Origin of the sequence: Levilactobacillus spicheri DSM 15429, from assembly GCF_001435095.1 — a bacterium.
In the GTDB taxonomy this organism is placed as follows: Bacteria; Bacillota; Bacilli; order Lactobacillales; family Lactobacillaceae; genus Levilactobacillus; species Levilactobacillus spicheri.
On sequence record NZ_AZFC01000002.1, the window covers coordinates 115,179 to 172,849 of the forward strand.

The window sequence follows — 57,671 nt, forward strand, 5'->3', positions numbered from 1 at the left end:
CGATCAAGTCAAATCTGGAGGGTTAAACGATGGGAATTGGACGATTGATTCTGGGAACGGGACTGGCGGCCGGCGTTGGTTTCGCCACTTATTTAACGTTGACCCATCAAGATCCCGTGACCTGGGGCCACAACGTGAAACGCCAAGCCCAGCAGACTTCCGCACAATTAGAAGCGATTCGCCAGGCGAAAGACCGGGTCGCGGCCAACGCGCAGAAGCTCTCTGACGCCATCGAGGACGGCACGCAAACGCTCAACGCGATCCAAACACAGGTCGATAAGTTTCAATTCAAGGTGGCCCCGCGCCTCGCGGCCATCGAAGAGACCCTCGACCACCTCGACGCTTCATAAATTTGAAGGTTTTGTAAAAGTTCAGCAACCTTTTTAGGTTTGCCACTTTTTGTGTTATCATGGCTGAGTATGGTGATTACACCAATTTTGATGAATGGATGTGTTGAGTAATATGAAGAAATGGTTTATCGCCCTGGCCGGCGTGCTATTATCTGTCACGCTTGCCGGTTGTGGGAGCCAGACCGTTGCGACGACGAATGGCGGGAAGATTACCGAAAGTGCTTATTACAGCAGCTTGAAGGGAACGTCTTCCGGTAAGCAAGTCTTGCAACAAATGATCTTGAACAAGGTATTGGAAAAGCAATACGGGAGCAAGGTCAGCAAGAGTGAAGTTACCAAGCAATTCAACAAGTACAAGTCACAATATGGCTCATCCTTCAACAGCGTTCTGTCCCAAAGCGGCATGACGCAATCCAGCTTAAAGACCGAAATCCGGTCCAACTTACTGCTGAAGGAAGCCGTTAAGGACAACGTCACGGTGACGGATGCGCAACTCAAGAAGCAATTCAAGAGTTACGAACCTAAGGTCACGGTTGCCCACATCCTGGTTGCCAAGAAGTCGACTGCTACCAAGATCATCAGCGACTTGAAAGATACCAAGAAGGCTAACCTGACGACTGAATTCACGAAGTTAGCCAAGAAGTACTCCACTGATACGGCGACCAAGAACAAGGGTGGCGCTTTGACCGCCTTTGATAGCACGGATACTTCTTTGGACTCCACCTTTAAGAAGGCTGCGTTCAAGTTACAAACGAACGAGTACACCACGACGCCTGTTAAGACGCAATACGGGTACCACGTCATCTTAATGAAGAACAACCCTGGCAAGGGGACGCTGAAGGAACACAAGGCGGAACTGAAGCAACAGATCATCGACAGCGACATGAACGACAGCACTGTGCTGCACAACGTGGTTGCCAAGGTCTTGAAGAAGGGGAACGTTCAAATCAAGGATAACGACTTGAAGAACATCTTGTCAGATTACCTGTCAAGCAGCTCCTCATCCTCATCATCCAAGTAAGCCGACCCGTTCGGTCAATCAAAAACACGCTCCGTCAACTGACGGAGCGTGTTTTTTGTTGGGAATAATTAACGGAACGCGTAACAGCCACCCCCAACCAGCAGCATGTTCTGCTGGTTGGGGGTGGCTGCTTAGTAAGTGATGCTTTACCGGTCAGAACCGAGAAACAAGTGAATGCTCATCGAAGCCTTTTAACACTGCTCACACGGGGGCTGACCGCTCCCCTATTCTTTCGCCTGAACCAGGGTCTTATTCGCCGTTACCAACTGGCCGTTCGTGAGGACTAGCCGCGTCGTCAGGTGGTAATGGACTAATCGCCGAACCTGTAAGACCTGCCCCCGCCGGTAATGCCGTTGCTTCCCCGTCAGGTTAACGTGCTGATACCCATTCACTCCCCGGAGACCGATGACCCGCACCCGGGCTGGTCGCCGCTGGTAGTACAAGTGGGTCACGTAGGTCGCCTGGGCGGTCAGATATCCCGTACGGCCAAACGTGCGCGACCCGTGGTTGATATCCCGGACCCGATAACGTAACCGTCCTTGGCGCGAGCGGGCGTATCCCGTGACCACAAATTGGGGCCGCCGGATTCGGGGTTGCTTAGGATAGAAAGCACGGCGGGTCTTCGCCGTAAAGGTCGGGTAACGGTACAGCCCCACCTTTTTGAGGGCGTAGACCGCCTGTCCCTTTTGAACGACTGCCGGCCCCACCGAATCAGACGACGGCCCTTCGACCGACGAGGCCGGACTATCCGTGGCGGCCGAACGAGAACTGCTGTCTGACCCGGCAACGGTATGAGAATTAGTCCCCGCCGGAGTGGACATGCTCGTGCCAGCCGAACGACTTGCCGAACTACCGGACGAATGACTTTCCCGTTCCAGCGGAATCTTGACCAACGTCGAGATAGGATGGTTCCCACCAGACATCATGTTGGCCCACACCGATCGCACCGTCAGTGAGGAGACATCATCGGGAATGTTCTGAATGACCATCCCCAACAATTTGGGTTGCGATATCTCTGGGATCAGCTTTTCCGCGATTTGCTGGTCTGCCGCTGACGTAATGGCATGTTGCCACGGGTAGATTGCCCCCCAACGATGATCGGCATAATCGATCTGATTCGTTGCGTACAGTTTATCAAGGGTCAAAGGTGAGTTGATTTGCGCGGTTCTCTCCAGCTCGGGGAATCGACCATGTGATTCCTTCTGATACGCCGCCGTCTCTGCCGGCGTCTCTAATCGAAATCTTCCGATATTTGTGTTTTGGGGAGCCCCATAGCTGTGGGGGAGGAATTGGGATCCTGGAACGCCATTGGGAATCACGACACTACTGTTGTGCACCTGCAGTGCCGACGTTTCCTCGGCACTCCCCTGTTCGTTCATCCCCGTCACATTGCCATACATTCCGTACGACCCAACGCGTTCCATGGCCGAGAAATCCGTAATCTGATTATTGCTGACATCCAACTCGATATATCTGAGGCGCGTCGACTCGGCCCCCACATCGATGAGTTGGCCAAATCCCTTGTTGCCAATATCGTCGTTATAAAAATTCACATAGGTCCCCGCCACCACATTCGGCCGCGGATCAAGATACTCCACGCACTTGAGCAGCTGCGCGGCCTTTTGGTCAAAATTCGGTTGTTGGTCGACCTCGACCGTCCCGAAGATATGGGCGACGGCACTCATGCCCGTCCAGTTTAGAATCGGCCGGGTCACCGGTGCCTCATCCCAGTCCGGTGAGATAAGAAAATGGACATCCGTCGGTATAATCCGGCTAAAGTCGGAATCTGGCAAGGTCTCCCCGTGCTTGATCACGTTGACCGCCGCCTGCAGGTTATCGTCAACCTTGACATTCAATGCGTCGGCAACGACCGCCGCTAGGACCGCATCTGGGAAAACGTCCTTGATTGGCTGATTGGCGTTTACCGGCGCCTCGAGTTGCCGCTTGAAGGCCGCATCCGATAAGGTCTTCTGGGTTTGCGTCTTCTCCGCCAAAGAGACCTGGGTCGCCGCGTGCGTCACCACCGGCCGCCCCGTCATCCCTAGCGCCAATCCAATTCCCAGCGCGATGCCGACTGATCCCCTGATCCATCGTTGTTTCCGTTGCATATCCCCATCTCCATCTTTTAAACTCGTCTTCTGCCGCTATAGCCGTCCTAATCTTTTTCAAACCACAACCCGTCATGCCGGCTACAGCGGTTCTATACAAATATTATTATAAACAACTTCCTTTCAAAACATAAGTGGCGGCGTTAACAGTCACGACCGTCATGTAGCTTAAAAAACGCCATCGCGGTCAGCATCACCGCGATGGCGTTAAATTTTAGTGTCTGATTTTCTTAGTCAGTATTGCTTTGGCGAGCCCACGATTGCTAGTCCGTCGAGGTCGTCGGATTCTCCGGCTGGGTCGGCCGGTAGAAGCGGCGGCCATCCATGGCGAAGACCCGTTCGGAGAAGTCGCCCGGCGCGGTGTGGGAAACCACCGTGTCCAGCATCATGATCGAGGCGTCCAACTCGTCCAGCTGGTGCAAGACCTCGGCCTCGCGCAACGCCGGCCGGACCGGCGAGCCGTACTCTAACAGCCCGTGGTGGCTCAAAATCATGTGCCGCAGGAGCAACACGTCTTCGGCCTGCGGGTCTAGCTTCAGCGGGTCACACGCCCGCACCAGTTCCCCGTCGATCAACACGATGTGCCCGATCAGGTTTCCGGCCAGCGTATAGGTCGTGGCCTCGGGACCCGACAACTCAATGGTCTTGCCCAGGTCGTGCAGGATGGCCCCCGCAAAGAGCAGCGAGGCGTTCAGGTCCGGATACTGTTGAACCACGGAATGGGCCAGCTTCAGGATGGAGATCGTGTGGAAGGCCAGCCCGCCCCGAAAGGCGTGGTGGTTGCTTTTGGCCGCCGGGTACGTGAAGAAGGCCTCCCGGTAGGTCGTCATCAGCTTCCGGACCAACCGTTGCCAGGTCGGCTGTTCGATCTCGAAGATGGTCTGGTTGATGTAGTCCTCCATCGCCGCACGGCTCATCGGGGCCTGTTCGATGAAGTCATCGGGCGTCAGGCCGTCCTTGGGTTCCGCTAAGCGCAGGTGCATGATCTTGATCTGGGGGTGGGTCTGGTACTTTTCCCGCTTCCCCTGTAAATGCACGACCCGCCCCGCGACGTAGCTGTCAATATCGGTCGGTGACGCATCCCAGTACTTACCGGAGATCTCCCCGGAACGGTCCTCAAAAACCATGGCAATGTACGGCTTGCCGTTCTTCGCCGTCCGCACATCCGCCGATTTTAGCAGGACAAACAGGTCGACCGCGTCGTCGACGACGTAATCCATCAGTTGTTTCTTGGTCGTCATTTAATCACCCTCCTGAGTCGTTAAGCGCACCACGTATTTCCCCGCAGCCGCCTGGGCCGCCACCGGATCAGCGGTCAATAGAATAATCTGTAAGTGCTGACTCAGCGTCAAGAGCAGCGCATAGGCCGCCTGACGCCGGCGTGCATCGAAGTTGACCAGGCCATCGTCGATCACCAGCGGCATGGCCGCCTGGGCCTGCATGACCACGGCAAACGCCAACTTCATGGCCAGGTCGAGTTGTTCGGCCGTTCCCCGGGACAGCTGGCCCACCGGCAACCACGTGCCGTCAGCCCGCTGGACCCGTAAGGTCTCACTGGTCAGCTCAAGTTTAGTATACCGGTTTTCGGTCAATTGCGCATAATATTCGCTGGCCTGGTCCACGATTCGGGGCAATCGGTCGCCAGACGCCGCGACCAGCGTGGCGCTGATCCACCGGCTGGTCAGGCGGTCCGTCAGCCACCCCTGCGTCACGGTGCGCATCTGGGTCTCCAGGTTGGCCAACCGTTGCCGCAGCGCCGTCTGGGTGCCGCTGGCGGTCAAATGTTCGAGTTGACCGCTCAGCGTCGCCAGTTGGGTGGTCGTGGCGTCCAACTGTTGCTGGGTCGTCTGCTGGGCCTGTTGGGCCGTGGTCACGTGTTGATCCAGGGTCGCCTGATCCGGCAACGCCTGCAGGTCGGCCAGAGTCGTGCCCAACTGGGTCGCCAACGCCTGGCGCTGGGCCGTGACGTTGTCCTGATTTTGGATCTGCTGGTACCGCTGATAAAAGGCCGCGGTGTCGGCCACGTTGCGGGTCTGCAAAAACGTCCTCACGGCCTGCTGGGCCCGGGCCACCGCCGTGTGATCCTGTTGGATTCGGTCGGTCAAGCCGGCCAGCTCGCCGTTTTGGGCGACCAGCCGCTGCTGCGTGGTCTGTAACTGCCGCAACTGGGTCGTCTGACTGGTCACCGACTGGCCAGCTAACTGCGGTAAGACCGCCGTGACGGCTTGCTGGAACTGATCCAGCGTCGCCTGCAACGCCGTCAGTTGGGTGTGGGTCGCCTGTAGCTGTTGGGTCAGGCGCTCCCACTCCCCGATGGCCGCCTGGGCACCGAACCACTGCTCGTGTGGCAGGTGGTCCAACCCGTGGGCCTCCCCGATGGCGTCGATGCGGTTGGTCAGCGCGTCGATGCGCTGGCCCCCTTCACGCAACTGGGCCTGGACGTCGCGAATGTCGGCCGTCAAGCCCTGCAGTTCCCGACTAGCGGGCGTTTCCCCGTCGACGATGAAGACGCCATAATAGCCCACAGCAATTCCGAGGGCCGCGCCCACTAATTTAAAGAGCGTGCCGGGCAGAAACATCGCCCCGACCAGGACCAGTAACCCGGCCGCCAACCAGCCGAGCTGCTTATCCGCCAAGGGATTGCGCTGTTGCCGGGTCGGTTGGGCCTGTTGGTACTGGTCGTTGAGCCGGTTCAATTCCTGCTGTAACCGCCGGCGCTTCTGGTTCGCCAATTGCAGGTCGGCTTGTTGCTGCTTCAGCTCCTGCGTGGTCGCCAGTGAGAAAGGCCGGGGCATCTGCCCGTTCGCGTTGGCCACCTGCTGTTCGATGGCCGTCGACCGCTGCGTCAGCTCCTGCACGGTCGCCATTAACCGGGTCCGCTCCTGTGCTTGCGCCGTCACGGCCGGAACCTGGTCGAAGAGCGGATCGACCTGCTCACTGACCTTGAGGTACTGTTGGAACAACGCCGGTAGTTGCGCGTGGGCCTGCAAGTCCTTCAACCGGCTCTGGTTGGTCTTGGCCGTGGCCTGGCTCGCCGTCAGCTGGTTCTGCAGGCGCTCCAGCTCGGTCGCGTCCGCCTGCGTAAAGCCGGTCGTAGGTTGTTGCTGGGCCGTTCCCAACGCCTGCCAGCGCTGAAAGGTCGGCCACTGCTGCTGCAGCTGCGTCCAGTGCGTCACCGTCTGACGGTGCGTGGCGAGCTGCTCACGCAACGCGGCTTGCCGGTGCTTAGCCGTGGCCTGGTCCTGCAGCAGTTGCCAATAGGTCTGATAGGCCGTGTTGGCCTTGTCCAGCTTGGCCTGCAGGTCCTGGTGCTGCCGCAACAGGTCGTTCAACAGCGGCTTGCGGCCCTGGGGTTTGTAGGCCTCCTCCGCCCGCTGGTCCAGCCGTTTGGCCTGCACCAGCCAGTCATCGCTCCCGACCGCCCCCACGTGTTGCAGGTGGGTCGTCAGGTCCTGTTTGGAGGCCTGAAACACCTGTCCCAGCCGCATCTCGTTTAAGGCGTACACGTTCTGAAAGAGCTGCGCATCGACGGGGGCCAGGAGCTTCGCCAGCTGGCTCGCCGGTAGTTCCAGGTCCAATGTCAGGTTGCGCAACGTCACGGTCCCGCCCCGCGGCCCGTCCACCCGGGTCACCTGATACTGCGTCGCGTCCTGCACGAACGTGATGGCCCCGCCAAACCGACTGCCGTCGAGGGGTTCGTACCGCAGCTCCGGGTGCTTCTTGGTCGGAAAACCAAAGAGAATGGCCGTGATGAACTGGGTCAGGGTCGACTTGCCCGCCTCGTTGGGCCCCACCAAGACGTTCAGGCCCCGTTCGAGGTTAAACGTCCGGTCGTGGAACTGGCCGAAGCCAAATAACGTTAACGTTTTAAGGTACATCGGGCGCCTCCTGATTCATCAAATCCTGTAGTTGTTCCGTCGCCAGGGCCCGTAACTTCTCCGGCGTCCCCTCGGTGGCCAGCCAGTCGGCCAAGGCCGGCTCCTGGGCCAACTTGCCGAAGAGGGTCTGGACGGTCGCCGGCGTGAACGTCTGCGCCGCGCCCTGGTCCCAGTAACGCTGATCCAGCGCGGGTGCGGCCACCGTCGCCTGGGGCAGGCGCAACGTCAAACGGGTCAGGTAGCGCTGCGCCGTGGCCAGGGTCGACCGGTGCGTCCGTTGGTACAGGCTCAGCCAGTCCGTGGTGCGCCACGCGGCTTGATCTTCCGGCGTGAACGGGTGCGTCAACTTGCCCGTCAGTTGAGTCAACGTGCTCTGGTCCGCCGGATGGGCCGTGAGCCACTCCGTCAGGGCCGTTCCCAGGTCAGCCAAGGTCGTGACCGTCAACGGCACCGTGGCCGTATCCCATAACAGGTCCGCGGTCGGGAAGAATTCGGGCACGAGCTGGCGACCATGACTGGTCACCAGATAGGCCCCCCGCTCGCCCGTTTCTTGGCTGGAGCGTCCCTGGGGATTGCCCGCATACAGGATCGGCGGGTTCTGGTGCAGCAGCTGGCGCTGATGGATGTGCCCCAGCGCCCAGTAATCGTACCGTTTCGTCAGCATCTCCGCCACGGTAAACGGGGCGTAGTGGTCGTGGGTCCCCCCCGTCGCCACGGCCCCGTGCAGCAGGCCCACGTGCCAATCGGCCGCCGCATGTTCCGGGAAGGCCGGCAACGGGTCCGTCACCACCCACCGTTGAGGATAGCTGAAGCCGCTCACGGCCACCGTTTCCCCGGACGCCAGGGTCAGCGTCTTCGTCGTCACGTCCGCGCCAAAGACCTGAACGTTGTCCGGATAAGCGATGGTCTGGTGCTGGTCCGTCGCATAATCATGGTTGCCGAAGCTGACGAACACGGGAATGCCCGCCTGGCGTAACCGCTCGAATTGGTTAAATAGGTACGCCTGCGCGGCCACACTCTGCTCGGCCCGGTCGAAGAGATCCCCAGCCAGGAGCACGAAGTCGACGTGTTCGGCGATGGCCCGGTCGAAGATCTTGGTCGCGGCGGTAAACGTCGACTGCCGGACCCGGGTCAACAGGGCCGCGGGCAGCGTTGTCAGGCCTAAAAAGGGACTATCAAGATGTAAATCTGCTGCGTGAATGAATTTCACCTGTGCGACTCCTTTCCGTCAATTAAAAAATCGCCGGTACGACCCCTCCCAAAGGAAGCGTCGCACCGACGATCAAGGGGTTTTAGCCCTGGTACAGATTTTGGATGGGTTGCGTGATCGTCTGGTTCAAGTCAGACAAGATCTGGTTCACGCCCCGTTCGGTCTCCATCAAGTGCTTCACGGACTCGATCTTGGACACCTTGTCGGCCAGGTCGTGAGCGTTCTTCAGCTCGTCGTCGGTCAACTTCTGGCCCGCCATCTGCTTTTGTTGTAAGGTCCCTTGCAGTTGTTGGAATTGTTGGAACAATTTGTACGTTTCAGCGTCCGCCTTCATCTCGTCAAACGCCTTTTGAAGTGCTTGAAAGTCGGGCGTTGCCTGGAGTGCTGCGGCAACTTGGTTTCCCAAGTCGTGTAAATTTTCAGCCATAGTGGTGGTTCCTCCTCAATTAAATCGTTTACTTAACAAGTGTACCATGTTTTGACCAGTGACCCCAGTGAAGTTTGACTACTCCACGTAGGATTTTGCCTTTTCCCACCAGGACTTGACCTTGTCAGCGGCGTTGTTGAACGACTTGCCGGCATTGTCCAGCCCCTGTTGGACCTGGTCCCAGATATCACTGGAGGAACTCGAGGAGCCCGTCCCCTTGGCGAGGGTCGAGGCATCCTGCGTATCGAACGACGTGCCCTTGGTGTTCGGCAGGATACCCTGCATCTCGGCCTGGAAGAGCGGCCCTTCACCGGTGCCACTGACGTTCTCCAGGTGATGCTTGGAGCTGGTGTTGTCGAACCCTTCCCAGGTCGCCACGACCACGTCCGGGGTGTAGCCCACGATCCACTTATCCCGGGTCGCATCGGTGTCCCCGTCGGCCTCGGTACTCCCGGTCTTACCGGCGATCGTGTAGCCGTACGGTTTGGCCGTGGCCCCGGTCCCGTAGTTGAAGACGCCCATCATCACGCTGGTCATCTGCTTGGCCGTCTTACTCGACATGACCTGGGTGGTCTTGGCCGCGGAATCCTGGGTGTCAACGACCACGTTGCCCGAGGCGTCCACAATCTTCCGGATGTAGTGTGCCGAGCTCATCTCACCGCTGTTGGCAAACGCAGTGTAGGCCTGGGCCAGCTGCTGTGGCGAGACCCCGGTCTTCAAGCCCCCCAACGCCAGGGCCAGGTTCTTGTCGGACTTAGTCACCGGCAGGCCGAACTTCTTCACGGAGTCGTAACCCTTGTCGATACCAATCTTGTTCAGTAACCACACGGCCGGCGCGTTGGTACTTTGCGCTAACGCCTGGTACATCGGGATCTTACCGCTATACACCCCACCATAGTTGTGCGGCGTGTAGTTGTTGGTCCCGTAAGACTTCTTCTTGTCGGTCAGCTCGGAGTCGTAGTAGTACCCGTTCTCCAGGGCCGGCGTGTAGACCGCCAACGGTTTAATGGTCGAACCCGGTTGCCGGCGCATCTGTGTCGCCCGGTTGTAGCCCCGGAACACGTGCTGGCCCCGGCCCCCGACGACGGCCTCGACGCCCCCGGTGTTCGGGTCGATGGCGATGCTGGCCGCCTGGACCTTGGTGCCATCGCTGGCGTTGGCCGGGAAGTAGGCGTCGTTCTTAAAGAGCGTCTGCATCTGCTTCTGGTTGTTCTGATCGAGGGTCGTATAGATCTTGTACCCCCGGTTCATGATCTCCGATTCCGTCAGGCCATACTTGCTGATGGCTTCGTTGATCACGGCATCAAAGAAGTACGGGTATTTATAGGTATTCTTGTAGGTGTAGGCATCGTTGGTGGTCAGCGCGGTCGCCTGATACTGCTTGGCCTGGGCGCTGGTGATGGCGCCGGTCTCGGCCATCAGTCCCAAGACCACGTTTCGCCGCTGCCGTGAGGCCTGGGGATGGTCCACCGGATTATACCCACTCGGGTTGGTCAGCATGCCGGCCAACGTGGCGGCTTGCGGCACGCTGAGTTGTTCCGCCGAGACGCCAAAGTACCGTTCGGCGGCGTCCTGCACGCCCCAGACCCCCTTGTCGAAGTAGGCGTTGTTCAGGTACATCGACAGGATATCCTTCTTACTGTAGACGTTTTCGACCTCCACGGATAAGAAGAGTTCCTTAAACTTCCGGGTAAAGGTCTGTTCCTGCGTCAGGTAGGCGTTCTTGACCAGTTGCTGGGTCAGCGTACTGCCCCCGCCGCTGATGTAGTCTCGCCGCAAGACCTTGTTCTTCGCATACAAATAAAACGCACGCGCGATCCCCTTCACGGAAAAGCCGTGTTCGTGGTAAAAGTTACGGTCTTCGGTCGAAATCACGGCACTTTGGACGCTCGTCGAAATCTGCTTCAACGGGACGTAGGTGCCCTTCTGCGAATAAAGGGTCCCGGCCTTTTGGTTGTGCCGGTCGTAGATCTTGGTGGGGTTTTCCAGGGACGCTTTGAGGTTCCCGACGTCGGTGGTCTTGGCCATAAAGGTCAAATACCCACTCATCAGGAAGACGCCCGCTAACACCAGGACAATCAGCCACCGGGTCAGCTGGAACCGTCGCCAAAACCGCTTCAACCGGGCCTTAAAGCCAGAACCTGGATTCGGTTGTTGGTTATTCATGATCTTAACCTCTTCTATCAAGTGTTCATTACGGTCACGCACGGACGGTGCCCGCGCGGAAAGAATCCGCTCACGCCAGGTGAAACGGGTCTGTTCTTATCATAGCATAGACTGTCTCTCCCGCTACTTTTGCAGCGAAACTTTATGAACCTTTAAAACAGCTTAACAGCAAATGAAAACGGACAACACCAACTGCCCGTTGATCTTGTCCGTTAGTTTAATGAGCGATTTCAGGATTCATTTCAGCGGCGATCTGGTCGTGCAACTTCTCGGCGACCTCGGCGCTGGGACTGATAATGAAGATGGTGTCGTGACCCGCTAAGGTCCCGGCGATTTCCGGCAAGTTCAGGTCGTCGAAGATCACGGCGAGCAGGTTCCCGTTGCTGGGCAACGTGCGAATGATGTTGACGAATTCGACCCGGGTCAAACCGGTCACCACTTCGTTGATGGTCTCGCGGAGGTGCTCCTCTTCACTGCGGTTACCCGCCTTAAAGATGGTGTAGCACAAGTGGCCGTGACCATCCTGTGCTTTCACGATCTGCATCTCCCGGATGTCCCGGGAGATGGTCGCCTGGGTCGCTTGAATCCCAACTTCCTGGAGATGCTCCATCAGTTCCTCTTGGGTCCCGATGGGATATTGGTTAATCAATTGCTCGATCCGTGCTTGGCGAATGCTCTTTTTCATGAAAATGGCCCCCTCCGCATAAAATTGCACCATATCTTGGCAAAGAATGCGGTTACAGCCCCGCAACTTTGAATATTTATGAACTTAGTGTACCAAATATTCGTTTTCAACGCAAAAATGTCTCCCCGGTTCCGTCAATTTGTGTCCAGATGCTGGGTGCTGCTGCACACCAATCAGTCAGTGGGCGCTGTCGCTGGTGAAGGGCTCTCATTCATTCTTAGCCACAATCGGCTTTGAACAACTCGTCCCCCTTTAATCAAGCACCTCAGCAGAACGGCTGCCAAAGTGTCGTTGACTCAGTGCTGTCGCCCCTACTCCATCTATGACAGGTGATGCGCTATGCGAGCGGAACAGAGGCGACTTGCTGGGAGTGGTGAAATTGGTGTTACCTGGTGGTTCTTACCAGGTTACATCAAGGCCGAGTTCTGGAGACCTGTGCGCTTTTCACAGGGCTTCAGAATCGTGCCCACCACAGACAGCTTGCTCGCCGGCGTGTAGCGGCCGTTTCCCCCAACACAAAAAACGGACCACCCGTCCAGCCAATAGCTGAGCGAGTGGTCCGTGAAGCATTGAGTTGAGTTAAACTTACATTTCGTCCGGTGCTTGAACCCCTAACAACCGCAGGGATTCCTTGATGACCGTGGAAACGGCCGTCACTAAGGCTAACCGTGCTGGTAATTCAGCGTCTTCGGTCAGAACCTTGGTGTGAGCGTAGTACTTGTTAAAGTTCTTGGCAACCCGGATCGCGTACTTGGCCACAACAGATGGTTCGTATTCGGCACACGCCATCTTAACCACGGCTGGGAAGTCCGCCAAGGCCTTGATCGTGTCCCAAGCCTCTGGGTCGGTAATCTCGTTACCGGCCGCTTGAACGTCCACGCCATCGGCCTTCCGGAGGATACTTTGTGCCCGCGCCCGGGCGTATTGAACGTAAGGACCGGTTTCCCCTTCGAACTTCAGCTGGTCGGCTAAGACGAAGTCGATGCTGTTCATCCGTTCGTTCTTCAAGTCACCGAAGACGATGGCCCCGACCCCGACCTGCTTGGCCACGGCTTCCTTGTCCTTCAAGGTTGGGTTCTTTTCGGCGATTTCCTTTTCGGCTAAGTCGATGGAGTCCTTCAAGACGTCCGCCAACAAGATGATCCGGCCAGAACGGGTCGACAACTTCTTCCCGTCGACGGTGATCAAACCAAACGGAATGTGGTGCAGGTCCTTGGCGGATGGCACCTTCATCTCTTCCAGGACGGCCTTCAATTGCTTGAAGTAGTACATCTGTTCGGAACCCACCACGTACAGGTTCTTGACTGGGTGGTACGTCCGATCCCGGTAAAGGGCCGTGGCGATGTCCCGCGTGATGTACAGGGAGGCGCCGTCACTCTTTAAGATCAAGGCTGGGTTCAGGTCGTACTTTTCCAAGTCGACCACTTCGGCCCCTTGGGATTCAACCAACAGGTGGTCGTCCTTCAATAACTGAACGACTTCGGCCAGCTTGTCGTTGTAGAAGGCTTCCCCGTTGTAGGTGTCGAATTCAACGCCCAATACCTTGTAGATGTCGTTAAACTCTTGTAAGGAAACTTCCCGGAACCATTGCCATAAGTCGTGGGCTTCCTGGTCGCCGTTTTCCAGCTTCCGGAACCATTCACGGGCTTCATCGTCCAGTTCAGGCTTGTCCACGTCTTCCTTATGGAACCGTACGTAGTATTCCACCAACTTGTTGATGGGATCCTTCTTGACGTCTTCTTCGTTCCCCCACAGCTTGTAGGCCGTGATCAGCTTCCCGAATTGCGTCCCCCAGTCACCCAAGTGGTTATCCTTGATTGGGTGGTAGCCGTTCTTCTTCAGGATCTCGGCGATGGAGTTCCCAATCACCGTCGACCGCAAGTGACCCATGGACATTGGCTTGGCAATGTTCGGTGAGGACATGTCGATTGGCACGTTCCCCTGGTTCCCGTCGTTGTTTTGACCGTAACTGGCACCAGCCGCCAACACGGCGTTCAGGGTCTCTTCACTGTAGGCCGCCTTGTCAAAGAAGAAGTTCAGGTAAGGGCCCACGACAGCGACCTTTTCAAAGCCCGTCTGGTCCAGCTTCTCGGCGATGTCTTGTGCGATTTGTTGTGGCGCCTTGTGCAGCGTCTTGGCCAACGTGAACGTTGGGAACGCTAAATCACCCTTGTCTGACGTCTTCGGCCGTTCCAGCTTGCTGCTGATCTCGTCAGCGGTCAGTTGGCCGTCCAGTGCCTTCACCAATGCATTTGTAACTTGTTGTTTATAATCCATCCGAATTCCTCCTTAGTTGGCGGCGTGCTCCCGCAGAAATCAAAAAACTCGTCTCTCACAGCTATATTATACCTGTAAGAGACGAGTTACACCCGCGGTACCACTCTAATTGACTTAAAAGTCCACTTAAATGATTAATTTTAAAAGACTAACTAGCCCGTTCGATCAAAGAATCAATGCCGGCTCCCACCATCCCGGACTCGCTTCGCAATTCTGACCTGATCTACTATTCTAATTAGCGTAACCTTCGAATGAGGATATTAAGAAAGACGACCAATTGGCCGCCTCTCATTCGAAAGCGGGTGACGGGAATCGGACCCGCGACACAAGCTTGGGAAGCTTGGATTTTACCACTAAACTACACCCGCACAACACAAAAAAGTATAGCATACCTTTTGTGAGTTGTCAGTACTTTTTGTAAAGAAATTCAAAAAATGTTTTTTTATGCCTCAGAATCGCCGGGCGCCGCCGTAATCTTGGCCTCGCTCTTCCGGACCACGGCCCGGTTGTTCATGTCGCCCACGGCCGTCTTGTCCTTGGGATCATAACTGCGAATCTCGACCAGGACCGAATTATCATACACCTTGGTCACTTCACCCGTGAAATCATGTTCCAAGGGTCCAAACTTTTTCGCTGCAACGTAATCGCCGACCTTAATCTCAGTTTCAGCCATCACTTGTCGCCCCTTTCATTATGCAAAGTCTCATTATAGTCAAGTTTTCGCCGAACCGCAAGTGGAGTGTCCCGCGAGCGCAACGGAATTGTAAGGTGTTTGAAACAAATCCATATACGCGAACTTATGATTCATTATTTAGCCTGAAAACGATGATTATCCGACCTTTATCCGTCTTATTGGCGTGAAAACGAAAGAAAATCAACGTTTTAACGAACGTTCCCCCAAATCGAACGCTCTGCTAAATTATACCCATCTCCTACAAGATACGTTATACTTTAGGCGTTGTATCACGACTTTAAATTCACGATTAACCATTATAGGAGGAGTATGCGGATATGAAAAAATGGCAACACTGGGTGATTCGGGGAATCGCCTTAACCGCTGGTTGTGCGGGGATCGTCCTCAGCACAACGCCCGCAAGTGCTAATCGCATCAACGACTACATTGCGAGTCAAAACTACGGCACACCTACGATTACCAAAAGCATCTGGTCTGGTTTTCCCAAGAACAAATATCGTTATGGGAAGCCAGAGGGCGTGGTCGTTCACGAGACCGCGAACCCGAACTCAACGATTTATAACGAAATTGCTTACATGCAACGGAATTACCAATCGGCGTTCGTCCACACCTTTGTCGACGGTAGCCGGATCATCAACATCGCCAACCCCAACTACCTGAGTTGGGGCGCGGGACCCGTCGCTAACCAGCGGTACGTCCAGTTCGAACAGGTCGAAGTCCACTCCAAGGGAGCCTTCGCCGCTGAACTGAACAATGCCGCGTATTACACGGCTTACACGCTGAAGCAGTACGGTCTGACCCCTAAGCGGTACACGACCGTCCTGTCTCACCACGACGTCTCTAACCGGCTGGGTGGCACGAACCATTCCGATCCAGACCAATACTGGTCCACGAACGCGCGGAGCTTCTTCGGCACGACCTACACGATGACCGACTTCGTGAACCTGGTCAACACGCAGTACGCGCAGTTGTCCGGGACCACCACGGATTCCTCATCCAGCGACAGCTCGAGCGACGCAAATTCGTCCAGCAACACCAACACTTCCAACACGGGCTCTTCATCGGCCCAACACACGAATACGACCAGTGCCGTGACCTACAATCACGGTTACAACAACGAAACGGCCCGGTTGGCGCAAAACTACACCAACTGGACGGTCTACAACCACGTCAAGGGGACTAAGGGAGCCTACAAGATCGGTTGGGGCCGCCTCAGTGCCGATCATCGGGGAACCAAGGTCTACGTCGACAGTCGCGGCGTCAAGCGCGGCGGGTCGACCTGGTACCGGATTCGGTTCTCGAAGAACTCTGGTTACAAGTACTGGGTCTACAGCAAGACCCTGAACTTCCCAAGCGTGACCTACAGCGACGCCAGTGGCTCAGCCAAGCTGAACACCACGCAAAACGCCCCTCTGTACAACCACGTCTTGAACTCCAAGTACCTGTCTAAGGTCACCGCACACACGCAGGACTTCAGCAGCGATGCGTCCGTGCAAGTGAACAAGAAGGGCTACAAAGCTTCTGACGGTTCTACCTGGTACCGGCTAGTCGTTGCCGGCAAGACGTACTGGGCCAAGAGTACGAGCCTGACCATGGACTAACCTGATACAACGTTTCAACGGACCTGGGACCCAACCGTCCCCGGTCCGTTTTTTGATGGTCGCTACCGGATCATCGCGGGCGGCGGCTTTTCGTGCCCGCCTCCCCGTTCACCTTTTAAGGAGGTTCTTCATATGACCCGCATCCAATTTTATGGCGCAACGTCGCTCGACGGCTACCTCGCTACCCCGGACGACGATCTCGACTGGCTTACCCAACTCCCCGACGTACCCGCGGCCCCCGGCGAGGCCGTCTTGCGTCAAATGACCGCCGCCGTCATGGGCCGCGCCACCTACGACACGATTCAGCGTCTGGCCCCCGGCGCCCCGCTGAACCCCGCCAATCCCACCATGACCAGCGTCGTCTTCACCCACCATCCCCGGCCGACCACGCCGTCCGTGACCTTCACCGCCCAGCCACCGGTCCCGTTAGTTCGGCGGTTAGCCGCCCAGACCCCCGGGAACCTCTGGGTGGTGGGTGGCGCAGCGATTCTGACGCCCCTCTTGGCCGCCGGGTTAGTTGATGATCTCTACTTACAAATTGCTCCAATTCTTTTAGGGCGGGGCAAACGCCTCTTCGGCGACCTCACGACCCCCCAAGCGTTTGAGCTGGTCACGGTTCACCGCCTGGGACCGTTAGCCGAGTTGGTTTATCAACGGACAAATTAACTCGGCACACCCCCGTAAACTATGGTAGGCTTAGAGGGAAAAGATGGGGGAAGGAAGCGATATTATGTGGTTAGCACTGCACTTTTGGACCTGGGTCGTTCTGACCCTGGCCGTTTTAATGGGCTTAACCCGGCACGCAGAAAAACGCGTGACCCAATTTCTGCTGCTAGCCAGATGCGCTTATCTGGTGATGATCATCAGCGGGGTGGTGCTGAGCATTCGCACGTTCGGCCACAGTCCCCTCCTGATCAGCCTGAAATTTGCCTTGGGGATCACGACCATCGCCCTGATTGAAATCAGCTTTGGCCGTAAAATGGAACGCGATCAACCCCACCTGATCTACTGGATCATGGGCATCGTCGGCCTGATCACGGTCGGCTTGGGATTAACACTAGCTTTCAAGTAAAAATAACCGCTCAGCACAGTCACGTGTTGGGCGGTTATTTTTTGATGTTTTTTTAAAAACTGAGATGCGTCAGCGTTGGCGGAGGCTCACAGCTCCTCAAGAGTCGTCAGTCTCCACCTCACGTCCCTAGTCCGCTTGCCGCAACTTCAGCGCGCGTTCCAGTGTCCGGTCCACCAGCACGGACTGGCCGTCCACGATGGGGAACGTCGTCTCGGGTTCCCGTTCCTGGGCCAGCGACAACTCCGTGCAGCCGAGAATGACCACGTCGGCGTGTTGCTGCTCGACCATCTCCCGCACGATGCGGTGGAACAGCTGGGCGTCCACCACGTCCCGTTCCTTGATGTCGTCATAGATCAGCTCCATGGTCGCATCCTCAATGGCTGACGTGGGCAGTACGGGGGTCAACCCCACCCGCTCCAGCTCGTGCTCGTAAATCTTGTCGGCGATGGTCCCCCGCGTCCCGGTAATCCCGATTCGCTGGGCCTGCGGGAACTTGCGTTGGATCTCCTGCACCGTCTCGCGTGGCATGTGCAGGATGGGAATGTCCCCGGCCGCCGCCTGCAGGTCGTCGTAGAAGTAGTGGGCCGTGTTGCACGGCAAGGTGAAGAAGGCCGGATGCAACTGGCTCTGTTGCCGGATGTCCTCCAGCAGACTGGGTAACGGGCTGACCTGCGAATGGTCCAAAATGTAGGTCGTGCGGTCCGGCACCGTGGCGTGGTTGACTAAGATGTAATTCAAATACTCTTGATCAGCGTGTGCGGGTGTCCGCAGGTTCAACTGGTGAAGATAACTCTCGGTGGCCATCGTTCCCATGCCGCCAATAATCGTAAAGAATTTTTGCATCGTCCTTACCCCTTATTTTCCGCAAAGTATTTCTTGAAGTTAACCGTGTAATTGTGTTCCATCCACTTGATCAACGCCCAGCGCTTCAGGTTCATGTCCTGATCGAAGCGGTAGGTCGTGCCGTACTTGCCCGCCGCAATCAGCTTCAGCGCGCGGTCCTTGTCGGCGTTTTCCCGGGTGTACTGCTTAAAGACCTTCACCGGTACGCCTAACCACAGCGCGTGCTGGCTGGCATCCTGGTTGCCGTAGACCGTCGGCGCATCGGCCAAGGTGTGCTTGACGTAATCCTTGACCACCCAGTCGGCCAGGTTATAGCCGTTCAGGGTGACGAAGAAGCTGCTCCGCCCCTGCCGCAAGTTGATTTCAAACAGCTTGAAGGACTGGTCCCGCGAATCGTACTTCATGTCGAAGTTAGCGTAGCCGGTAAAGTCGATTGCTTCCAGGAACTTTTGGATGTCGCGGTAGATGGTCTCGTTGTACTCGGGTATAATCGCGACGTAGTTCCCGATGGCGGACGGCGCACAGTCCTCCAGCAGCGGGTGACCCAGACACATCATCTTGACGTGGTGGTCCTGGTCGACGTAGGCGTTCAACACCCGCATGTTGCTGTCGTCGCCGGGGATAAAGTCCTGCAGGATCAGGTCAGACTGGTAGCCGTTCGCGTAAATTTTGGCCACGATGTCCGTGAACTCCGCCTCCGACTGGATTCGAAAGGCCTTCTTGCGGCCCTCGAAGTGCACGTCCAACCATTCGACACTGTTGGCCGGCTTTAGCGCGACCGGGTAGCCGAACGGCTGCTGAATCGGCTCGCCGCTGGTGGCCTCTTCCTTGGTGATGATCCGGGTGTGCGGGTACGGTAAGCCGTACTGATCGCAGACCTTGTAGAAGTTTTCCTTGTTGTTCAGTTGCCGTAATTTGTCGTAATCGATGTACGGGCAGATGAAGACGTCCTCGAGTTCCGCCTTATGCTTACTGATCAGTTCGGCGTAGCCATCCCCACACCCGATCAGGATGACGGGTTCGGGATGGTCCGCGTAACGTTCCTTGAGTTTCCGCATGGTCTCGATCCAGACGGGGTCTTCGTCAAAGCCCGGAATCAATTCCAGGTTGACCACCTTGGTGTAGCGGGTCGGTGCCAATTGAATGCTGGCAAAGGCCTGCACGGGTTCGTGGTACAGGTCATAAAACGACCGGGCCATCCCGTAAACGTTAAAGTCGCTCCCCAATAAGACTGGGGTAAATTTGACGCCGTTCTTGGTTTCCATAACTAAATAAAGTCCCTTCACAACTACTTGAGTGGCTGCTATGTCACCCCTGGTTAATCGATTAATGTCACACTCATTGGTGCTTCTTCTTTGAAACTACCACAACTCTTTAAGAGAATCGATAGTTCTGCTCAAAAAACACTTTTTCCTAAGAAACAAATCAAGGTTGTTAGCGAACGAATCCACTAACAACCTTGACGGTACTCGCCGACGAAAAACTTTTCGCCGAGAGGCTGGTTAAATTTGCGTCCGGTGCACCAGGTCCACCGTCTTCGCCGTCGTATCTTCTGGGAAGTAGACTTCGTACCAGAGGATGAAGGTGTAAATGGTAAAGATCTTTTGCATGCTGGACTTACCGTTGATGTGTTCGTGTAAGATTTCCATCAAGGCGTCGGTGTTGAAGAACTTCTTAGCCACGTCGGAATTGAAGGCTTCAATGATCCGGGACTTGTAAGGCTCTTCCTTAATCCAGGTCGCGATTGGGGATGGGAAGCCCATCTTTTCCTTCTTCGCGACCCGTTCTGGCAGTTCGGCTTCGGCCGCGGTCCGCAGGGAGACCTTGGTCTCGTCGGCGTGGATCCGCGTCTTGACCGGCATGGTGGCCGCAAACTTAGCGACTTCCTTATCGACCAGCGGTGTCCGAACTTCCAGCGAGTTGGCCATACTCATGCGGTCAGCCTTGTGGAGGATATCGTACGGTAACCAGGTGTTGATATCGAAGTACTGCATCTGCGTCATCTCATCCAAGCCCTTCACGTCATCGAAGAGGTGTTGGGTGTACGCCCCCGCATCCTGGTTCAATTCAGGGTGCTTCAGGATCTTGTTTCGGTCGTAGTAGTCAAAGACGTAGTTGACCCGGTAGTAACGCTCGCTTAATGGCTCAGCGCCCCGGACCAAGAACCGCCGACCGTGGAACCGTGGCAGGTGTTCGGCGATGGCGCCCAGGCCCTTCCGAATCGGCTTTGGCACGTACTTCTGGTAGCGCTCGAACGGAATGGCTTCCAGGTAGGTGTTGTAGCCCCCGAAGAATTCGTCGGCCCCTTCACCGGACAAGGCCACCTTCACGCTCTGGCGCGTCCCCTTGGACAGGTAGTACAGTTGCATCGCCGAAGGGTTGGAGAGCGGTTCGTCCATGTAGTACATGATGGTTGGCAGAATATCGAAATAATCGTCCCCGGTCATGTAGAGCGGCGTGTTCTTTTGCTTGATCTCCTTGGCGAATTCCGTGGACCAACTCAATTCACTGTACTTGGAATTCTTGAACCCTAAGGAGAAGGATTGGATTGGCTTCAACTTCGAGGCCTCGTTCAACACGTAGGAAGAATCGATCCCACTGGACAAGAAACTCCCAACTTCCACGTCGGCAATCATGTGGGCCTTGACGGATTCGTCGACGATGCCGCGGATCTTCTGGGCATCCTCTTCGACCGTTTGGCTGTTGTCGATATGGTCGTAGTTGAACTTGAAGTACCGGTGCGTCTCGGTCTTGCCGTTGCGGTGCAGGAAGTACTGCCCTGGTAAGACCTTGTAGACGTGCTTAAACATGGTGTCCCGTGACGGGATAAATTCAAAACTCAGGTGAATCGGTAAGAGTTCTTCGTTGAATTCCTTTTTAAAGTTCGGGTGTTCCAAGAAGGCCTTGATTTCAGAGCCCCACAGGAACGTGTCGCCGTCGTCGTAGTAGTACAACGGTTTGATGCCGAAGTGGTCCCGGGCACCAAAGACCTCGTTCTTGACCTTGTCATAGATCACGAAGGCGTACATCCCCCGTAACCGGTCTAACAGCTTGGGGCCCCAAGCATCGTACCCGTGAATCAGGACTTCGGAGTCCACGTCCGTCTTGAATTCGTACCCTAACTTCTGTAAGTCGGCCCGAATTTCTTGGTAGTTATAGATTTCACCATTAAAGGTCAAGACCTTCGTCTGGTCCCGGTTGTACATCGGTTGCTTCCCGTGAGCCAGGTCAATGATGGATAACCGACGGAAACCCATGACGGCTTGGTCATCGCTAAAGTAAGCCTCGTCATCGGGCCCCCGGTGCTTGATGCGATCCGCCATATCGTTGATGGTATGAGCGGGAACATCCTTTTGGTTCACATAACCAACGAATCCACACATGTGCGTATCCCCTTTGAATTTTATTCTCTCTTTGGTCGTTTCATTATTATCAGCTGAAAAACCACAAAACACAACACCCATCATTTTAGCAAATTTATTTTGGGAATACCATATTATTAAGGATTCTTAACCCGATAGCTAAAAATGGGTCACTGGGGGGCGACCGCTTGCAGGGCCGCGACGTCCAGTAGCTTGATCTGTCGGCGCCCGACCGTCTCGATGATGCCCTGCGTCGCCAGCTGCTTCAGCTTGCGACTCAACGATTCCGGGGTCATCCCCAGGTACGCGGCCAGGTCCTGCTTGCTCATCGGCAAGGTGTAGGTCCCCACCCGCTGGTCGGTCAGCGTCAGCAGGTACCCCGCCAGCCGCGGCAGGGCGTCCGGAATCGCCAGCAGCGTCGCCTGGCGCTCGGCCGTCCGTAACCGCACGGCGAGGGCGCTGAGCAGCGACAGGGCCAACGGTGGCAGGCGGTCCAGCAGTGCCGTCAGCGCCGTCCGGGAAATGGTACACAGCTCGGTGGTCTTGGTCGCCTCCGCGTAGTCCTGGTGGATTTCGTCGGTGAACAGGGCGATCTCGCCAATGAAGTCCCCCGGATTCAGGACCCGCAAGACCCGTTCCCTGCCGTCATCCCCCAGATGGTACAACCGGACCTGGCCCGTATTCACGATGTACAGGGTCTGCGAGACCTCTTCGGGACGGTAAATGAGGCCGCCCTTTTCGGCGTGAATCGGCCGGGTGACCTTGGCGATCGACGTGCGTTGATCCGTCGCTAATTCTTGAAAAATCGGCACTTGAGACACACATTCCAATTCCCGCGCCAGGGAATGGTGGTGCGCCGCAACTGGTTCTCCCATGTTGACCCCTTCTTTCCATATAGATTCATTTTAGCAAATTATCCGGTCGGGTTGGTAAAAGACGCTTACGGCGTCCCCGGATCGTTCGGTGACGGCCGGTAACGCCGCCGGGGCCATTCACCCCGGAATCGCCAATCGACCGCACAACTATGGTATATTTAAGGTGGTTTTCGAATTTATTGTGTGTTAGGAGGAGATTTCATGAATCATCAACCACATCAAGCCTGCACGTCGTTTCTGGCCGGAAAGCTCGCCACCCTCGACGGCAGCACGCTGATCGCCCGTAACGAGGATAACGGGGTCGCCATCTGGCCGAAAAAAGCCGTGATGCACCCCGCCGATGAGGTCCGCGAGAACCCCTTCGTCTCCAAGGGAAACCAGTTCACGACCCCATTGCCGGAACACGCCGTTCAGTACTCCGCGGTGCCCGACAACGACCCCAGCGCTGGGGATTACGGCGAGAGCGGGATCAACGCCCATCGCGTTGCCATGAGCGCAACTGAAAGCGCGTACACTAACAGCCGGGTCCTCGGGGTCGATCCCCTGGTCGCCAACGGCATCGCCGAAGACGCCATGTTAACGGTGGTCTTGCCTTACGTGGACTCGGCCCAAGCCGGCATCAAACGCCTGGGCCAGCTGGTCAGCACAGCCGGTGCCGCCGAAAGTAACGGGGTGCTCTTCAGCGATCCCGATGAGGTGTGGTACATGGAAATCGTCAGTGGTCACCACTGGGTCGCCCAGCGCATCCCCGACGACGCTTACGCGGTCGTGGCCAACCAACTAGCCATCGAGGACGTCGACTTCGACAGTCCCGACTTCTTGACCTCACCCGATATTCGCCAGTTCGTCCAGGCCCACCGGTTGAATCCGGACGGCGGCCGTTTCAATTCCCGCCACATCTTCGGGACCCACTCGATTCAAGACGCCCACTACAATACCCCGCGGGTCTGGTACGGCCACAAGCTCCTGACACCAAGCGCCTTCGAAGAACCGACCAGCATGGAACTGCCGTTCATCCGGCACGCGGAACACAAGATCGGTCTCGATGACGTGGCCGCCGTGTTAGGCTCCCACTACCAGGAGACCCCCTTTGACCCGATTGGCAGCGGCGATTCCGCCGACCAGCACAAGTTCCGGGCCATTGGCTTGGCGCGCACCGAGAACAGCCACATCTTACAATTCCGGCGCAACGTCGACGTCACCCGGGCTGGTGTCATCTGGCAAGCCTTCGGCAACCCCGCCTTTAACCCCTACGTGCCGTTCTACGCGGCCGGCGACCAACTAGCCGCCAGCTATGCCGAGGACAACGCCAGCTACAGCGCGACGAACCCGTACTGGCAAGCCAAATTGCTGGAGGTCCTCAGCGAGGATCACTACCACGCAAACCGCGGGCTCATCGACGACTTTTTGAAGGCCACCCAGAGTCAGGCCTTTCAGCGCGTCGCGACCGGCGATGCACTGGACCACCCGACCGCTCAGGAACTGGGGACCTTCAACGCCGCCACCGCCCAGGCCTTCACGGACAGCACCCAGGCCCAGATCGGCAAGCTGGTCCAGGCCAACGCCGAGCTGTCGGCCCTGTCGTTCAAGATGGATGCCAATTTGTAGGTGAGACCGTTTTCAGAAAGTTGAAAATGCGGTATAATGGGACCAAGCAGCTAGCCCCGAAAGGAATGATTGTGATGGATGAAGTTGTATTATTTAATCCTGGCGATTCAATTGGTAACTTCCACGATTATCACGAGGCCGTTCAGACGGCGCAGATCTACCAAGAACGTCATACGGATTCCGGTCACGTGTTGGTCGTCAAGAGTGATAAAGGGGAGCCTTCCTTCGATATCTTCTTAGCGGAGCAACAGCTTGATAACGGCCAGTCCAAGTTCAAGCCCGCGAAGCCTTACACGGTTTCGAAAAAGTTATAAGAGAAAGCAAATGCGTCCCACCGCCTGGGTGGAACGCATTTTTTAATGGTTTTTTTAGTCTGACTGCTTGGCCTGAAAATGGGTCATCTCCTGCTTCAGGTAATGACCGGTGATGCTGGCGGGGTTCTCACTGACGGCCTGCGGGGTGCCGCTGGCGACCAGTTGGCCCCCGTTGCGGCCACCCCCGGGCCCCATGTCGAGCACGTAGTCGGCGTTGGCCACCAGCTCCATGTCGTGCTCGATGGCCAGCACCGTGGCCCCCTGCTGGAGCAATTGGTCAAAAACCTTGATCAGTTGCTGGATGTCCAGCGGGTGCAAGCCCACGGTCGGTTCATCGAAGACAAACAGTGTGCCGGTTTGCCGCTTACCCAGCCGCGAGACCAGCTTCAATCGCTGAGCCTCCCCACCGGATAAGGCCGGCGTGCTCTCGCCCAACAGCAGGTACCCCAGCCCCATGTCGTGCAGCGTGCGTAAGATGCGCTCGATGGCGGCTTGGTCCTGAAAGACCGGTAGCGCCTCGTCCACGGATAAAGCCAGAACGTCAGCGATGCTGTACCCGTGCCACTTCACGGCTAACGTCTCGCGGTTATACCGCTGGCCGTGACACTGCGGACACTCCTCGGTGATGTCGGGCAGATACTGCACGTCCAGCGAGATCTGCCCCGTCCCGCCGCAGACCGGGCAGGCCCCGGCCGTCACGTTATAGGAGAAGCGACTGGTCGTGTAGCCCTTTTCCTGGGCCAACGGCGTGGCGGCGAAGAGCTTGCGCAGGTGGTTCAGGATGTCGGTGTAGGTGGCGACCGTCGAGCGAACGTTCTTGCCCACGGGTACCGAGTCGACCGTGACCACGTGCCGGATCTTCTGCCGGTCCAGCTGCTTGACGTGGGCCGGCAACGGCCGGTGCGCCACGTCGGCCTCAATGGCCGGGATCAGGCTGTCGAGAATCAAGGTGGTCTTGCCGGCACCGCTCATCCCGGTGACCGTGGTCAACCGATTCTTCGGCAGCTTGACGTGCACGTCGTCGATGTTGAAGCGGTGGTGGACCGCCAGCTGCAGGGTCCCGTGGTCAAATAGCTGGTCGTCGGGCACCCGTGGCCGTTCCCGTAAGGTCGCGGTCCCGTTCAGAAACGGGGCGATCAGCGACCGGGGACTCTGGGCAATCGCGTCGACCGGTCCGTGATCAACCACCGTGCCGCCATTCTTCCCGGCGCCCGGACCAATCTCTAAGACGTCGTCGGCCGCGGCGATGATCCGCGGGTCGTGGTCGACCACGACCACCGAATTGCCCTGGCGCACCAGTGCACGGAAGGTCTTGATCAATCCGGTCACGTTGGCCGGATGCAGGCCGACCGAGGGTTCATCGAGGACGTACAGGACGCCGGTCGTCGCGCTCCGCAGCGTCCGTCCCAGCTGAATCCGTTGGAGTTCCCCGGTCGACAGCGTCGCGCCGGGCCGGCTCAACGTCAGGTAGTCGAGCCCCAGGTCGAACATCGGTTGCAGGCTCTCCTGCAACTCCCCGACCAGGTTGGTCCCCATCTCGTGCATCTCGGCCGGTAAGCCGGCCACGATGGTGTCGGCGAAGGCCCGCAGGTCGGTGAGCGGCAACTCGCAAAGCTCGGCAATGTTTTGACCATTGATCGTTTGTTGGAGGAGGGCCGGCTTCAGCCGGGTCCCGTGACAGGTCGGACAGGTCGAGAACGTGTAGAACTTGTTCAGTTTTGCCAGGGTCCGCTCGTTTTTCGTCGTGGCCATGCTGTCCTCGACCGCCGCAAAAGCGTTCTCGTAGACCGCGTTGTCCATGTGGAAGATCTTCCCCTTGCTGCTGGGGATGTTGATGGCCACGTGCCGCTTCTTGCCGTGCAGGACCTGCTCCTTCATTTCCGGGCTGAGGTCTTTGTAGGGCACGTCGATGGGGATGCCGATGCCATCCGCCACGATGGGCATGAAGTTCCGTCCAGGAAGGTGCCAGGAGGCCACAGCCCCCTCGCGCAACGTCTGGGTCTCGTCGGCGATCAATAGACTGGCGTCCAACTGTCGGACCTCTCCCAGGCCGCCACAGGTTGGGCAGGCCCCACCGGCGTTAAAGGCGAAGTCCTCCGCCCCGGGTGCCGTGAAGGTCACGCCACAGGTCGGGCAGGTCACCCGCCCCATGTTGCTTGCGATGTCCAGGGTCGGGGCCAACCGGTGCCCGTTGGGACAGACCGGGGCGCCTAACCGGGAGAAGACCAGCCGCAAGATGTTGAGGCTTTCGGACATGGTCCCCACCGTCGACCGGACGCCGGGCACCGACGGCCGTTGCTTTAAGGCCAGTGCCGAGGGCAGGTAGTCGACGGAATCGACCGCCGCCTTGCCGACCTGGTTGATTCGCCGTCGGGTAAAGGTCGACAGCGCGTTGAGGTAGCGCCGGGCCCCCTCAGCGTAAAGCACGCCCATGGCCAACGACGACTTTCCCGACCCGCTGCGTCCCGTGATGGCGACGTAGCGGTGTAACGGAATGTCGACGTCGAGATTCTTTAAATTATTGACCCGCGCGCCCCGCACCTTGATAAATCGTGGGAGCTGCGGCTGTGGTTGTGACATTGTTAGATCCCCTTTCCGCTGATTCACCCCTTAATTCTCACGCGAACCAGCTATGAACGCAAGACATGACACCATGAATCATTTTCAGCTCGTGCTTTCCCGGCATGGTGACCGCGATTTCCCGCAAGAAACGATTTACGCCTTCTCCGCGACTTGGTATACTAGTTCCTAACATTATCGAACGGGCTGGTTCTAATCAGTGGATTTGTTCGTTCTTTAGCAACCCGCCCGCGCGTTTGCGGGTACTGAAAGTGAGGTTATCAGATATGCCCGAAAATCAAGCAACCACCACCCTGAACCGTTCCCTGGGGTTCTGGTCGGCCCTCGCCCTGGTCGTGGGGACCGTCATCGGTTCGGGAATCTTCTTCAAACAATCGTCCGTCTTAGACAGCGCCGGCTCGACCGGCGGTGCCCTTCTGGCCTGGCTACTCGGGGGATTAATTACCCTGACGGCCGGCCTGACCATCGCCGAAGTCGGCGCCCAGATGCCCCACACCGGTGGCCTCTACGTTTATATGGAGGAAATCTACGGTAAGTTCTGGGGCTTTCTCTCCGGTTGGATGCAAATCGCCGTGTACGGCCCGGCCATCATTGCCTCGATTGCGGCCTACCTGGGCATCCTGCTGGTCGGCTTCTTCCACCTCGACAGTGGGTGGCAGGCGCCCCTCGCCATCCTGGTCATCGTCTTGATTGGCGCGCTCAACATGTTTGAGAACCGCTACGGCGCCATTTTTCAAATCGTGACGACCCTGGGAAAACTCCTGCCGATCGCGGCCATCATCATCTTTGGCCTGTTCTACGGGAACCAGGACGCCTTCGGCCAAAGCCTGCAGACCGTCAGCCACACTACGGGCAACTTCGGGGTCGCCGTCCTGGCCACCCTGTTCGCCTACGACGGCTGGATCCTAGTGGCCAACCTGGGCGGTGAGATCAAGAATCCGCAAAAGCTGCTCCCCCAAGCCATCATCCTGGGCATCTCGCTGGTCCTGATTGCCTACACCCTGGTCAGCTACGGAATTTTACACTTCATCCCGGCCGAAAAGATCCACGCGTTGGGTCAACAGACCACGGTCTACTTCGCCAACTCGGCCTTCGGGACCATCGGGGGCCGTTTGTTAAACATCGGGATCATCGTCTCCATGGTCGGCTGCCTAAATGGGAAGATCATGACCTTCCCCCGCATCGTCTACGCCATGGCGGACCAGGATCAGCTGCCCTTCTCCAAGGCGCTCAGCTACCTGCACCACAAGTCCCACGAGCCCATGGTAGCGACGTCGGCCATCATCGTCTACGCCAGCATCATGATCCTGTTCTTTAACCCGGACCGCCTGTCGGACCTCTGCATCTTCACGGTCTACTGCTTCTACGTGGCGACCTTCGTCGGCGTCTTCCTCCTGCGGAAGCGCCACGCGGGGGAAGTCCGGCCGTTCTCCACGCCGGGCTTCCCGGTGACCCCCCTGATCGCCATTCTGGGGGCCCTGTTCGTCATCGTCAGTGAGATTGGCTCCGACATCAGCGGCGTCCTATTATCGCTGGTGATCGTGGCCCTGGGGATTCCCGTGTACCTGTACAAAAAACGGCGGCACGCCGCCAACTAACTTGTCAACGTCGCACCCTTCAGCGGGTCGCGGCGTTTTTTGCTGGGATGACGGCCGTTCGCTAAGCGATGCCCCTAAATGAAAAATCATCCAAAAAAGTGCATAAAAAAGCATCACGCTGATTGCTCAACGTGATGCTTCCGAATTGTTAACTGATGCCCCGGGCAGGATTCGAACCTGTACTTGGTTACCCAAACAGCGACCTGAACGCTGCGCGTCTGCCAGTTCCGCCACCGGGGCGTTTCTTAACAACAAATAATATCTTACACTATCCAGCCGAAAAAGGGAACCCCTAATTTGAATTTTTTTGCGATAAAAATTTAATGGCCGTGCCGTAACCGTGAACTACCAGGAATTTCGGGGCCACATTTATCTGAACGACCTCGGTATTAAACCGGACTTCGATCAACCCATCCGCCCCCTGCTCCTGGGCCTGCTGCATCAATTGCTGCTTCACATCAGAAAACAACGGCTCGAAACGCTCAAATTCATCCGGCTTTTCCGACGTCAGCATGTCGTGCGCCGTGGCCGTGATAATCCCCTGAATCGAATGGGACCGGTTAAAGCCCCCGGTTGTCATAAACATCGTTCATCCCTCCAACAAAGGTTGTTGCTTCTATAGTGCCGGATTCGAAAATGCTTGTCAATCGATTTTCACCGGCCAATGCTTCGCCAGGACCGTCATCAAGATGGCGCCCAAGAAAACGCCCAGCCAGTTGGTCAGCACGTCGTTGATGTCGACCCACCGGCCCAGGCTGACCAGGGCGTTGCCAATCGCCTGACCGCCCTCCAAGGACAGACCCGTTGCCAGTCCCGCCAGCAGCCACTGCGGCCACCGCAACCGGGGCCAATTCAGGGCCAGCAACATCCCCTGGGGCACGGTCATCACCACGTTCAACCAGAAGGACGCATCGATGCTGGCCGGCTCCAACGGCGTCAGGACCCACACCCCGCCGGACCACCAGCTGGTCGTGATCCGCGCCACGTGACTGCCCCCAAACGAAAAGGCCAGGGGCGTCCAGGTGAGCGCACTCAAGCCCCAACACCCCAGCCACCACAGGCTCCGCCGGTAGTGCTGCTGGCGCCAGTTCTTCACGACCAACCACAGCCACAGGCAACTGACCAACCCAAATGGTACCCAACGACTCATCGAATTCCCCCTCTTATGTGGTTTCAGTATACCGGTGCCCGTCAAATTTGCAACTCAAAAAGGGACCAGCCCCCACACTGGTCCCGCACGCACTGGTCGCGTCACTTGTTCTAGCCACCTTGATTGTTGCGATCACTGACCGTATCCCGCGGTCGTCTCGTCAACGAGGCTAAAGCCACCTCGTCATCATCTACATTGTATGCTTTTACACATAAAGGTCAAGCATCTTAATGGTTTCTCTAACGCCTCTTCGGCGGCAAGCCCCTTCAGATAGTCGTTTAACGACTCAGCTTATTAATGGCCGGGGCCATTAAGCCGTTCCAGCAGTAAACGGCTAAGCTTGCTCATCCCCGCGTCCACCGGGGCTGGCAGGCGCTGCTCATCACGGGAACCGAAAAAATAATCATCACGGGGATTAATCAGTCGATAGTTGAGCAATTCACCGCACAAACCGCCCGGCTATTCCGGCTGCGAGCACCCGTCATTGTGAAAAAAGCACGGTCAGCCCCGTACTTATTCCGTTTGACCGTCCGGCAGGCTAACCAGTTATTTTACAAATAATGATTGAACTTACCGATAGGCTTGCTATATAATTAAGATGTTGTTACGCTTAGCTTGATTTGTGCAGGCCCGTTTGACCCGCTGATCAGGTTTTTTTGCTTGCTAATGACAATTTAATTGTATACAATACTATTGAAATCGAATTAAAGGAGGCTGCAGGCATGACTGAAATTCCACCAGTTTTGTTGGATGAACAACTCTGTTTCTCAATTTACTCTGCCAGCAAAAAGTTCAATCATTTTTACCAAAGTGCCTTGGCACCCTTTGGCTTAACCTATCCACAATACATTGCCCTTCTGGCGCTGTGGGAAGATGCCCCGTTGACCGTCCACCAGCTCGGTGACCGCTTAGAGCTGGATAGTGGGACCCTGACGCCCCTTCTGAAGCGGCTCGAAAAGCAAGGCTGGGTCACCCGGGTTCGCAGTCGGACCGATGAACGGCAGGTTCTGATTCACCTGACCGCCATGGCGACCACCAAGCGCGACGAGGTCTACCAGCGAATCGGCCAATGCCAAAGTCTGTTGGGCATGTCCGACCAAGAAATCCAAACGCTGATGACCGACCTGATCACCGTGAAGAGCCAACTCGACCACGTGAGTGAACAGCGGGCCATCGAGAAAAAAGTGAACGCTCAAAATTAAAAACTAGCCAAGCCCATCTTGCGATGAGTTGGCTAGTTTTTTTACGATAACAGGGTCACCCACATCATCCCCATCGCGATCAGGTTATTGAACGCGTGGAGAATAATGGTGGCTTGAATCTTGCCCGTCTTGCGGTACACGTAGGCGAAGACGCCCCCCATGACCGCGTAGATCAGGGCGCTGATCAGCGTCGTGCTGGCGTGGACCAGGGAAAAGGCGATGCCGCTGACCACGATTGGCACCCAAAAGGCCTGGGGCCCGAAGCAGCCGTCCATCAGGAGCCCCCGAAAGGTGAACTCCTCCAGAAACGGCGACGCACAGATGGCCGTCAGACTCATCAGTACCATGGTCCAGGGACTCTGGCCCAAGAGTCGACTGATTGCCTGGTTGTTAGCGGTACTGGTCTGGTGCGACACGTAGTAGTTGAGCAGGCTGAGCACCTGTTCGGCCACCAGCATCAACAGGTACCCGCCGACCATCAACCGCCAGTCCCGCCGCGTCAGGCGCTGCCAGTGAAAGGCCTCCCGCCACAGACTGCGGTAGCGCCAGGCGGCGATGGCCACGGCCACGGCGAAGCCCCCCAGGTAAATGGCCCCCCAGAGGACCCGGTGGCCCACACTTCCCCGGCTCAGCTGCAAGAGGGGCAGCTGCACCAGGTTTGCCAAGATAACCAACAAAATGACCCACAGCCAATTTTGGTTAGCCGCGGGCTTTATCCCACGTTCCATTCCTAATCGATCCCTTCATCAAAAAACGTTAGAAAATCTTTCCCTAATTATAGATTTTTTTATATTATTGCGTTACTATAAGGTTGCGGATGAGTTTGAACCAACTTTCAAGCTGATTCGTGAGGATTCTGTCCTCATTCAACAGACAGATTTCATTTTACTCCCCCAAAGTAGATGAAATTTTTACAGCATAATCCCCCAATTATGTTGTAACCTTACTCTTTGGCCATTGCGATTTATCGTAATGGCTTTTTTTAATGCTCTGAATCATCATCGTCGTCCACCATCGGTCGCCGCCACAGGAACCAGTATAGGATAAAACTCATCAGGGTCCCCACCAAGAGCCCCCCAAAGGCGACCACCGCCATCAGCCAGCCGCTCAGCGACCAGCCAATGATGGCCCAAAGCGTGCCGCCGACGATCAGGGCCGGCACCACCATCGTCAATAGGATGACCAATAATTTCATCGTTTTTGCTCCTTCCAAGGGCTTTGCTACAAATCTTACCATATCTCCCCAGAAAACCCACGGCTAAGGGTGAAATCTTTTCTGAAAACGATTACAATAGAGGTGATTGGTATTCGAAATCTTTTGAAGGAGTGACATTTATGGCAAGTGTTCTCGTAACCGCCGCGATTCCCCAAGCGGCAATGGATATTCTTCAACAAGCTGGCCTCGACGTCGAGAGTTATACCGGTGACGCCCTGATCACCAAGGATGAGTTGCTCAAACGCATCGTTGGTAAGGACTACCTGATCACCCCCTTGTCCACCCAGGTGGATCAAGACGTGATCGACGCCGATCCCCAGTTAAAACTGATTGCGAACTACGGGGCGGGCTTTAACAACATCGACGTGGCGTACGCCCGCAAGCACGACATCCCGGTCACCAATACGCCGAAGGTCTCCACGGTCTCCACGGCCGAGGTCACGACCGGACTGATCATCTCCTTAGCCCACCGCATCGTCGAGGGCGATAAGCTCATGCGGACCAAGGGCTTCGCCGGTTGGGCACCCCTCTTCTTCCTGGGGCACGAACTAGCCGGCAAGACCCTCGGGATCCTCGGGATGGGCCAAATTGGCCAGGCCGTCGCCAAGCGGATGGCCGCTTTTGACATGCACATCATCTACACCCAGCGGCACCCCTTAGACGCCGCTACCGAGGGACAACTCAACGCGACCTTCGTCACCCTGGACGAATTACTGGCCCAAAGTGACATTCTCACGATTCACGCACCCCTGACACCCGAGACGCATCACCTGATTGGCGCGCCGCAGTTCAAGCAGATGAAGAATTCCGCCTGCCTGATCAACGCCGCCCGTGGGCCGGTCATCGATGAGGCTGCCCTGCTGACCGCCCTGCACGACCACGAATTGGCCGGCGCAGCGCTGGACGTCTATGAGGCCGAACCCAACGTTGACGATGGGTTCAAGCAACTCGATAACGTCATCTTGACGCCCCACGTGGGGAACGCCACCGTGGAAGCCCGGGACGCTATGGCCGAAATCGTCGCCAAGAACACGGTCCGGATGGCTCAGGGTGAAGAACCGCTGCACGTGGTCAACTAACTAATTCTCAAAACTTAACGTAGCTACCGAAGTCCGGGACGGTTGTCTCGGGCTTTTCTTATGTTTAGATTGCGGCAATTATCCGCCTTACCGGTTGGCCCTGAAGGGGCTGGAACGTGGTGGGCACGACTTGAAGCCCTGAAAGTGCCAGGTCTTCAAGCTCGGCCTTTGGGTAATCCGGGAAAGGACCCCGAATAACCCAAACGACACCACTGAGCCCCTTCAGGACCGCCCTCACGGCTAAATTGAGTGTATCCAAAATAGTCCCTCTCGGTGATTCAAATCGGAAATATCAACATGTGACAACTCTTAATTGATAAGGTATCAGCCTGATGAGGCCCACTTGAGTCCATGGTATGAGCCATTATACAATTGCCTAGCTTTCACCATGGCTAACCGCCTTTTAGCCCATCTTTTTTAGACCCCCCTCATCGATTTGATAATTTTCAGTAGCAAACATCCGTTAAAATTGCAACCGATTGCAATACCGACAAATAGGCATTGACAGCGCTGTGATTTTTGCTAAAATTAAGGGGAATTAATTGTCATTTTTCAGCGGGGCGCCTAAGGTAGAGATGAAGGATTCATCAAAATCTCACGAAAGGAAGCCATTCTTTGAAAATTATCACGCTTCATGTTTTGGACGATTCGTTACGCGTTAGCTACGCCCCCACGGCGCACACCACCCCGCAGCGTCAATTCATCATCGCCTACAACGCGGATCAGACCATCGGGGAGAACCTCGAGAATCTGCGGGTCAAACTGGTTGGTCTGGACGTCGACGCGGCCATCGTGGACAACGCCCTCAGCTACCCCTTCTCCGATACGGTGGTGGGGATCAACCATCAACGCATCGATATTGGGTTGGCCATCACCAACATGCTGAACATCCCCGTCGTTAGTCAACCCGCGGTCGATCAGCAGGGGCTGACGGCGGCCCTGGCCGCTAAACGCGACTACCTGACCTGGCACCTGGACTACTACGGCCAATACCGGGGCAAGCGGAATTACGGACAAGAGGCCATGCTCACAGTTGGCAACGGTTTCTTGGGACTCCGGGGCAGTTACCCGGAAGCCCATGCCGACCAGGACAACTATCCGGGTCTCTACACCGCCGGCTTGTATGACCAACTGACCACGAACCTGAACGGTCGCGACGTCACCAACGAAGACCTGGTCAACCTGCCCAACGCGCAGGCCCTGACCTTCGGGGTGGACCATCAGACGCCGTTTCAGATCAAGGCCAGCAACATCCAGGACATCTACCGGAGTCTGGACCTGCACACCGGGACGTTGACCACGACCCTCTTGGTTCAGCTGCCCACCGGCCACGCCCTGCAGGTCACGACCAAGAAGCTCGCGAACTTCAAAGACTGGCACCGCTTCACCATCCAGTATCAGGTCACCCCGCTCAACTTCGCGGGGAGTCTGCAGATTTATTCGGCCATCGACGGCACGGTGATCAACGCCAACGTTGACCGCTACGCCGCCTTCGACCAGCACCACGTTCAGGTGACCGGCCTGAGTCAACGGGACGACTGCATCTACTTAGAGGGCCAGACCAAGACTTCTCAGGTCCACTTCGTCCTGGGATCACGACTGACCGGCCCGGGGAAGGCCATGCGGGTCCCAGCCGGTAACGATGCCCAGGCCCAACAGCAGGTTCGCCAGATGCGCACCGTTGCGGTCACACCGCAGCAGCCCGTGACCTTCGAGAAAAATGGCGTCCTCTTTACCGACCGGGAAACCGATACGCCGCTACTGGCCACCGCCACCGCGGACCTGCAACGGGCCAGCTTCGCTGACACGTTAGCCAGCAGCACCGCCTACTGGCAGCGTCGCTGGGCCGACGCCGACATTCAGATCACCGGGGACATCACGGCCCAAAAGCTGACCCGGGTCAACCTGTACCACCTCTTCACCGCCACACAAGCCATCGCCTCGGGGAAAATCGATGCGTCGATCAACGCCCGGGGGCTCGACGGGGAAGCCTACCGGGGCCACGTCTTCTGGGACGAGATGTTCGACCTGCCCGTCTTTGCCCTGCACGACCCGCAACTCGCCCGGCAACTCCTGATGTACCGTTACCGCCGTTTGCCGGCGGCCAAGGAAAATGCCCGTCAGGCCGGGTACGCCGGGGCCATGTACCCGTGGCAATCGGGGGCTAAGGGGGACGAACAGTCACAGGTCACGCACCTGAACCCCCTGACCAACACCTGGGACCCCGATTATTCATCGTTGCAACGCCACGTGTCCCTCGCCATCGCCTACAACGTCATCATGTACGTGCGTTTGACCGCTGACCAGGACTTCATGGAACGGTACGGCCTGGAGATGCTCCAGGAGATCGGCCAATTTTGGCTCAGTAAGGCGCACCATGACGCCGATGGTCATGCCACCATCGACCACGTCATGGGTCCCGACGAGTTCCACGAGAACTACCCGAACGCCGATCAGCCCGGGCTCAGCAACAACGCCTACACCAACCTGATGGTGGCTTGGCTGTTTGCCCAGATCCATCAGATTCGGCAAGACCTGCCCGCCAACGTCTTGGCCCGCGTCGACCACCAAACGGCGGTGACCCCCGCGATGCTCAAGCGGATGACCGCCGTCCAGCACCACCTCAAGCTCGACATCAACGCCGACGGGATCATCGGCCAGTTCGACGGTTACTTCAAGTTGCCGACCCTGGACTTCACGGCCTACCACAAGAAGTACGGCGACATCTCGCGGATGGACCGAATCTTGAAGGCTGAAGGTAAGACCCCTGACGCTTACCAAGTCGCCAAGCAGGCGGATACGCTGATGCCGTTTTATAATCTAACTATCCCCGAAGTCATGACCCTGATTCACGATCTCGGCTATCACCTACCGGACCAGGCCCTCAGCCGCAACCTGCAGTTCTACCTGGACCGGACCACCCACGGGTCGACGCTGTCGCGCATCGTCTACGCGGCGTTGACCGCCCTGGCCGGTCACCTGGATCAGTCCTGGCGGTTCTACTCGCAGGCCCTGTTCTCCGACTACTACGACATCCAGGGCGGTACCACGGCCGAGGGGATTCACCTGGGCGTCATGGGTGCCGTGACCCTGATGGCGACGCGGGTCTACGGCGGGGTCGACGTCTTGGCCCCGACCCTCACCGTCACGCCCCGCTTGCCACAGGCCTGGCAGGCGTTGCATTTCCAACAGACGGTGCGGGGCATCCAGTACACGTTCACCCTTACGCACCATCAGATTCAGGTTACGGCGGACCACGCCACGACCCTTCAAATTTTGGACAAGCCGGTCGCGCTCAAGGCGCACCAACCGGTCAAAATAACCTATTAACTACCATAAGGAGTGTTTAAGCATGACAAAGTTTGCTGATATTAAAGGTTTTGTATTCGATCTCGACGGGGTCATCACCGATACCTCGATTCTCCACGGCACGGCTTGGCACCAACTCGCCGACTCACTGGGCGTGACCTGGACCAAGGAACTGGGCGACGGCCTCAAGGGCATTAGCCGGATGGACTCCCTGGAAATGATTCTGAAGGCCGGTCACAAGGAAAACGACTACACCCAGGCCCAAAAGGAAGAGCTGGCCGCTCAAAAGAACACCAACTATGTAGCCGAGGTCGACAAGATGACCCCCGCCAACATCCTGCCCGGCATGAAGGCCTTCCTGGACGATTTACGGGCCAAGGGGTACCAACTATCCCTGGCCTCCGCCTCCAAGAACGCCCCACGGGTCTTAGGCAAGCTGGGACTGACCGACTACTTCCCGAAGATCGTTGACCCGGCTAGCCTGAAGCACGGCAAGCCGGATCCTGAAATCTACACCAAGGGTGCGGAACTGCTGAACTTAGATCCCGCTCAATGCATCGGCCTCGAAGACGCCGCGGCCGGCGTTCAAGCCATCAACGGGGCCGGTGAGACCTCCCTGGGGATTGGGGACGCCACCGAATTAGGCGCCGCCGACATGGTCTTCGCCGACACGTCTGCGGTCACCCTGGCCAACATCGCCAAGCACCTCGACTAGTTATGATTCGCTGCCGTTGGCATTCATTTCACCAATATGCATGCGGCCATCTTAATAAAAGACCGGCAGACAATTCTCAATTGAGGATTGCCTGCCGGCTTTTTTGGTTCTTTAAAGTTTTTTTGATTAGACTCGGAGCTGATCCGCTAGGCAATCAAGCCGAAGTGCCGCAACCCCTGAACGATGCCGTCGGCGGTGTTGGTGGTCGTGATGTAGGCCGCCTGAGCCTTGGCCTGCGGCACCCCGTTGCCCATGGCGATGGGCACGGTGACCTCGTCGAACATCTGCAGGTCGTTCAAGCCATCCCCGAAGGCGTAGGTTTTGACGCCGGTCAGGTGGGCCCGCTGCAGGAAGGTCTGAATCCCACTCTGCTTGGTCACCCCGGTCACCATGGTGTCCAGCGCGCGGGGGTTGTTGCGAACGAAGCTCAGCTGCCCGGCAAATTGCTGGTTATAGCGGGCCTCCTTGTCCCGGTTAAAGACGTTCAAAAAGTTGATGTCCTGAGTCCGGTACCAATCCGGATCAACGACGGCGTGCAGCCGGAGCAACTTAAAGTTGTCCCGGGTGTCCTGGGTGGCTTGGCTCAACCGAAAGCCCCGGTTGTTAAAGTACCCCACCGGGTCGCCCTGTTCCCGGGCAAAGGCGGTCAACCGCGTCAACAGGTCCGGCGCAATCACCGCGGCGGACAGCCGCTGCCCCTGATACTGCACGTAGCTGCCGTTCGCGCTGACCACCGCATCGATCCCCGTGGCATCTAACACGTCTTGAATCTCAAAGATATTGCGGCCGGTCGCAATCACGGGCAGGATCTCATGCGCTTGCATCTCGTGAATGGCGGCGATGCTGGCGGGTAAGACCCGTTTCTGGTCATCGAAGAGCGTCCCATCTAAATCAAAAAAAACAACTGCTTTTTTCATTCTAACTTTTAGCCTCCTAATCCAGTGTTACCAACACTTCCATTATACAACAATGGCCAAAGGCCCCAAATTGCCGGGAGATTTTCGGCCCAGACGATGTGGTAGGTCCCTTTTTTATGGTACACTATAGCTTGTATTTTTAATAAAAGAGGGGCTATCATGGTGATTATTACAGCAGGAATGATTGGGGTCGGTAAGACGACCCTTACAGGCAAGATTGCGGCACACTTGAATACACAGGCATTTTTCGAACCAGTCGGTGATAACCCGGTGTTACCACTCTACTACCGGAACCCAAAGCAATATGGCTTCTTGCTGCAGATTTACTTTCTCAACAAGCGGTTTAGCATGATCAAGAAGGCGTTGGCCGATGATAACAACGTCTTGGACCGTTCCATCTATGAAGATGCCCTCTTCACGCGGGAAAACAACGCGGAAGGCAACATCACGGATACCGAACTCGAGGTCTACTTAAACCTCTTGGACAACATGATGAATGAACTGACCGAACTGCCCAAAAAGGCACCCGACCTGTTGGTCTACGCCGACGCCGACTTCGACACGATCCTTCACCGGATCAAGAAGCGTGGCCGGGACTACGAACAATTCGACAACAACCCGGAACTGGAATCCTACTACAAGAAGATGTGGACGGCTTACAAGGGCTGGTACGACGACTACGATGTAAGTCCTAAGATCAAGATCGACTTACAAAAGTACGACTTAGAGACGCCCGGCAACATCGACATCGTTTTGGGCCAAATCGACGATGCGTTGAAGGATATCCGGACGACCGCCTAAAGCAACGCCATCACCGTTCTCCTCGCGAGAGCGGTTTTTTTGTGCAAAAAAAGGCCAGTTCCGGTCAGGAACTGGCCCCCATAACTTTCTCAATTAACGGCCCGCCGTCTCAGACGGCAGCAGGATGATTTGACTATCCCCGTCGTCGTAAGCCAAGACCGTCTCCGGCAGGCTATCGGAATAGGCGTATTGCGTGTCAAACGCCGCGCGCAACGTGACCTTGTCATCGTCGGTCTGCACGTACTCGTACGTGGTCTGGCCTTGATTGTCGTGGAGCTTAAACGTCAGTAAGTTCTCTAGCGGAAACAGCCCCTGCAGGTCGTGGTCGATAATCTCCCAAACGGCATCGATCATTTCTCCGGGAAGAACGGCCACGGTGCCGTAGCTCGCGTACCGTGCGTGATCACTTTCAAACATTTTCTCGCCTCCACTCGCGTCTAATTGTTTCCATTATACCGTAGTTGTTTTAAAAACGGGAGAAATTATCCCTGATTTCCAGTGACCGTCTGGGTGCTCCGCCGGTCGAAGCGGTTGACCAGATACGAGACCACAATCAACAAGGCACTCGCGATGAAGATGGCGTGTAAGCCGTTGTACAGGATGCCGTGCAACGTCGGTAGCAGCTCCGCCGACAGGTTCTTCGCGGTCTGCGGGTTGATCAACTGGTTCATCATCGCCAGGGACGTCCCGTGATGGCTGGCGACCCCGCGACTCATGGCCACGTTCATGATGATTCCTAGCAATGACACCATGATGGTCTGGCCCAACGTCCGGGATAAGGTGTTAAAGGAGGTCGCGACCCCCACCTCATCGACGGCCACGGCGCTTTGCACCGTCACGGTCGTGGTGGTGATGGTGATCCCGAAGCCGGTCCCGCAAATGGCCGCGATGACGAAGAAGCACCAAAACGGCGTCGTTGCGGGAAGCAGCGCCATCGTCAGACCCCCGATCAGGATCAACGTCAGGCTGATATTGATAATCTGGTATGGTGACCGCCGCAACATCAGTTTTCCGGCGATGAAGGAGCCCACGATCCACATCAACGAGCTAGGCGTGATGGCGAACCCGGCCTGGGAGGCCTGTAAGCCCAGCAGTCCCTGCGTCCAGGTCGGCAGGTAGACTTCAAAGCCCATGATGAACCCGCTGACCAGGGCCGCGATCAGGTTCTGCACCACGAAGGTCCGGTCCTTAAAGAGTTCCAACGGGATCAACGGGTCACTGGACCGGCGTTCCTGACGAATAAACGCCCAGAAGGCCAGGACCGTCACGACCAGCCCGGCGACGACCCAGCCGAGGCCCAGTTGGCCATCCCCCAGCAGCTGGAAGGTCAGCATCAACGCCAGCAGACCCACGGACAACCAGAGGCTGCCGCCCCAATCCATGGTAAAGTGCTTGCGCTCGCTATTCTCGTTCAGAAAGAACCAGATCAACGCCATCGTGACGATGCCGATGGGGATGTTAATGAAGAAGATCCAGTGCCAGCTCAGTTGGTCGACGATAAAGCCCCCCAGTAAGGGAGCGACCACGGCCGCGATTCCCCAGGCCGAGCCGTTTAAGCCCATGACCCGGGCCCGCTGTTCGACCGGATAGATGTCGGCCAGGATGGTGAAGGAGACCGGCATGATGGCGCCGGCCCCAATCCCCTGCAGCGCCCGCCAGGCGATCAGGGTCCCCATGCTATTGGACAGACCGGACAGGGTCGACCCGACCACGAAGATCAGCAGGCCGGCCAGAAAGACCGACTTCCGCCCCACCGTGTCAGCGAGTTTCCCGTAAATGGGCGTCGCCAACGCGTTGGTCAGTAAGAAGATGGAGAAGACCCAGTTCATCAGGGCCACCCCGTGCAGGTCCCCAACGATGGTGGGCATGGCGGTCGAGACGATGGTGCCCTCGATGGCCGACATAAAGGTCGCGACGAAGACGGCCCCCGTGACGACCCGCACGTTTGTTTGTTGCTTTGTCATGTTTCTGTTTCCTCCTACCGTCGGCCCAACCACACAACGTTTTTGAGCAGCCTACGCTGCTCCCCAAGTTATTAAAACTGTAATAGACCCATTATCCCGGCTGCCTGCCAAAATTTCAAGTCCTAGCCGGAAAATTTTCGGTCCCGCTAACGGTTTATTGCCTAATTAGATGGCGGTCACAACGCTCAATAAAAAAGGACCCGGAGCAAGCGCCCCGAGCCCGTTAACTGAAAATACTTTAATCTTGTGCCAGTGCAGCCTTCAACGCATCGACCTTGTCGAGGTGTTCCCACGGCAAGTCCACGTCGGTCCGGCCAAAGTGACCGTATGCCGCCGTTTGCTTGTAGATGGGCCGCTTCAGGTCCAACATCTTGATGATGCCGGCTGGCCGTAAGTCGAAGATTTTCCGGGTCGCGGCGGCTAGCTGACTCTCCGCCACCTTCCCGGTCCCAAACGTATCGATGGAAACGGAAACGGGTTCCGCCACCCCGATGGCGTAGGCAATCTGGACTTCACACTTGGTCGCCAACTTGGCCGCCACGATGTTCTTGGCGATGTACCGTGCCGCGTAGCTTGCAGACCGGTCGACCTTGGTCGCGTCCTTCCCGGAGAAGGCCCCGCCACCGTGGCGAGCAGCCCCACCGTAAGTATCCACGATGATCTTCCGCCCCGTCAAACCGGCATCCCCTTGGGGACCCCCGATGACGAACCGGCCGGTCGGGTTAATGAAGTACTTGGTCTGGTCATCCAACAGCTCTGCTGGAATCACGGCCTTGATCACTTGGTCGATGACGTCCTGCCGAATCTGGTCCAACGTGACGTCGGGATCGTGCTGGGTACTCAAGACCACGGTGTCCACCCGTAACGGCTTGTCCTGGTCATCGTATTCCACGGTGACCTCAGCTTTTGCATCGGGCCGCAGGTAGCTGATGGTGCCATCCTTGCGCAACCGGGCGATTCGCCGCATGAGCGCGTGGCTCAACGTGATGGGCAGGGGCATGTATTCGGGGGTCTCGTCGACCGCGTAGCCGAACATCAGTCCCTGGTCACCGGCCCCAATCTTATCGAGTGGGTCGCCGTCGCCTTCCCGTTGTTCCAAGGAGTCATCGACCCCTTGGGCAATGTCGGGTGACTGCTCGTCAATGGCCACTAAGACGGCACAGGTGTCGCCGTCGAACCCAAACTTGGCGTCCGTGTAGCCAATTTCCTTAATGGTTTCCCGGACAACCTTTTGGATGTCGACGTAGGCCTTGGTCGTGATTTCACCAAAGACCAGGACCAATCCCGTGGTCACCGACGTCTCACAGGCGACCCGGGAGTCCGGATCCTGTTCCAGCATGGCGTCCAGAATGGCATCACTGATCTGGTCAGCAATCTTATCTGGGTGGCCCTCAGAAACGGATTCGGATGTAAATAAATGTCTTTCTTGCAATGGATATTCCCCCTAAATATGGTGGGCGCCAAGTTGACCGATAATCTCGGCGCCGTTCGGTTACAAGGCAGCTTCACGGCCTGCGTGAATCCTATCGGGAATTGACTCATAACTTAAAAAGCTTAACACAAATCTTGAAAACTGACAAAGAAACTCCCGGTTATCTTGCGAGAATCGTTGACCACTCCGCCGACAATTACTATTATTAAGGTTAAACGTGCATTGGATAACCCAATACCGATCTCAAGTTGACTGGAGCGATTCCATGACCTCTTTAACGGCCTTTTTTAAAAACCGGACCGTGCAACAAGTGTTTCTCTTTACCTTTTGTCAAAATCTGCTGTGGTGGCTCATCGGCTCGACCGCTTCGACGGGCCAGCCCCTGGACTGGTCCGTCAAGCTGGCCCTCGGCGGGTACGGGATTCTTCTGGCCGCCGGCTACTTTCTGATTCTGCGGCGCCACTTTCAATCCCACATCGGCCCCATCCTGGTGGTGGCGGCGGCCACCTTGGGCCTGCTAGCGGCCCCCAACGACCACCTGTTACAGCTATTTGCGGTCTTGCTGTGTGTCTTTTTGGTCCTGGCCTGCATTCCGCAGCTAGGGTTGCAATCCGTCTATGGCCTGGTGGTCTTTAGCTTTCTGGCCGGGTGTGGCGTCCCGGTCATCCTGTTCTTTTTGCGGAACCACTACCTGGCGCTGCAGTTCATGACGACGCTGGTGCCCGTCATGGCCAGCTACCTGACCTTTTTCGCCCCCTACTACCTGCCGACGCCCCCGGACTGGCGCTGGACCCTGATTCCCTCCGGCATCCTGATCCTCGCCATCCTGCTGCTCCCGTTTTCCTGGAAGACCTGGGTGGCCATTCTACTGGTCGGGGGCTACTGGGAGCTCAACCGCCACGTCACGGTGGCCTACCGATTGGTGACCGCCGGGGTGGTTCAGCTCTTGGTCGGCTACCTGCTGCTGCGCTAGCCGATTAGTTTAAACTTTCGCTAAGCTCCGGGCGTTTCGGTCGGCGGGTCCCCCAATTATGCTAAAATGAGGCATCATAACAGTATGGAGGAACCGCAATGCCCGAAATCAAAGTGGTCGGCGATATTCGTAGCGGTAAGTACCAACCTACCCTGACCGGCAACGCCATCGTTGACGCGGCGCTGATCGATCATTTCTGTCACCAACTGGCCAGTACCTTGCACCTGGCCCCACATCAAGTCACCGCTGAACACCATTGGAACCAGACCCTGCGGCCCCAGAACATCTACATCATCGAAGACCGCATCTGGAACGCCAGTCGTACGCCCGGAAAACACCCCAACGTGTTGACGGTTCCCGCAACGGACCTCCAGCGGGGCCGCATCACTGCCATTGGTCAGCGCTTGGCTGCCCTGCTCACCCAATCTACGACTCATTGAAACGATCGTCCCGTTGACTAACTGGGAGGATCGTTTTTTAGGTATACGCTAAGATACTGATCTGGTTCGCCCGTAACCAATAGGAATAGTCATCTAAACTCAGCTTGAGGGTCATGAGGCCGTCCAGCCACTGCAGCGACTGGTGCACCATCAGGAATTCATTTTGATCACAGTACAGGTGGTGGTTCTGCACGGTATAGGTCCGGCGCACCGCCATCTTCAATGTGGGGTACCGGAGCGTCTCCACGACCGTCCCCCGGACCAAGTCTCGCGGATTGATCTGGGGCAGCTGGTCCAGGGTATAGCTACGACGGCGCCGTGAAATCTGGTCATACAGGGTCAACTGGTACACCATCGGGACGGGCTTGTTCAGAAACGCACCGATGGTTCGGAAAAATTCCTGCCGGAAGCGAATCAGATCCGTGAGGTCACGATAAAACTGGCGGTTATGCTGGTAATTGGCGAGGGAAACCGTCAAGCCGGCTTCGGCCTGACGTAAAACCCGGTCATAGATGCGACTCACCAGTAAAAATTGATCGATTAAACGTCGTTCGTTTTCTGTCATGGGGGCTAAATCCTCCTGAAATTCGACTAGGTCGGTTAATTTTTGGCACGGTTTTACGGAACTATCTGTACTGCCTGACTGTTGCGACTGCTTCTGATCCATCACGGTATGCCTTCCTCTCGGTAGTTTTAGAGACTAGCTTTACAAAATCTCATCATAAGATTAGCTGTCTACGGAAAACAGAGTATCACATTTTGTTTAACTCGCAAACTCCTAAGAACCACCCGTGAAGTGGTCTATCCCACCCTAATATTATTCGATTGATAAAACGGGCAGCACGGGACCCTGAACCGGTTACTTCTTCCCTAAAACACGGTCCTCGACCAGTGTAAACGGCTTTACCAATTATTAAAGTGGCAATACCAAATATTGGTCTAGGTGTCCTTTCAACGCACTTCTTGTCATTCGGGGGGCGGCCCGGTATAGTTAAGGCAGAGACATGAAGGAGGCAGCACAATGGCAACAGATATCTTAGTGACCACCACGGAACACATTCCCGGTCAAGAATACACCGTTATCGGTGAAGTTTTTGGGTTGACCACGCAATCCAAGAACGTCCTGCGCAATATCGGCGCATCCCTGAAGAACGTCGTTGGGGGCGAAATCAAGGACTACACGAAGATGCTCGACGAGTCCCGCAACATCGCCGTTGACCGGCTGAAGCACAACGCAGCGGCCATGGGGGCCGATGCGGTCGTCATGATGCGGTTCGATTCCGGCTCAATCGGTACGGACATGCAGTCAGTCGCCGCATACGGTACCGCCGTTAAATATCGCTAGCGTTCCGTCAACGGGTGACCACTCATGCCAGTGGCCACCCGTTTTTGCGTCCCGTTAATTCTTAAGATTCCCCTCCTCCCGCTGATTTAGCCACACCATTTCGGTTAGAAGCCTGTTCAAGCCCCTTAAATCGTTATAGAATAACCCATGAACTGCTTCATTGACTTATGGAAACAGCTTAATTTACGCATCACGGGAGGAATACCATGAAATCAGCAAAACTCTGGACGGTTGCCTTAGCAACCCTCTCATGCGGCCTGGTTCTGAGCCTGAATACGTCCGTTACGGCGATGGCCAAGACCACAAGTTCCAAGACCACGACCACGGTCCACAAGGGGCACTACCGGATTGCCAAGTACGCCGGCTTTACCAGTAAGACCTACCGGACCGGCTACCTCATCGACCCGGAACGGAACTACAGCTTTTACACCTTCGACCAATCAACGGGGCGGTCAGGCTCCCACGTGGCCTTCAAGATCAAAAACGGTCTCATTCCCTTAAAGGTCAAGAAGAATGGTAAGAATAGTGCGGGCGTCCACGTCTACGACGTTCTCTATAAGCAACTGCACGCCTCCGAGGAGTACTGGACCCATTACAGTACCGTGCAACCTTACAACGTCACGAAGCTCGATAATCAGACGGTCACCTCGGAAACAACTCCGTTCTCCGGAAAGGCGGTCCTGCCTCACGGCACCAAGGCCAAGCAGATCAAGATCTGGATGACCGACAAGTCTGGCAACCGGAGCGTCTTCTACAAGCACGTTAAGGGCGGTTGGAAGTACAGCGGTGTCATGTAACCGTGCGTCCGTCATCATTGCCAGCTAAGCACCTCCGGGTCCCTACCCGAGGTGCTTTTTGTGTGCCGTCCCCCTGCGCACAAAAAAAGAGCCAAACGCTGATAATCAACGTTTAACCCTTTGCATACGAGATGAACCTTATGATACCGGAGGTGGGGACTGGATAGAGCTTTCTATCCTTGGTATAAAGGCATTCCATTTATGGATGGGCGTTTTTTGGGTGATTTTTTTCTAAAAATATTTCTTTATACCAATTTATACCATCTGATCCGGATTCCAGATAACCCCATTAGGTCATCAACTTTTCTTCTATTATAGTGCACTATTCTGATAGACGAGATTCCATCTCAATCTTTCGGTCAAGCGCCTTTTTGGCCCTCTCCTGCAAATGCGCGATGGCAATTTCCTCTGTTTCATACGTGGTTCATGAATAGCCGCCAATCGAACGACCGTTCTCGAATCAAAGTAAAACACGAACAGTTTAAAATAATAGAAAACATTCTCTGCGTACCTGTATACAAAACAAAAAAGACTATGTATACTGGTTTTAGCGAGTACCAATACACATAGTCTTCGGGTAAGCCAGTTGCTATTAATTTAGCGGCTGGCTTTTAGTATGTTTCGGAGATAATTTCAAGTACAGAATCCAAGAATTCTTGAGGACAATGTTCAACAAGTAAGTATATACAAAAGTATATACTGAGTCAAGAAATTACACAAAAAAGCCACCCACCTCGATTAGGAGATGAGTGGCTCAATTTTCTTCTATTCTGTTTTGCGGATTAATTTGACCATGGCTTTGTTGGCCGTGATGTAGTTGTCCTTGCTGACCTCTACCCGGTAGACGCTACCGTACTTGACCGCTTTACCGTAGACACGGGACCCCTTGGTGTAGAGCGCCCGACGCTTATGCGCGGCCTCAAATTTCAGCGTACCATAGACGTTGACTTGCTTGGCTGTGACCTCAAAGAGACCATCGTCAGACCAGTAGGAAGCCTTCTTGGCTTTCGTCTTGGTCCCCGACAAGGTGCCATCAAAATCGTAGCTGGCGTCGATGCCGTGCCAAGTGCTGGAGAACTGCCAAGCATTGGCGTTGGCCACACCGGGTTGGCTGACGCCATACGCAGCAACCCAGATGTGCTTATCCACCAGTTGGGACCGATTGATTCGACCGGACGTGAACCAGCTCCCCGAACCATACGTGACCACATTCTTGTAACCGTGCGCGATCAGGTACTTAAGAAACACATTGACTTGCGTGGTAGTCGTCCACGGTAAATCGCCCGCTTCCACATCGATAGCGAGAACGGTGGACTTATCGAGACCGAACTTTTTTACCCACGCGAGAAAATAAGCCGCTTCCGCTGCGCCACGGCCATGGAAGAAATGGTAGGCCCCCACGGAACCAAACACTTTATAGGCGTTGGCAATCTGGGCACCCGCGCGGGGATTAAGATAGGACGTCCCCTCGGTCAGCTTGACGATGGCCGATATGGCGCCCTGGGACTTTTTCGTCTTGAAGAAACTCAAAGCGCTAGACTGGTACCCGGACACATCAATGACGATTTTACTCATCTTCGCCACCCCCTTCGTCTTCATCGGCCGGCATCGGGGTGATAGTCGTGTCTACGCTGGTTCCCCCGGATGCCTTATAGAGTTGGTAGGCCCGTTCGACCAGTCCGGCGATGGTATCGAGGTCGAGATGGTGCCCCAACTGGTTTAGCTTGCTCGAAACTTGGGAAATCCCCGCATTTTTGCGTTCACGCTTGGTCAGACCTGAGTTAACAGCGAGCTCCGGAACCGCGACACTAGCGAGTTCTTGGCCCAATTTCAAGGCTTCGGACACGCTCTCTGACGACACGTTCAGCTTGCTGGCTGTATAAGTGTCCGAGTTGGTGTTCAGAATCAACCCGAAAAATCCGAGAATCAGGCCAACCGACTTGATCAGGTCTTCAACTTGTTCCGAGGTAATGTTCAACCCAAAATAATTGAAAAACCCGAGGACAACAATGGCCAAAATTAAAACGGCCGATAAAATATCGACCGCTGAATGCTTACTGAAACTCAATTTGAATTTACTCATTTCATCTTCTCCTTAAGGTCATTGATTTCTTGTTCGTTGACCGTGATACGTGTCTCGTGGTTATCCAGCCGCCGGTCGTGCTCTTCGTGAACTCGATCAGCGTTGCTACCAATCCCATCGACCTTGCTAGATAGTTGGTCGATGGATTGCTTCAACGCTTGATTGGCCAAGTTCGTAGGATTGACGATTGTCACTTTGACAATCCACGAAACCGCACCAGCCACTGCAATAATGATCGTGACAATGGCAGCCATCTCAGTCCAACGATATCCAAGAATCCAATGCGGCGGCGTATGCACTTGAATAGCAGCGATTGTCATCATGAATAAATAATTTAATCGCACAATTTCTTCACCCCTTACCAACAAAAAATCCCATCAAAAAAGCACCAATCATCAATCCTAAGCCACAGGCGTAGAGGATGAATCGGTGCTGGTAGAGTTTTTTGCGGAGCCTAGGACTTTCTTCACATCGTCCTGCAAGTAGGCTGGGACTTCTTCAATAGTACGACCACCGTCCAAAACGTTGGCGGCATAGATAGCGGCTAAAGCTGAAAATTTAAAGTTTAACATAGTTTATTATCTCCTTATTTGTTTGATTGTAACTGCGCCAAAACGGTTTGGGTATCAGACCAAAACGGGACTGGTACGGCTTCAATAGTCCGTGTGCCATCAATAATTGCTTGCGCGTAAATCTGTGCCAATGCAGAATATTCCATTGCCATCACCTCCTAGGATTCACTCGCTGCCGAACTTGCTGGGGCTGCTGTACTTGTTGCAGCTGAGCCGGTGTCGGTCGTGGTACTAGCCGGTGTTAGTTTTGAAGACAAGTAATCGACGGCTTCCATCAGCCCTTGCTGCGTTAACTCATTGGCTGACTTAAGGCTTTTATTTTCAGTTTGCAATGACTCAATTTGCTCACCCTGCTGGTCAACCTGTTTAAGCACCTGGGTGTGCGGGTCATAAGTTACTTCGGCGTCTGGATCATCCACACACAACATTTGTGGCTTGCCGTCCGGCCCTTTAATCGGTTGCCCTTTATCATCAACCGCCGGCACGGTTTTCTGCTTGACCATCTTCCAACCAGCGAATGAATCAGCACCATACTGGACAGCATCCAGTTGATAGACGGCATAACCGGCCGGAATTGGATTAGGAACTTCTGCGCTTATTAGCATTTTTTATTACCTTCTTTGCTGTTTTAATTGAACAGTTTGGTTTAACGTATTTTTGATAAAAGTTAAAACTATTAGAGTGTTTTAGCCACCCCCAATAGCTGATGACCACCCTAGCATCAGCGGTGGTGATAAACGTGTGCTGTTTAATGCGTTTCAGCCGCCTCCGAATTCTAAGGGCAATGCTTGATCGTAAGGTTAAGTGGCTTCGATAAAAGCGAAATCCCAAAAAGTCAATGGGGCGATCGCGGATATGAAAAACTTGCCAATTACCTTTAGTCTGCAATTTCTCATTTGCCAGAAAACCAGTGATCTTAAGTTCCAATTTATGAAGTTTACGCTTATTCGGACCCAGAATCACCAAATCGTCCATATAGCGCATATAATACGTGGCACCCCAGTCATTTTTAATTTTGTGGTCAAGGGATTCTAAATAGAAATTTGCTAACCATTGGGAAGTATAAAGCCCTAATGGCAATCCGCTTGAATAACAGTCAATAATGTCAAAGAGAAGTTTTAAAACTCGCTCATCTTTGAAGCGATGCTTCAGCTTTTGTTTTAAAATCCCATGATCAATTGATGGGTAAAAATGGTGTACATCCATTTTTAAACAATACTTAGTGTGCTTGGGGTCACTCTTTAACCACTTAACAAGCACTCTACGCCCTTGACCAGTTCCCCGACTGGGAATGGTTGCCATGTTATATTCATACATACTTTTCAGAAAAACCGGTTGTAGAACCAGCATTAACGCCCAGTGAATAATCTGGTCAGGGAAGAACGGTGAAGAGGTAATAATCCGGTGCTTTCCACGCTCCATGATACTTTTTTCGGCAACATGGCTTGGCTGATATTCATAGCTCAATAGCATAGTCTGAATTCGCATTACATAGACATCAATATCATTTAGAACTCGTTTAACGTTCCGATGATTTCTTTTACCCTTTGATGCCTGTAAGATTGCCAACTTAATATTTTCAGGATCAACCACCTTTTCAAACAAGTGTCCGTATCTTTTCACATTTCACCTTCTCGTCTATGACGTTCGTTTTTAAATTTTAAATGCTTATTAATCTCAAGAAGTTTCGACATTGCTACTACCTCCTGCTTTGTATCGATGAATTTTTGGCAAGAGCCACGGAAGATTAGGTGCATTTTTACATTTACTCATCATTAATTCGATTAATATGGAGGCGGCAACCATCGTTAGCGTTCGCGTTAGTAGACGAATTGTCCCGGTTCGAGTTGAACAGACCATCGTTAGCGCCATTGCTCCAGTTGCCACCGCACCCAAAATCCCTAAGAATGAATTGCTGGGGGAAGACTCCCCCAGACCTCTACGGCAAAGCCTTTTTAAGGAGGCGGCAACCAACGCCAGCGTTCGCGACAGCAGACGAAATGCCCCGGGACGAGTTGAACAGACCACCGCCAGCGCCAACGCCCCAGTAGCCACTAGTTTCAAGGATTGTGTTGCCTGATCCCGGATAATCGTAATCAGCATAGTAGGTTGAATCCGAACCACTATCATCAGTAGAAAATTGCGCGTAAGGGTGGACACTGTCAAATCCCAGAGCTTTAATGTACTTATTTGAGCCGCCTGATATTGCTGCGTAGCTAGTTTTTACATATGGGGTAGCAAATAAATCGCTTTGGTACTTTGTGGCATCTTCACAAACCCACGGTTGATTATCTTTGAAGTTAACGCCATCACAGAATTGCCAAATATTGCCATAGAGATTCTCAATGCCTCGATAAGACATGACGTTTGAACCACTTCCAGCCGTTCCAGATGATCCTTTATGACTGTCAGCGGCTCCAGATTTGACAGCGCTTGAACTGTTATCGACACCTTCCATAATGCTTTGCGAATTCAGGGTAGCAAACTCGATGATAAACAGCACTTGCAACATATCCCACGCATGGATATCCCAAATCTGATAGCCAGTGCCATTAGCTTTGGCTGCACTTCTAAAATCAACAATAGACAAGTTGACTAGTGGTGCTTGACCAGCAACGGAAGTCGGCTTACTACTTGAGCCAGTGGCATCATAAGCGCCGATGTCGATGTAATCCAGCTCTTTAGAATTAGTAAAATCCCAAAAGCCTTTGGGCAGATACCAATCATCACCATGGGATACCAGTGAGACTTGCCAGGTAGCTGTCCCGTTATTAGGTGATCCGGTTTGAGTTTTCCGGATATAGAATTTGGGAATCCGCACGAAGACATTCCCCATGCTATCGGTCACTCGGTGCATGCCTTTCCATGGTCCCACATTATCAAAATCGTTCTGAGCACCATTGATACCGGCTTTGAGGCCAACTGCCGCGTCCGTCCGGGTCAGCGTTGGACTACTCTTACGATCCCACGAAGCCCCATAAATACTGTCATCAATTGGTACATAGGTGAACTGAACGGAATTTGAAACACCACTCTCGGCGTTGGCATTCATGGCCGTTGCCTGCACATCGTAGGTCGTCGTCTTATTCGGCTTGGTAATTAGCTCTTTCAGGCTACCGGTCAGCTCGGTGCCCACATCGAGCTTGGTAGCATCGCTTTGGCCGTCCACGTTGTAGTACAAGAAGTATTTGACAATCGGCGTTGGCGTGGTCGTTGGCGCAGTAATCGTATAGGTGCCATCATCAGCGATTGCCAAACTTGGTGGCGTTGAACTAGCCTTTTCCGGGTCATAGTTCCATTGAACCGTTGAACTGGGGTCGCTTTCGCCAAACACATTAGTCGCCGTGGCGTACGACTCAAAGTTGGTAGCCATGGTTACTTTTGATAAGTCAATCGTGCCGGTCAGTTTATCCGATGTTAGAGCTATCTTGGTAAAGTCTCCGTTGCCTTTAACTCGATAGTACAGGGTATAATCGGTAATATGCGCAATATCAGCATTCTTGGAAGCCGTAATCGTGTAGTTACCGTTATTATCGAATGATAAACTCGGCACACCCGCATACACAATTGTCAGATCATCTGTAGTTGCCACGTCAATTCCAGACTTTTGTAGTTTTCCTGTAAAATTGGCATCTTGTCCCGTTCGTGCTAGGTCAGGCGGTAAACTGCTTGCTAGTAATAACGGATTATTTTTGACCATTGGGACGGTATCAAAATTGTTTGTGCCAGATAGGTGGGCAACCTTGTTATCGTCAGCAGGTGTGTAACCAATTTTATCTTGCTTGGCGTTAACCTCTTCAATTCCAGCAACATCGCTAGCTGGTTTACGCATATCCGCCGTGTGTACGACCGTACTATCATCAGCTTTACCGCTTAATTGCGTATCCGCGTATTCCTTGGCCGACTTGAGTGTTTCCACGTCGCCATCAGCTAAATCCTTGGTGGTCGCGATGGCATTGCCAGCACCGTCCACCGCACCCTTTTCAAGCGTAACGGACTCCTTGAAGTCCGCTGGCTTGCTACCGTCGATAACGGTGGCAGGAATGTTAGCCTTGATATCATCAATAGTTGCGATGTGTTTTGATGCAAAGATTGCATCAAGGTCGGCTTCATTAAGCGAACCAGCCTGACTGACAGTAATCAAAACATTATCGGCATCACTAACCGTTGTATCAGTCTGGAATGAATCATTTAAGTTGGACTTACCGTCATATGCAGCGATGCAGTCCGGTAAATAACTTGGTAATACTCCATACAGAATTTCATCCCCGTTTTCTGGTCGTGCATAAAACCCGACTGTATAGAGACTGTATGCCGTCGTCACATCTTTAGACGGAAAGTCCACCCGCATAGTCAAGGTAGTGTCATCCTTCTTAATGATTCGTGAGTAGTTGACTGTCTGCTGCACATCTTCAAGTGACGTGAGCTTTTTTAAATCGTTGACCGGAGTAGCTGAGTAATCATGGCTTGAGGCCACTGCTCGGGTGAACTGGATTTTATCCAAGCCCCCAAGCGTTCCCGTTGCCAGTGATCGACCAGCTTCGGTCAAATAGGTAGTATCAAATTGCACTTTTATCCCTCCTTATAGACTTGGTGAAGCCGCTGTCGCTGAGTGACTGTGGCCACGGTCGTATTATCATCCGTAGTGTGTGCGCGGTCTCTCATGCTATCCATAACAGCAAAATGAGAACGCTCCTTTTTAGTGGCTGTGGCCACGTATAGTGTCTGGGTAGCGACAGCTTGAAATTCCACACTATCCAGGCGCACTTCTGGCATCACTGCGCCCCGTAGCGACTTCACCAAAAGTGCCGTTTTCCTTGGCGACTTAGCGTATTTATTGGGAACGTTGACCAGCTTAAAGGCTTCCGGGTCACCGCCAAGCTGTTCCGGATCGGTGATGACGTCGAACTCCGTTGGATCACATTGCAAGATGAAAGCAATCAGGTCGATCATGTCATTTTCAGTGACACCGATTCGGTTAAGCATCCAAGCCAGCCGCACCTCAAACCGCAAGAAGTCATCATCATCGTCGATCCGATGGACGCCCCAGTCGGCTGCAGTATCTTCGAGCGTTTTGCCCTCCTGATTGTCCAGCAGACGCAGTTCGTAGATTTGCTTGAAGTTATCCAGCATGGCGATGAATCGGTCCGCAATCACGTTTAAGACAGCTTGGTTGGTGCCCCCTTCGTCCTGGCTTTGCATGGCCGGCAAGGTGTCCAAGATTCGGGCCCGCCAGACGTCATCGTCCAGGTCCAGGTCGGCCCAGTATTGTTGCCAATCCACCTCAATCATTCAGAATCACCTCGATATCATCGGCCGTCACGTAGGCTAGTGAGTAGTCGTCGACTTCGACGTTTCCCAGTGCCATCTTGGCTTTGTCGGTTCCCAGCGTGAGCTCCATGCTGGCGATGCCAACAACTTGCCAAATGTACTCAAAAAGCTTCGAGTACTGCAGCGTGTCCCCCATCTTGAGCGTACGATCATACTCGATGATCTTGTTCTTGATGTTCGTGGGCCCGTTGTCAGTGTCGAAGCTATCGTTGGTTTTGAGATTGACCTGGATGTAGACGGTCTGCGTCTTTGCTCGTGAAAAGTTGATGATTCGTTTTTGTCCGGCGTGGTTCGTGATGGTCCGCGATACTTCGCCGTAGGTGTGCCCGGGAAGTCCGACAGACGTCGCCAGCACTTCGGCCACATCTTGGTCGGCCCCACCAATCACATAAGCGTGGGTCGTTTTCGCGGGGTTCCCCCGCTCGTCAGTCTCCAGCGTGTCATTGAAATCGACCTTACACTGGACCACTCCTTCGACCGTCTCAACTTGGGCTTCGATGCCATCTTGAGTTGAGTCGGACTTAGCCAGCTTGTACTCGAAGACACGGCGCCGATAATCGACTTCTGATTCAGCCTCAGCACCACCGGTTGACGGTTCTAGGTTAGTGACCTGTGCAACCCCGGCGATGCCCTCAGTGCCGTCTGAGCCACCTTCATCGGTGACCGTTCCGGACCCAACGTTTCCAGCAGAGCCCGGAAGGTCGGCCTGAGCTTGGACTGAAACCCGGCCCAGCTCGTTGCCATCATCATCGGTGAGCGGGACGTCTTGCCCCGTATCATCCTTGACGATGGCCACACCAGGTACCATCGCTTCATCAAGCACATTGAAGACGACACCCGTGGCCGTGCTGTACTGCGTTCCCTCGGGGATCTCCGTGTTCGGGTCCGCGTCGATTTGCAGGTATACGGTGGCCGACGTTGCTGGCTTGCGGGGAATGTTTTCGTCGGTCCCGATGATGTCGAGATCATCGTTGCGGCCCCGTAAGACGGACGCGGCATTGTAGTCGATTTGGCCCACCTCGTCCATCTTGTGGAGCAGTTCAGCCATCAGGCCGAAAAGCTGTCCCGTATGGCTGGCGTCACCAGTTGGCGTGTTCGGCCCCATCCAGGTCAGAGCACTCTGGTTCACCAGGTCACGGTGGTCGTCAAACTCTTGTAGATCATAGCCTCCGCTACTAGAAACCGGCATTGTCATTCACCTCCGTTTCTCCGTTTGCCACTTGCTCGTTGCCATCATCGTCGAGGTACGTGACCTCAGTTTTGATGGTGGCCGTTCGCCCATCTCGGTCGATACTGTCGACTGTCAGACTGACGAAGTTATCGAATTGGGACTCCAGGTAGTCGTTCATCTCCGACTCAACGGCCGTTTCGTCATCAAGTTCGGATTCAAGGCTGAGGTGGTCCAGGCCAAAGCCAGGGTTCCACCGAAGCTCGCCCCGGTTGGTCCCCAGAGCTATCCGTGTGCTCTCGGCCAAGTCTGTGTCGTCCATCATGACGAAGTCCCCTGTGTCGGGGTCAATCTTCAAGTTGCCGTCTTCATCAACGGCTAAATCCATTCTCATCGAATCACCCCCACAACCGTTCCGTCGTTGATGCTGTGCATGCGCCGGCTGGCAATGCTGTACAAGCCTGCCCCAACGAAGTTGTCCTGGTCGCGATCATCAAAGGACACTTCCACGATGTCCCCTCGCTTGAGCTTCACTGGCTTACCGTCCTTGAGATACTCAGCCGCGGAGGCCAGTACCAAGCAGTCACCGATAACGGCCCGCGTAGAACCGTCAGACTGCTTGACCAGCGGCTGCACATCCGCGTACATCGGGTGGCCCCAGCTCAGGCTGACGACTTGGCACTTCAAATGAGCATGCACGCCTGCCTGGAAGTAGGGCATCAGCTCTTTTACCAAAAAATCTAATGGATCATTTTTATCTTTGCTCATGCTATACCGCCTCCACTTCACAAGTTGTTTGCATGTCGTCCAGTGAATGCGTGTAGTTTTTGACCCGCACCAGGGACTTGATATTCTCAGCGACGTAGAAGACTGACCCATTGGCCACCATCGGGTTGAGGTAGGTGACTACCGTCCAGGCGGTCTTCTTGCCACTCTCATCGCTGATAGTCGGCATGTTGACTAGCCCGTCCTTGAGCGTGAGATACAAGTGGGTGTCCCACGTCTTAGGCTTCTCTTCGTAATCGATGATCACATCATCCATGCGGTACCACAGGCGACTGTCGCAATCCTTAGCGATGGCCTTCATCTCGGCCAACGGACGCTTAGAAAGCGTGTAGCCGTGCTTGTACACCTTGTTCTTCTTGAGGTGCAGCACGGCTACTGGGATATCTGCCTCGCGAGAGATGCGCTCGATGATGGTCTTGGCCTTGACGCCCTTCTTGAACCGAATGTTGATGTTCTTCTTCTTCGAAGTGGTCCAAGTGATGGTCTGGCCCTTCGACGTCTTGTAGGAGTGCTTGACCTGGGTCGTCCCTGAGTAGGCGCTGTAGATGTTCTTCGTCTTCGAGTAATCTTTACCAGCAACGAACGTGATCGAGATAAACCGGTCTTCACCGTCACGGGCCACTGGGGCCACCTTGGTGATGTTCCCGGCCCCAACGATGCCGAAAAGGTCATACCCGCCGGCCTTCACCACAACGTGCAGCTTGTCCTTGAACAGGTTCTCGTGAGCCTTGCTCAAGTTGTAAATGCTGATGGTATTGGTCGCCGGAGACCCACCGTCACCGCCGTTTATCTCGCCAGTGATTTGGACCCCGTACCCCTTAGGGTGGAAATTGGTAAACCGATAGGTCCCGGATTTCGTGAAGAGATCTAGTTCGATTTTGGCGCCGTACCAGGTCTTCTTGTTTGGGTTGGTGATTTTAAGACTCATCGCCGTCACCATCCTCGTAGACACTGTCGTCATCCGCCAAAAATACTGAATCTTGTAGATTGGCGATACTGCAGGTCGATGACTGGCCAGATTCATCCAATGGGACCAGACGCTCTGGAGGAAGCCAATTCTCATGGCACCAGTACCAGAGTGGGACGCCGTAGGTCAGCGGCTCGCCCATGATCTTATGGTCGGGATTGTCCACCGACTCCAAGTCAATGGACAGGACCCCACTCGTGTCGTTCTTCTGCAAAGTCAAGTCAAAGGTTCCGTTCTCCAGATCGATCTCGCGGCAGTCTGGCAGGTTATTCAGGTCAAATTCAATCGTGTCACGTTTCACGGGATCACCTCCTACTTGGGAATCTTGAGTTTCTTGCCAGGGAACATCGTCTTGAAGCGGGAGCCATTGAGCTTAGTCAGCTCGGCCACCGTCGTGTGGTACTTCTTCGCCAAATCCCAGTAGGTGTCACCAGACTTGACCGTATGACTTTTGTACTTGCCCTTGTCGGTCCCGTTCTTCTTGCTGGACTTGACAGCACCCTTGGACTTGGTCTTCTTCTTTTTCTTCTCGTACAAAATATTTGCTTGCTTCACGTAGTCAAAGGTGATGCTTAGCTCAAGCCCAGTGTCCTTCGGCACGCCAGAGACCGTCTTCGAGATGGAGGCCATCTTGACGTGGTTCCAGTGTGAGAACCCACGGATGACGAACTCCGTGTCAAGACGTTGAAGCTTCTGCAAGGCCGCAAACTGCTTAGAAACGGCCGCGTAGTTCTTCCCTTGTAGCCAGTATGTCC

The 57,671-nt window shown here is 55.1% G+C and carries 56 protein-coding genes, 2 tRNA genes and 1 riboswitch (2 of these 59 cut by a window edge); of the genes, 18 read left to right on the forward strand and 40 right to left on the reverse strand.

Features of this window, described 5'->3' with window-relative positions; all coding sequences use genetic code 11:
- The 3 genes from FD37_RS01095 to FD37_RS01105 all read left to right on the forward strand — a co-directional run.
- Positions 1–26: the 3' portion of an HIT family protein gene (locus tag FD37_RS01095; RefSeq protein ID WP_147007669.1), read on the forward strand. It extends 433 nt beyond the left edge of the window; only the last 26 of its 459 coding nucleotides appear in the window; the start codon falls outside the window, past its left edge; the stop codon is at positions 24–26.
- Positions 27–29: 3 nt separating this feature from the next.
- Positions 30–350, forward strand: coding sequence for a hypothetical protein (locus FD37_RS01100; protein ID WP_045808085.1), 321 nt, complete (start codon positions 30–32; stop codon positions 348–350).
- A gap of 112 nt (positions 351–462) precedes the next feature.
- The gene (locus tag FD37_RS01105) at positions 463–1,371 is read left to right on the forward strand and encodes a peptidylprolyl isomerase PrsA (RefSeq protein WP_045808084.1); all 909 of its coding nucleotides are present in this window, start codon (positions 463–465) and stop codon (positions 1,369–1,371) included.
- A gap of 224 nt (positions 1,372–1,595) precedes the next feature.
- Here the strand turns inward: FD37_RS01105 and FD37_RS01110 are convergent, their stop codons facing one another.
- The 10 genes from FD37_RS01110 to FD37_RS01155 all read right to left on the reverse strand — a co-directional run bounded on the left by FD37_RS01110 (position 1,596) and on the right by FD37_RS01155 (position 14,795).
- The gene (locus tag FD37_RS01110; RefSeq protein ID WP_147007668.1) at positions 1,596–3,479 is read right to left on the reverse strand and encodes a DUF5776 domain-containing protein; all 1,884 of its coding nucleotides are present in this window, start codon (positions 3,477–3,479) and stop codon (positions 1,596–1,598) included.
- Positions 3,480–3,742: 263 nt separating this feature from the next.
- The gene (locus FD37_RS01115) at positions 3,743–4,720 is read right to left on the reverse strand and encodes a 3'-5' exoribonuclease YhaM family protein (RefSeq protein ID WP_056962855.1); all 978 of its coding nucleotides are present in this window, start codon (positions 4,718–4,720) and stop codon (positions 3,743–3,745) included.
- A complete protein-coding gene (locus FD37_RS01120; protein ID WP_056962857.1) occupies positions 4,721–7,357 on the reverse strand; it encodes an ATP-binding protein in 2,637 nt (878 codons plus the stop codon).
- Positions 7,347–8,567: a metallophosphoesterase family protein gene (locus FD37_RS01125; protein ID WP_056962859.1), complete on the reverse strand. Its 1,221-nt coding sequence runs from the start codon at positions 8,565–8,567 to the stop codon at positions 7,347–7,349. The genes FD37_RS01120 and FD37_RS01125 overlap by 11 nt, the downstream gene beginning before the upstream one ends.
- Before the next feature lie 82 nt (positions 8,568–8,649).
- Positions 8,650–8,994, reverse strand: a complete 345-nt coding sequence (locus FD37_RS01130) for a YlbF family regulator (protein WP_045808080.1) — start codon at positions 8,992–8,994, stop codon at positions 8,650–8,652.
- A gap of 78 nt (positions 8,995–9,072) precedes the next feature.
- Positions 9,073–11,160 (reverse strand): PBP1A family penicillin-binding protein, encoded by a 2,088-nt coding sequence (locus tag FD37_RS01135; protein WP_056962861.1) that lies wholly within the window; start codon positions 11,158–11,160, stop codon positions 9,073–9,075.
- A gap of 217 nt (positions 11,161–11,377) precedes the next feature.
- Complete coding sequence (locus tag FD37_RS01140) at positions 11,378–11,845, reverse strand: arginine repressor (RefSeq protein ID WP_056962863.1); 468 nt, start codon at positions 11,843–11,845, stop codon at positions 11,378–11,380.
- A 585-nt stretch (positions 11,846–12,430) separates the two neighbouring features.
- Positions 12,431–14,122 carry an arginine--tRNA ligase gene (argS, locus tag FD37_RS01145; protein WP_056962865.1) on the reverse strand — a complete coding sequence of 564 codons (1,692 nt, stop codon included), beginning with the start codon at positions 14,120–14,122 and terminating at the stop codon, positions 12,431–12,433.
- 297 nt (positions 14,123–14,419) lie between these two features.
- Positions 14,420–14,490, reverse strand: a tRNA-Gly gene (locus FD37_RS01150).
- A gap of 74 nt (positions 14,491–14,564) precedes the next feature.
- Positions 14,565–14,795, reverse strand: coding sequence for a DUF2187 domain-containing protein (locus FD37_RS01155; RefSeq protein WP_045808076.1), 231 nt, complete (start codon positions 14,793–14,795; stop codon positions 14,565–14,567).
- Between the two features lie 338 nt (positions 14,796–15,133).
- Here FD37_RS01155 and FD37_RS01160 point away from each other — a divergent pair, with 338 nt between their 5' ends.
- The 3 genes from FD37_RS01160 (at position 15,134) to FD37_RS01170 (ending at position 17,489) form a co-directional block, all read left to right on the forward strand.
- Complete coding sequence (locus FD37_RS01160; RefSeq protein ID WP_045808075.1) at positions 15,134–16,417, forward strand: peptidoglycan recognition protein family protein; 1,284 nt, start codon at positions 15,134–15,136, stop codon at positions 16,415–16,417.
- Between the two features lie 132 nt (positions 16,418–16,549).
- The gene (locus tag FD37_RS01165) at positions 16,550–17,083 is read left to right on the forward strand and encodes a dihydrofolate reductase family protein (protein WP_056962867.1); all 534 of its coding nucleotides are present in this window, start codon (positions 16,550–16,552) and stop codon (positions 17,081–17,083) included.
- Positions 17,084–17,147: 64 nt separating this feature from the next.
- The gene (locus FD37_RS01170; protein WP_045808073.1) at positions 17,148–17,489 is read left to right on the forward strand and encodes a DUF1516 family protein; all 342 of its coding nucleotides are present in this window, start codon (positions 17,148–17,150) and stop codon (positions 17,487–17,489) included.
- A gap of 126 nt (positions 17,490–17,615) precedes the next feature.
- Here the strand turns inward: FD37_RS01170 and FD37_RS01175 are convergent, their stop codons facing one another.
- The 4 genes from FD37_RS01175 to FD37_RS01190 form a co-directional block, all read right to left on the reverse strand.
- Positions 17,616–18,332 carry an aspartate/glutamate racemase family protein gene (locus tag FD37_RS01175; protein ID WP_045808072.1) on the reverse strand — a complete coding sequence of 239 codons (717 nt, stop codon included), beginning with the start codon at positions 18,330–18,332 and terminating at the stop codon, positions 17,616–17,618.
- Between the two features lie 5 nt (positions 18,333–18,337).
- Positions 18,338–19,597, reverse strand: coding sequence for a carboxylate--amine ligase (locus FD37_RS01180; protein WP_056962869.1), 1,260 nt, complete (start codon positions 19,595–19,597; stop codon positions 18,338–18,340).
- Between the two features lie 237 nt (positions 19,598–19,834).
- A complete protein-coding gene (asnB, locus tag FD37_RS01185) occupies positions 19,835–21,715 on the reverse strand; it encodes an asparagine synthase (glutamine-hydrolyzing) (RefSeq protein WP_045808070.1) in 1,881 nt (626 codons plus the stop codon).
- A 149-nt stretch (positions 21,716–21,864) separates the two neighbouring features.
- Entirely contained in the window at positions 21,865–22,569 is a 705-nt protein-coding gene (locus tag FD37_RS01190; protein ID WP_056962871.1) for a Crp/Fnr family transcriptional regulator, read from the reverse strand.
- Positions 22,570–22,770: 201 nt separating this feature from the next.
- Here FD37_RS01190 and FD37_RS01195 point away from each other — a divergent pair, with 201 nt between their 5' ends.
- Positions 22,771–24,177, forward strand: a complete 1,407-nt coding sequence (locus FD37_RS01195) for a C69 family dipeptidase (RefSeq protein ID WP_056962872.1) — start codon at positions 22,771–22,773, stop codon at positions 24,175–24,177.
- A gap of 74 nt (positions 24,178–24,251) precedes the next feature.
- On the forward strand, positions 24,252–24,491 hold the full coding sequence (locus FD37_RS01200; protein WP_056962874.1) for a hypothetical protein: 240 nt from the start codon (positions 24,252–24,254) through the stop codon (positions 24,489–24,491).
- Positions 24,492–24,545: 54 nt separating this feature from the next.
- Here FD37_RS01200 and FD37_RS01205 read toward each other — a convergent pair whose 3' ends face one another.
- Positions 24,546–27,071 (reverse strand): ATP-binding cassette domain-containing protein, encoded by a 2,526-nt coding sequence (locus FD37_RS01205; protein WP_056962876.1) that lies wholly within the window; start codon positions 27,069–27,071, stop codon positions 24,546–24,548.
- Positions 27,072–27,337: 266 nt separating this feature from the next.
- Between FD37_RS01205 and FD37_RS01210 the strand changes: the two genes are divergently transcribed.
- A complete protein-coding gene (locus tag FD37_RS01210) occupies positions 27,338–28,669 on the forward strand; it encodes an APC family permease (RefSeq protein ID WP_056962878.1) in 1,332 nt (443 codons plus the stop codon).
- A gap of 156 nt (positions 28,670–28,825) precedes the next feature.
- On the opposite strand, the gene FD37_RS01215 is transcribed toward FD37_RS01210, so the two are convergent.
- The 3 genes from FD37_RS01215 to FD37_RS01225 all read right to left on the reverse strand — a co-directional run bounded on the left by FD37_RS01215 (position 28,826) and on the right by FD37_RS01225 (position 29,819).
- Positions 28,826–28,909: transfer RNA gene (locus FD37_RS01215), tRNA-Leu, on the reverse strand.
- A 52-nt stretch (positions 28,910–28,961) separates the two neighbouring features.
- Positions 28,962–29,255, reverse strand: coding sequence for a heavy metal-binding domain-containing protein (locus FD37_RS01220; protein ID WP_056962879.1), 294 nt, complete (start codon positions 29,253–29,255; stop codon positions 28,962–28,964).
- Between the two features lie 57 nt (positions 29,256–29,312).
- Entirely contained in the window at positions 29,313–29,819 is a 507-nt protein-coding gene (locus FD37_RS01225) for a VanZ family protein (protein ID WP_045808063.1), read from the reverse strand.
- Between the two features lie 722 nt (positions 29,820–30,541).
- On the opposite strand from FD37_RS01225, the gene FD37_RS01230 reads away from it, so the two are divergent.
- The gene (locus FD37_RS01230; RefSeq protein WP_045808062.1) at positions 30,542–31,021 is read left to right on the forward strand and encodes a MarR family winged helix-turn-helix transcriptional regulator; all 480 of its coding nucleotides are present in this window, start codon (positions 30,542–30,544) and stop codon (positions 31,019–31,021) included.
- 41 nt (positions 31,022–31,062) lie between these two features.
- Here FD37_RS01230 and FD37_RS01235 read toward each other — a convergent pair whose 3' ends face one another.
- Both FD37_RS01235 and FD37_RS01240 read right to left on the reverse strand, forming a co-directional pair.
- The gene (locus FD37_RS01235) at positions 31,063–31,749 is read right to left on the reverse strand and encodes a CPBP family intramembrane glutamic endopeptidase (RefSeq protein ID WP_045808061.1); all 687 of its coding nucleotides are present in this window, start codon (positions 31,747–31,749) and stop codon (positions 31,063–31,065) included.
- A gap of 254 nt (positions 31,750–32,003) precedes the next feature.
- On the reverse strand, positions 32,004–32,216 hold the full coding sequence (locus FD37_RS01240) for a hypothetical protein (RefSeq protein ID WP_045808060.1): 213 nt from the start codon (positions 32,214–32,216) through the stop codon (positions 32,004–32,006).
- 140 nt (positions 32,217–32,356) lie between these two features.
- On the opposite strand from FD37_RS01240, the gene FD37_RS01245 reads away from it, so the two are divergent.
- From FD37_RS01245 to pgmB, 3 genes are all read left to right on the forward strand, one after another.
- Positions 32,357–33,316, forward strand: a complete 960-nt coding sequence (locus FD37_RS01245) for a 2-hydroxyacid dehydrogenase family protein (protein ID WP_045808059.1) — start codon at positions 32,357–32,359, stop codon at positions 33,314–33,316.
- A gap of 615 nt (positions 33,317–33,931) precedes the next feature.
- The gene (locus tag FD37_RS01255) at positions 33,932–36,646 is read left to right on the forward strand and encodes a glycoside hydrolase family 65 protein (protein WP_056962882.1); all 2,715 of its coding nucleotides are present in this window, start codon (positions 33,932–33,934) and stop codon (positions 36,644–36,646) included.
- A 22-nt stretch (positions 36,647–36,668) separates the two neighbouring features.
- Positions 36,669–37,340, forward strand: coding sequence for a beta-phosphoglucomutase (gene pgmB, locus FD37_RS01260; RefSeq protein ID WP_056962883.1), 672 nt, complete (start codon positions 36,669–36,671; stop codon positions 37,338–37,340).
- Between the two features lie 146 nt (positions 37,341–37,486).
- Here the strand turns inward: pgmB and FD37_RS01265 are convergent, their stop codons facing one another.
- Complete coding sequence (locus tag FD37_RS01265) at positions 37,487–38,257, reverse strand: Cof-type HAD-IIB family hydrolase (RefSeq protein WP_056962887.1); 771 nt, start codon at positions 38,255–38,257, stop codon at positions 37,487–37,489.
- Between the two features lie 159 nt (positions 38,258–38,416).
- Between FD37_RS01265 and FD37_RS01270 the strand changes: the two genes are divergently transcribed.
- Positions 38,417–39,058, forward strand: a complete 642-nt coding sequence (locus tag FD37_RS01270; protein WP_056962889.1) for a deoxynucleoside kinase — start codon at positions 38,417–38,419, stop codon at positions 39,056–39,058.
- A 93-nt stretch (positions 39,059–39,151) separates the two neighbouring features.
- Here FD37_RS01270 and FD37_RS01275 read toward each other — a convergent pair whose 3' ends face one another.
- The 3 genes from FD37_RS01275 to metK form a co-directional block, all read right to left on the reverse strand.
- Positions 39,152–39,475 carry a DUF960 domain-containing protein gene (locus FD37_RS01275; protein WP_045808054.1) on the reverse strand — a complete coding sequence of 108 codons (324 nt, stop codon included), beginning with the start codon at positions 39,473–39,475 and terminating at the stop codon, positions 39,152–39,154.
- Positions 39,476–39,540: 65 nt separating this feature from the next.
- Positions 39,541–41,022, reverse strand: a complete 1,482-nt coding sequence (locus tag FD37_RS01280; RefSeq protein ID WP_056962891.1) for an MDR family MFS transporter — start codon at positions 41,020–41,022, stop codon at positions 39,541–39,543.
- 238 nt (positions 41,023–41,260) lie between these two features.
- Positions 41,261–42,454, reverse strand: a complete 1,194-nt coding sequence (metK, locus tag FD37_RS01285) for a methionine adenosyltransferase (protein WP_045808052.1) — start codon at positions 42,452–42,454, stop codon at positions 41,261–41,263.
- Positions 42,452–42,571, reverse strand: a riboswitch (SMK box riboswitch). (Overlaps the previous gene by 3 nt.)
- A 148-nt stretch (positions 42,572–42,719) precedes the next feature.
- Between metK and FD37_RS01290 the strand changes: the two genes are divergently transcribed.
- Complete coding sequence (locus tag FD37_RS01290) at positions 42,720–43,427, forward strand: hypothetical protein (protein WP_056962893.1); 708 nt, start codon at positions 42,720–42,722, stop codon at positions 43,425–43,427.
- A 98-nt stretch (positions 43,428–43,525) separates the two neighbouring features.
- Entirely contained in the window at positions 43,526–43,867 is a 342-nt protein-coding gene (locus tag FD37_RS01295; protein WP_045808050.1) for a hypothetical protein, read from the forward strand.
- A gap of 37 nt (positions 43,868–43,904) precedes the next feature.
- Here the strand turns inward: FD37_RS01295 and FD37_RS01300 are convergent, their stop codons facing one another.
- The gene (locus tag FD37_RS01300; protein WP_056962895.1) at positions 43,905–44,432 is read right to left on the reverse strand and encodes a hypothetical protein; all 528 of its coding nucleotides are present in this window, start codon (positions 44,430–44,432) and stop codon (positions 43,905–43,907) included.
- 456 nt (positions 44,433–44,888) lie between these two features.
- Here FD37_RS01300 and FD37_RS01305 point away from each other — a divergent pair, with 456 nt between their 5' ends.
- Positions 44,889–45,212, forward strand: coding sequence for a heavy metal-binding domain-containing protein (locus FD37_RS01305; protein ID WP_045808048.1), 324 nt, complete (start codon positions 44,889–44,891; stop codon positions 45,210–45,212).
- A 206-nt stretch (positions 45,213–45,418) separates the two neighbouring features.
- Positions 45,419–46,009 (forward strand): hypothetical protein, encoded by a 591-nt coding sequence (locus FD37_RS01310; RefSeq protein WP_056962897.1) that lies wholly within the window; start codon positions 45,419–45,421, stop codon positions 46,007–46,009.
- A gap of 765 nt (positions 46,010–46,774) precedes the next feature.
- Here FD37_RS01310 and FD37_RS01315 read toward each other — a convergent pair.
- The 15 genes from FD37_RS01315 to FD37_RS01375 form a co-directional block, all read right to left on the reverse strand.
- Positions 46,775–47,584, reverse strand: coding sequence for a GH25 family lysozyme (locus FD37_RS01315; RefSeq protein ID WP_056962899.1), 810 nt, complete (start codon positions 47,582–47,584; stop codon positions 46,775–46,777).
- Positions 47,577–48,092, reverse strand: a complete 516-nt coding sequence (locus tag FD37_RS01320) for a hypothetical protein (RefSeq protein WP_056962900.1) — start codon at positions 48,090–48,092, stop codon at positions 47,577–47,579. The genes FD37_RS01315 and FD37_RS01320 overlap by 8 nt, the downstream gene beginning before the upstream one ends.
- Positions 48,089–48,436 (reverse strand): hypothetical protein, encoded by a 348-nt coding sequence (locus FD37_RS01325; protein ID WP_147007758.1) that lies wholly within the window; start codon positions 48,434–48,436, stop codon positions 48,089–48,091. The genes FD37_RS01320 and FD37_RS01325 overlap by 4 nt, the downstream gene beginning before the upstream one ends.
- A gap of 57 nt (positions 48,437–48,493) precedes the next feature.
- Positions 48,494–48,664, reverse strand: coding sequence for a CD1375 family protein (locus FD37_RS12990; protein WP_170206967.1), 171 nt, complete (start codon positions 48,662–48,664; stop codon positions 48,494–48,496).
- A 14-nt stretch (positions 48,665–48,678) separates the two neighbouring features.
- Positions 48,679–48,810: a hypothetical protein gene (locus FD37_RS13190; protein WP_263862270.1), complete on the reverse strand. Its 132-nt coding sequence runs from the start codon at positions 48,808–48,810 to the stop codon at positions 48,679–48,681.
- A gap of 12 nt (positions 48,811–48,822) precedes the next feature.
- Positions 48,823–49,269, reverse strand: a complete 447-nt coding sequence (locus tag FD37_RS13075; protein WP_225436324.1) for a hypothetical protein — start codon at positions 49,267–49,269, stop codon at positions 48,823–48,825.
- Positions 49,244–50,287: an RNA-directed DNA polymerase gene (locus tag FD37_RS01335; RefSeq protein ID WP_056962904.1), complete on the reverse strand. Its 1,044-nt coding sequence runs from the start codon at positions 50,285–50,287 to the stop codon at positions 49,244–49,246. Before FD37_RS01335 ends, FD37_RS13075 begins: the two co-directional genes overlap by 26 nt.
- A gap of 316 nt (positions 50,288–50,603) precedes the next feature.
- The gene (locus FD37_RS13080) at positions 50,604–53,234 is read right to left on the reverse strand and encodes a hypothetical protein (RefSeq protein WP_056962906.1); all 2,631 of its coding nucleotides are present in this window, start codon (positions 53,232–53,234) and stop codon (positions 50,604–50,606) included.
- A 2-nt stretch (positions 53,235–53,236) separates the two neighbouring features.
- Positions 53,237–53,956, reverse strand: a complete 720-nt coding sequence (locus tag FD37_RS01345) for a hypothetical protein (RefSeq protein WP_056962908.1) — start codon at positions 53,954–53,956, stop codon at positions 53,237–53,239.
- Positions 53,949–55,184 (reverse strand): baseplate J/gp47 family protein, encoded by a 1,236-nt coding sequence (locus FD37_RS01350; protein ID WP_056962909.1) that lies wholly within the window; start codon positions 55,182–55,184, stop codon positions 53,949–53,951. Before FD37_RS01350 ends, FD37_RS01345 begins: the two co-directional genes overlap by 8 nt.
- The gene (locus FD37_RS01355; protein WP_056962912.1) at positions 55,171–55,557 is read right to left on the reverse strand and encodes a hypothetical protein; all 387 of its coding nucleotides are present in this window, start codon (positions 55,555–55,557) and stop codon (positions 55,171–55,173) included. Before FD37_RS01355 ends, FD37_RS01350 begins: the two co-directional genes overlap by 14 nt.
- Complete coding sequence (locus FD37_RS01360; RefSeq protein WP_056962914.1) at positions 55,554–55,931, reverse strand: hypothetical protein; 378 nt, start codon at positions 55,929–55,931, stop codon at positions 55,554–55,556. The genes FD37_RS01355 and FD37_RS01360 overlap by 4 nt, the downstream gene beginning before the upstream one ends.
- A gap of 1 nt (position 55,932) precedes the next feature.
- Entirely contained in the window at positions 55,933–56,877 is a 945-nt protein-coding gene (locus tag FD37_RS01365) for a hypothetical protein (RefSeq protein WP_056962917.1), read from the reverse strand.
- Entirely contained in the window at positions 56,867–57,217 is a 351-nt protein-coding gene (locus FD37_RS01370) for a phage baseplate plug family protein (protein WP_056962919.1), read from the reverse strand. The genes FD37_RS01365 and FD37_RS01370 overlap by 11 nt, the downstream gene beginning before the upstream one ends.
- An 11-nt stretch (positions 57,218–57,228) precedes the next feature.
- Positions 57,229–57,671, reverse strand: the 3' end of a protein-coding gene (locus FD37_RS01375) for a LysM peptidoglycan-binding domain-containing protein (protein WP_056962921.1). The gene runs 868 nt beyond the window's last position; 443 of the gene's 1,311 nt are visible here — the last part of the coding sequence; its start codon lies off the right edge, out of view; its stop codon occupies positions 57,229–57,231.

Coding starts and splice junctions, on each gene's coding strand:
- FD37_RS01100 (WP_045808085.1), top strand. CDS start 30: ATGGGAATTGGACGATTGATTCTGGGAACGGGACTGGCGGCCGGCGTT.
- FD37_RS01105 (WP_045808084.1), top strand. CDS start 463: ATGAAGAAATGGTTTATCGCCCTGGCCGGCGTGCTATTATCTGTCACG.
- FD37_RS01110 (WP_147007668.1), bottom strand. CDS start 3,479: ATGCAACGGAAACAACGATGGATCAGGGGATCAGTCGGCATCGCGCTG.
- FD37_RS01115 (WP_056962855.1), bottom strand. CDS start 4,720: ATGACGACCAAGAAACAACTGATGGATTACGTCGTCGACGACGCGGTC.
- FD37_RS01120 (WP_056962857.1), bottom strand. CDS start 7,357: ATGTACCTTAAAACGTTAACGTTATTTGGCTTCGGCCAGTTCCACGAC.
- FD37_RS01130 (WP_045808080.1), bottom strand. CDS start 8,994: ATGGCTGAAAATTTACACGACTTGGGAAACCAAGTTGCCGCAGCACTC.
- FD37_RS01135 (WP_056962861.1), bottom strand. CDS start 11,160: ATGAATAACCAACAACCGAATCCAGGTTCTGGCTTTAAGGCCCGGTTG.
- FD37_RS01140 (WP_056962863.1), bottom strand. CDS start 11,845: ATGAAAAAGAGCATTCGCCAAGCACGGATCGAGCAATTGATTAACCAA.
- argS (WP_056962865.1), bottom strand. CDS start 14,122: ATGGATTATAAACAACAAGTTACAAATGCATTGGTGAAGGCACTGGAC.
- FD37_RS01155 (WP_045808076.1), bottom strand. CDS start 14,795: ATGGCTGAAACTGAGATTAAGGTCGGCGATTACGTTGCAGCGAAAAAG.
- FD37_RS01160 (WP_045808075.1), top strand. CDS start 15,134: ATGAAAAAATGGCAACACTGGGTGATTCGGGGAATCGCCTTAACCGCT.
- FD37_RS01165 (WP_056962867.1), top strand. CDS start 16,550: ATGACCCGCATCCAATTTTATGGCGCAACGTCGCTCGACGGCTACCTC.
- FD37_RS01170 (WP_045808073.1), top strand. CDS start 17,148: ATGTGGTTAGCACTGCACTTTTGGACCTGGGTCGTTCTGACCCTGGCC.
- FD37_RS01175 (WP_045808072.1), bottom strand. CDS start 18,332: ATGCAAAAATTCTTTACGATTATTGGCGGCATGGGAACGATGGCCACC.
- FD37_RS01180 (WP_056962869.1), bottom strand. CDS start 19,597: ATGGAAACCAAGAACGGCGTCAAATTTACCCCAGTCTTATTGGGGAGC.
- asnB (WP_045808070.1), bottom strand. CDS start 21,715: ATGTGTGGATTCGTTGGTTATGTGAACCAAAAGGATGTTCCCGCTCAT.
- FD37_RS01190 (WP_056962871.1), bottom strand. CDS start 22,569: ATGGGAGAACCAGTTGCGGCGCACCACCATTCCCTGGCGCGGGAATTG.
- FD37_RS01195 (WP_056962872.1), top strand. CDS start 22,771: ATGAATCATCAACCACATCAAGCCTGCACGTCGTTTCTGGCCGGAAAG.
- FD37_RS01200 (WP_056962874.1), top strand. CDS start 24,252: ATGGATGAAGTTGTATTATTTAATCCTGGCGATTCAATTGGTAACTTC.
- FD37_RS01205 (WP_056962876.1), bottom strand. CDS start 27,071: ATGTCACAACCACAGCCGCAGCTCCCACGATTTATCAAGGTGCGGGGC.
- FD37_RS01210 (WP_056962878.1), top strand. CDS start 27,338: ATGCCCGAAAATCAAGCAACCACCACCCTGAACCGTTCCCTGGGGTTC.
- FD37_RS01220 (WP_056962879.1), bottom strand. CDS start 29,255: ATGTTTATGACAACCGGGGGCTTTAACCGGTCCCATTCGATTCAGGGG.
- FD37_RS01225 (WP_045808063.1), bottom strand. CDS start 29,819: ATGAGTCGTTGGGTACCATTTGGGTTGGTCAGTTGCCTGTGGCTGTGG.
- FD37_RS01230 (WP_045808062.1), top strand. CDS start 30,542: ATGACTGAAATTCCACCAGTTTTGTTGGATGAACAACTCTGTTTCTCA.
- FD37_RS01235 (WP_045808061.1), bottom strand. CDS start 31,749: ATGGAACGTGGGATAAAGCCCGCGGCTAACCAAAATTGGCTGTGGGTC.
- FD37_RS01240 (WP_045808060.1), bottom strand. CDS start 32,216: ATGAAATTATTGGTCATCCTATTGACGATGGTGGTGCCGGCCCTGATC.
- FD37_RS01245 (WP_045808059.1), top strand. CDS start 32,357: ATGGCAAGTGTTCTCGTAACCGCCGCGATTCCCCAAGCGGCAATGGAT.
- pgmB (WP_056962883.1), top strand. CDS start 36,669: ATGACAAAGTTTGCTGATATTAAAGGTTTTGTATTCGATCTCGACGGG.
- FD37_RS01265 (WP_056962887.1), bottom strand. CDS start 38,257: ATGAAAAAAGCAGTTGTTTTTTTTGATTTAGATGGGACGCTCTTCGAT.
- FD37_RS01270 (WP_056962889.1), top strand. CDS start 38,417: ATGGTGATTATTACAGCAGGAATGATTGGGGTCGGTAAGACGACCCTT.
- FD37_RS01275 (WP_045808054.1), bottom strand. CDS start 39,475: ATGTTTGAAAGTGATCACGCACGGTACGCGAGCTACGGCACCGTGGCC.
- FD37_RS01280 (WP_056962891.1), bottom strand. CDS start 41,022: ATGACAAAGCAACAAACAAACGTGCGGGTCGTCACGGGGGCCGTCTTC.
- FD37_RS01290 (WP_056962893.1), top strand. CDS start 42,720: ATGACCTCTTTAACGGCCTTTTTTAAAAACCGGACCGTGCAACAAGTG.
- FD37_RS01295 (WP_045808050.1), top strand. CDS start 43,526: ATGCCCGAAATCAAAGTGGTCGGCGATATTCGTAGCGGTAAGTACCAA.
- FD37_RS01300 (WP_056962895.1), bottom strand. CDS start 44,432: ATGACAGAAAACGAACGACGTTTAATCGATCAATTTTTACTGGTGAGT.
- FD37_RS01305 (WP_045808048.1), top strand. CDS start 44,889: ATGGCAACAGATATCTTAGTGACCACCACGGAACACATTCCCGGTCAA.
- FD37_RS01310 (WP_056962897.1), top strand. CDS start 45,419: ATGAAATCAGCAAAACTCTGGACGGTTGCCTTAGCAACCCTCTCATGC.
- FD37_RS01315 (WP_056962899.1), bottom strand. CDS start 47,584: ATGAGTAAAATCGTCATTGATGTGTCCGGGTACCAGTCTAGCGCTTTG.
- FD37_RS01320 (WP_056962900.1), bottom strand. CDS start 48,092: ATGAGTAAATTCAAATTGAGTTTCAGTAAGCATTCAGCGGTCGATATT.
- FD37_RS12990 (WP_170206967.1), bottom strand. CDS start 48,664: ATGTTAAACTTTAAATTTTCAGCTTTAGCCGCTATCTATGCCGCCAAC.
- FD37_RS13190 (WP_263862270.1), bottom strand. CDS start 48,810: ATGGAATATTCTGCATTGGCACAGATTTACGCGCAAGCAATTATTGAT.
- FD37_RS13075 (WP_225436324.1), bottom strand. CDS start 49,269: ATGCTAATAAGCGCAGAAGTTCCTAATCCAATTCCGGCCGGTTATGCC.
- FD37_RS01345 (WP_056962908.1), bottom strand. CDS start 53,956: ATGATTGAGGTGGATTGGCAACAATACTGGGCCGACCTGGACCTGGAC.
- FD37_RS01350 (WP_056962909.1), bottom strand. CDS start 55,184: ATGCCGGTTTCTAGTAGCGGAGGCTATGATCTACAAGAGTTTGACGAC.
- FD37_RS01355 (WP_056962912.1), bottom strand. CDS start 55,557: ATGAGAATGGATTTAGCCGTTGATGAAGACGGCAACTTGAAGATTGAC.
- FD37_RS01360 (WP_056962914.1), bottom strand. CDS start 55,931: ATGAGCAAAGATAAAAATGATCCATTAGATTTTTTGGTAAAAGAGCTG.
- FD37_RS01365 (WP_056962917.1), bottom strand. CDS start 56,877: ATGAGTCTTAAAATCACCAACCCAAACAAGAAGACCTGGTACGGCGCC.